The organism is Serratia sp. PAMC26656 (genome assembly GCF_016469055.2).
GTDB lineage: Bacteria > Pseudomonadota > Gammaproteobacteria > Enterobacterales > Enterobacteriaceae > Serratia > Serratia plymuthica.
In genome coordinates, this window is the sequence record NZ_CP150486.1 from 1,603,316 (window position 1) to 1,660,609 (window position 57,294).

At 55.7% G+C, this 57,294-nt stretch carries 52 protein-coding genes and 2 pseudogenes (2 of these 54 only partly in view); 31 read left to right on the top strand and 23 right to left on the bottom strand.

What is annotated here, in order from left to right; genetic code table 11:
• The 3 genes from JEM67_RS08265 to JEM67_RS08275 all read right to left on the bottom strand — a co-directional run.
• Window positions 1–421, bottom strand: partial view of a hypothetical protein gene (locus JEM67_RS08265; protein WP_199635274.1) — the 5' portion only. Its footprint begins 206 nt before the window's first position; only the first 421 of its 627 coding nucleotides appear in the window; its start codon is at window positions 419–421; its stop codon lies off the left edge, out of view.
• Between the two features lie 134 nt (window positions 422–555).
• Window positions 556–2,022 (bottom strand): HAMP domain-containing sensor histidine kinase, encoded by a 1,467-nt coding sequence (locus JEM67_RS08270; protein WP_199635272.1) that lies wholly within the window; start codon window positions 2,020–2,022, stop codon window positions 556–558.
• Window positions 2,023–2,025: 3 nt separating this feature from the next.
• On the bottom strand, window positions 2,026–2,739 hold the full coding sequence (locus JEM67_RS08275) for a response regulator transcription factor (RefSeq protein ID WP_199635270.1): 714 nt from the start codon (window positions 2,737–2,739) through the stop codon (window positions 2,026–2,028).
• Between the two features lie 152 nt (window positions 2,740–2,891).
• Here JEM67_RS08275 and JEM67_RS08280 point away from each other — a divergent pair, with 152 nt between their 5' ends.
• From JEM67_RS08280 to JEM67_RS08290, 3 genes are read left to right on the top strand one after another with little or no spacing between them, the layout of a single operon-like run.
• Complete coding sequence (locus JEM67_RS08280) at window positions 2,892–3,503, top strand: cytochrome b/b6 domain-containing protein (RefSeq protein ID WP_199635268.1); 612 nt, start codon at window positions 2,892–2,894, stop codon at window positions 3,501–3,503.
• Between the two features lie 10 nt (window positions 3,504–3,513).
• Window positions 3,514–4,290, top strand: a complete 777-nt coding sequence (locus tag JEM67_RS08285; protein ID WP_199635266.1) for a molybdopterin-dependent oxidoreductase — start codon at window positions 3,514–3,516, stop codon at window positions 4,288–4,290.
• 60 nt (window positions 4,291–4,350) lie between these two features.
• A complete protein-coding gene (locus JEM67_RS08290) occupies window positions 4,351–4,626 on the top strand; it encodes a pentapeptide MXKDX repeat protein (RefSeq protein WP_004942270.1) in 276 nt (91 codons plus the stop codon).
• Window positions 4,627–4,678: 52 nt separating this feature from the next.
• On the opposite strand, the gene JEM67_RS08295 is transcribed toward JEM67_RS08290, so the two are convergent.
• A complete protein-coding gene (locus JEM67_RS08295) occupies window positions 4,679–6,718 on the bottom strand; it encodes a choline transporter (RefSeq protein WP_199635264.1) in 2,040 nt (679 codons plus the stop codon).
• A gap of 388 nt (window positions 6,719–7,106) precedes the next feature.
• On the opposite strand from JEM67_RS08295, the gene betI reads away from it, so the two are divergent.
• The 3 genes from betI (at window position 7,107) to betA (ending at window position 11,081) form a co-directional block, all read left to right on the top strand.
• Entirely contained in the window at window positions 7,107–7,703 is a 597-nt protein-coding gene (gene betI, locus JEM67_RS08300; RefSeq protein ID WP_199635263.1) for a transcriptional regulator BetI, read from the top strand.
• 20 nt (window positions 7,704–7,723) lie between these two features.
• Window positions 7,724–9,196: a betaine-aldehyde dehydrogenase gene (betB, locus tag JEM67_RS08305; protein ID WP_199635262.1), complete on the top strand. Its 1,473-nt coding sequence runs from the start codon at window positions 7,724–7,726 to the stop codon at window positions 9,194–9,196.
• A gap of 217 nt (window positions 9,197–9,413) precedes the next feature.
• Window positions 9,414–11,081 (top strand): choline dehydrogenase, encoded by a 1,668-nt coding sequence (gene betA, locus JEM67_RS08310; RefSeq protein ID WP_199635261.1) that lies wholly within the window; start codon window positions 9,414–9,416, stop codon window positions 11,079–11,081.
• Between the two features lie 101 nt (window positions 11,082–11,182).
• Here betA and JEM67_RS08315 read toward each other — a convergent pair whose 3' ends face one another.
• From JEM67_RS08315 to JEM67_RS08325, 3 genes are all read right to left on the bottom strand, one after another.
• Complete coding sequence (locus tag JEM67_RS08315) at window positions 11,183–12,805, bottom strand: FMN-binding glutamate synthase family protein (protein WP_199635260.1); 1,623 nt, start codon at window positions 12,803–12,805, stop codon at window positions 11,183–11,185.
• A gap of 175 nt (window positions 12,806–12,980) precedes the next feature.
• Window positions 12,981–13,571: a hypothetical protein gene (locus JEM67_RS08320; protein WP_004942281.1), complete on the bottom strand. Its 591-nt coding sequence runs from the start codon at window positions 13,569–13,571 to the stop codon at window positions 12,981–12,983.
• Between the two features lie 22 nt (window positions 13,572–13,593).
• Window positions 13,594–14,310 (bottom strand): EAL domain-containing protein, encoded by a 717-nt coding sequence (locus JEM67_RS08325; protein ID WP_013812140.1) that lies wholly within the window; start codon window positions 14,308–14,310, stop codon window positions 13,594–13,596.
• A gap of 473 nt (window positions 14,311–14,783) precedes the next feature.
• Between JEM67_RS08325 and JEM67_RS08330 the strand changes: the two genes are divergently transcribed.
• From JEM67_RS08330 to JEM67_RS08345, 4 genes are all read left to right on the top strand, one after another.
• On the top strand, window positions 14,784–15,341 hold the full coding sequence (locus JEM67_RS08330; RefSeq protein ID WP_004942285.1) for a fimbrial protein: 558 nt from the start codon (window positions 14,784–14,786) through the stop codon (window positions 15,339–15,341).
• Window positions 15,342–15,405: 64 nt separating this feature from the next.
• Complete coding sequence (locus tag JEM67_RS08335) at window positions 15,406–16,134, top strand: fimbrial biogenesis chaperone (RefSeq protein WP_199635259.1); 729 nt, start codon at window positions 15,406–15,408, stop codon at window positions 16,132–16,134.
• 78 nt (window positions 16,135–16,212) lie between these two features.
• A complete protein-coding gene (locus JEM67_RS08340; protein WP_199635258.1) occupies window positions 16,213–18,777 on the top strand; it encodes a fimbria/pilus outer membrane usher protein in 2,565 nt (854 codons plus the stop codon).
• Window positions 18,778–18,827: 50 nt separating this feature from the next.
• Window positions 18,828–19,811 (top strand): fimbrial protein, encoded by a 984-nt coding sequence (locus tag JEM67_RS08345; protein ID WP_426406349.1) that lies wholly within the window; start codon window positions 18,828–18,830, stop codon window positions 19,809–19,811.
• A 61-nt stretch (window positions 19,812–19,872) separates the two neighbouring features.
• On the opposite strand, the gene JEM67_RS08350 is transcribed toward JEM67_RS08345, so the two are convergent.
• The 3 genes from JEM67_RS08350 to JEM67_RS08360 all read right to left on the bottom strand — a co-directional run bounded on the left by JEM67_RS08350 (window position 19,873) and on the right by JEM67_RS08360 (window position 23,387).
• On the bottom strand, window positions 19,873–20,331 hold the full coding sequence (locus JEM67_RS08350) for a helix-turn-helix domain-containing protein (protein ID WP_013812144.1): 459 nt from the start codon (window positions 20,329–20,331) through the stop codon (window positions 19,873–19,875).
• Between the two features lie 205 nt (window positions 20,332–20,536).
• Window positions 20,537–22,114 (bottom strand): malate:quinone oxidoreductase, encoded by a 1,578-nt coding sequence (locus JEM67_RS08355; protein WP_199635256.1) that lies wholly within the window; start codon window positions 22,112–22,114, stop codon window positions 20,537–20,539.
• Between the two features lie 433 nt (window positions 22,115–22,547).
• Window positions 22,548–23,387 carry an NAD(P)H-binding protein gene (locus JEM67_RS08360; protein WP_199635255.1) on the bottom strand — a complete coding sequence of 280 codons (840 nt, stop codon included), beginning with the start codon at window positions 23,385–23,387 and terminating at the stop codon, window positions 22,548–22,550.
• Window positions 23,388–23,484: 97 nt separating this feature from the next.
• Between JEM67_RS08360 and JEM67_RS08365 the strand changes: the two genes are divergently transcribed.
• A complete protein-coding gene (locus JEM67_RS08365; protein ID WP_199635254.1) occupies window positions 23,485–24,108 on the top strand; it encodes a TetR/AcrR family transcriptional regulator in 624 nt (207 codons plus the stop codon).
• Window positions 24,109–24,114: 6 nt separating this feature from the next.
• On the opposite strand, the gene JEM67_RS08370 is transcribed toward JEM67_RS08365, so the two are convergent.
• From JEM67_RS08370 to JEM67_RS08385, 4 genes and pseudogenes are all read right to left on the bottom strand, one after another.
• Complete coding sequence (locus tag JEM67_RS08370) at window positions 24,115–24,675, bottom strand: GNAT family N-acetyltransferase (RefSeq protein WP_199635253.1); 561 nt, start codon at window positions 24,673–24,675, stop codon at window positions 24,115–24,117.
• A 151-nt stretch (window positions 24,676–24,826) separates the two neighbouring features.
• Window positions 24,827–26,254, bottom strand: a complete 1,428-nt coding sequence (gene phoA, locus JEM67_RS08375) for an alkaline phosphatase (protein ID WP_199635252.1) — start codon at window positions 26,252–26,254, stop codon at window positions 24,827–24,829.
• A gap of 138 nt (window positions 26,255–26,392) precedes the next feature.
• Window positions 26,393–27,100, bottom strand: coding sequence for a glutathione S-transferase N-terminal domain-containing protein (locus tag JEM67_RS08380; protein WP_199635251.1), 708 nt, complete (start codon window positions 27,098–27,100; stop codon window positions 26,393–26,395).
• 63 nt (window positions 27,101–27,163) lie between these two features.
• Window positions 27,164–27,370: pseudogene (locus JEM67_RS08385) on the bottom strand (transcriptional regulator); the annotation flags it as partial.
• Between JEM67_RS08385 and JEM67_RS08390 the strand changes: the two are divergent.
• Window positions 27,361–27,489: pseudogene (locus JEM67_RS08390) on the top strand (antibiotic biosynthesis monooxygenase); the annotation flags it as partial. The pseudogenes JEM67_RS08385 and JEM67_RS08390 overlap by 10 nt on opposite strands.
• A 39-nt stretch (window positions 27,490–27,528) precedes the next feature.
• Here JEM67_RS08390 and JEM67_RS08395 read toward each other — a convergent pair.
• Window positions 27,529–28,260, bottom strand: a complete 732-nt coding sequence (locus tag JEM67_RS08395; RefSeq protein WP_126481369.1) for an isochorismatase family protein — start codon at window positions 28,258–28,260, stop codon at window positions 27,529–27,531.
• 126 nt (window positions 28,261–28,386) lie between these two features.
• On the opposite strand from JEM67_RS08395, the gene JEM67_RS08400 reads away from it, so the two are divergent.
• Entirely contained in the window at window positions 28,387–29,274 is an 888-nt protein-coding gene (locus JEM67_RS08400) for a LysR family transcriptional regulator (RefSeq protein WP_199635250.1), read from the top strand.
• 195 nt (window positions 29,275–29,469) lie between these two features.
• A complete protein-coding gene (locus JEM67_RS08405; protein ID WP_199635249.1) occupies window positions 29,470–29,970 on the top strand; it encodes an AAA family ATPase in 501 nt (166 codons plus the stop codon).
• A 96-nt stretch (window positions 29,971–30,066) separates the two neighbouring features.
• Here JEM67_RS08405 and JEM67_RS08410 read toward each other — a convergent pair whose 3' ends face one another.
• Window positions 30,067–30,498: a hypothetical protein gene (locus JEM67_RS08410; protein WP_199635248.1), complete on the bottom strand. Its 432-nt coding sequence runs from the start codon at window positions 30,496–30,498 to the stop codon at window positions 30,067–30,069.
• Window positions 30,499–30,528: 30 nt separating this feature from the next.
• On the bottom strand, window positions 30,529–31,836 hold the full coding sequence (locus JEM67_RS08415; protein ID WP_199635247.1) for an MFS transporter: 1,308 nt from the start codon (window positions 31,834–31,836) through the stop codon (window positions 30,529–30,531).
• Window positions 31,837–32,771: 935 nt separating this feature from the next.
• Between JEM67_RS08415 and JEM67_RS08420 the strand changes: the two genes are divergently transcribed.
• Window positions 32,772–33,104, top strand: coding sequence for a hypothetical protein (locus tag JEM67_RS08420; RefSeq protein WP_233527593.1), 333 nt, complete (start codon window positions 32,772–32,774; stop codon window positions 33,102–33,104).
• A 353-nt stretch (window positions 33,105–33,457) separates the two neighbouring features.
• Entirely contained in the window at window positions 33,458–35,050 is a 1,593-nt protein-coding gene (locus JEM67_RS08425) for an ABC-F family ATPase (RefSeq protein ID WP_013812161.1), read from the top strand.
• A gap of 47 nt (window positions 35,051–35,097) precedes the next feature.
• Here the strand turns inward: JEM67_RS08425 and JEM67_RS08430 are convergent, their stop codons facing one another.
• Genes JEM67_RS08430 through moeA form a run of 3 tightly spaced genes read right to left on the bottom strand, consistent with a single transcriptional unit; the run spans window position 35,098 to window position 37,725 of the window.
• Window positions 35,098–35,694, bottom strand: a complete 597-nt coding sequence (locus tag JEM67_RS08430; RefSeq protein ID WP_199635246.1) for a phage holin family protein — start codon at window positions 35,692–35,694, stop codon at window positions 35,098–35,100.
• Window positions 35,695–35,725: 31 nt separating this feature from the next.
• Complete coding sequence (gene moeB / locus JEM67_RS08435) at window positions 35,726–36,484, bottom strand: molybdopterin-synthase adenylyltransferase MoeB (protein ID WP_199635245.1); 759 nt, start codon at window positions 36,482–36,484, stop codon at window positions 35,726–35,728.
• A 2-nt stretch (window positions 36,485–36,486) separates the two neighbouring features.
• Window positions 36,487–37,725: a molybdopterin molybdotransferase MoeA gene (gene moeA, locus JEM67_RS08440; RefSeq protein ID WP_199635244.1), complete on the bottom strand. Its 1,239-nt coding sequence runs from the start codon at window positions 37,723–37,725 to the stop codon at window positions 36,487–36,489.
• 114 nt (window positions 37,726–37,839) lie between these two features.
• Here moeA and JEM67_RS08445 point away from each other — a divergent pair, with 114 nt between their 5' ends.
• From JEM67_RS08445 to JEM67_RS08480, 8 genes are all read left to right on the top strand, one after another.
• The gene (locus JEM67_RS08445; RefSeq protein ID WP_013812166.1) at window positions 37,840–38,376 is read left to right on the top strand and encodes a DUF924 family protein; all 537 of its coding nucleotides are present in this window, start codon (window positions 37,840–37,842) and stop codon (window positions 38,374–38,376) included.
• A 421-nt stretch (window positions 38,377–38,797) separates the two neighbouring features.
• Entirely contained in the window at window positions 38,798–39,754 is a 957-nt protein-coding gene (locus JEM67_RS08450; RefSeq protein WP_199635243.1) for an isoaspartyl peptidase/L-asparaginase family protein, read from the top strand.
• A 19-nt stretch (window positions 39,755–39,773) separates the two neighbouring features.
• On the top strand, window positions 39,774–41,651 hold the full coding sequence (locus JEM67_RS08455) for a dipeptide ABC transporter ATP-binding protein (protein WP_199635242.1): 1,878 nt from the start codon (window positions 39,774–39,776) through the stop codon (window positions 41,649–41,651).
• Between the two features lie 23 nt (window positions 41,652–41,674).
• Window positions 41,675–43,213, top strand: a complete 1,539-nt coding sequence (gene gsiB, locus JEM67_RS08460) for a glutathione ABC transporter substrate-binding protein GsiB (protein WP_199635241.1) — start codon at window positions 41,675–41,677, stop codon at window positions 43,211–43,213.
• 52 nt (window positions 43,214–43,265) lie between these two features.
• Window positions 43,266–44,186, top strand: a complete 921-nt coding sequence (gene gsiC / locus JEM67_RS08465) for a glutathione ABC transporter permease GsiC (protein WP_199635240.1) — start codon at window positions 43,266–43,268, stop codon at window positions 44,184–44,186.
• Window positions 44,187–44,195: 9 nt separating this feature from the next.
• Entirely contained in the window at window positions 44,196–45,104 is a 909-nt protein-coding gene (gene gsiD / locus JEM67_RS08470) for a glutathione ABC transporter permease GsiD (protein WP_199635239.1), read from the top strand.
• 144 nt (window positions 45,105–45,248) lie between these two features.
• Window positions 45,249–45,485 carry a type II toxin-antitoxin system CcdA family antitoxin gene (locus JEM67_RS08475; protein ID WP_020438746.1) on the top strand — a complete coding sequence of 79 codons (237 nt, stop codon included), beginning with the start codon at window positions 45,249–45,251 and terminating at the stop codon, window positions 45,483–45,485.
• 2 nt (window positions 45,486–45,487) lie between these two features.
• Window positions 45,488–45,802 carry a CcdB family protein gene (locus tag JEM67_RS08480; RefSeq protein WP_199635238.1) on the top strand — a complete coding sequence of 105 codons (315 nt, stop codon included), beginning with the start codon at window positions 45,488–45,490 and terminating at the stop codon, window positions 45,800–45,802.
• A 33-nt stretch (window positions 45,803–45,835) separates the two neighbouring features.
• Here the strand turns inward: JEM67_RS08480 and fghA are convergent, their stop codons facing one another.
• From fghA to ptrR, 3 genes are read right to left on the bottom strand one after another with little or no spacing between them, the layout of a single operon-like run.
• Complete coding sequence (fghA, locus tag JEM67_RS08485; RefSeq protein ID WP_199635237.1) at window positions 45,836–46,681, bottom strand: S-formylglutathione hydrolase; 846 nt, start codon at window positions 46,679–46,681, stop codon at window positions 45,836–45,838.
• A 14-nt stretch (window positions 46,682–46,695) separates the two neighbouring features.
• The gene (locus tag JEM67_RS08490; protein WP_199635561.1) at window positions 46,696–47,823 is read right to left on the bottom strand and encodes an S-(hydroxymethyl)glutathione dehydrogenase/class III alcohol dehydrogenase; all 1,128 of its coding nucleotides are present in this window, start codon (window positions 47,821–47,823) and stop codon (window positions 46,696–46,698) included.
• A gap of 28 nt (window positions 47,824–47,851) precedes the next feature.
• Window positions 47,852–48,769, bottom strand: a complete 918-nt coding sequence (ptrR, locus tag JEM67_RS08495; RefSeq protein ID WP_013812174.1) for a putrescine utilization regulator PtrR — start codon at window positions 48,767–48,769, stop codon at window positions 47,852–47,854.
• Window positions 48,770–48,876: 107 nt separating this feature from the next.
• Between ptrR and JEM67_RS08500 the strand changes: the two genes are divergently transcribed.
• The 7 genes from JEM67_RS08500 to mglC form a co-directional block, all read left to right on the top strand.
• Window positions 48,877–50,034 (top strand): YbfB/YjiJ family MFS transporter, encoded by a 1,158-nt coding sequence (locus tag JEM67_RS08500; protein ID WP_013812175.1) that lies wholly within the window; start codon window positions 48,877–48,879, stop codon window positions 50,032–50,034.
• A gap of 247 nt (window positions 50,035–50,281) precedes the next feature.
• On the top strand, window positions 50,282–50,947 hold the full coding sequence (gene folE / locus JEM67_RS08505; RefSeq protein WP_004942347.1) for a GTP cyclohydrolase I FolE: 666 nt from the start codon (window positions 50,282–50,284) through the stop codon (window positions 50,945–50,947).
• Window positions 50,948–51,016: 69 nt separating this feature from the next.
• On the top strand, window positions 51,017–52,198 hold the full coding sequence (gene yeiB, locus JEM67_RS08510) for a DUF418 domain-containing protein YeiB (protein ID WP_304621738.1): 1,182 nt from the start codon (window positions 51,017–51,019) through the stop codon (window positions 52,196–52,198).
• 129 nt (window positions 52,199–52,327) lie between these two features.
• A complete protein-coding gene (galS, locus tag JEM67_RS08515) occupies window positions 52,328–53,365 on the top strand; it encodes an HTH-type transcriptional regulator GalS (RefSeq protein WP_199635236.1) in 1,038 nt (345 codons plus the stop codon).
• A 254-nt stretch (window positions 53,366–53,619) separates the two neighbouring features.
• On the top strand, window positions 53,620–54,612 hold the full coding sequence (gene mglB, locus JEM67_RS08520; protein WP_013812178.1) for a galactose/glucose ABC transporter substrate-binding protein MglB: 993 nt from the start codon (window positions 53,620–53,622) through the stop codon (window positions 54,610–54,612).
• A gap of 175 nt (window positions 54,613–54,787) precedes the next feature.
• Window positions 54,788–56,296 (top strand): galactose/methyl galactoside ABC transporter ATP-binding protein MglA, encoded by a 1,509-nt coding sequence (mglA, locus tag JEM67_RS08525; protein WP_013812179.1) that lies wholly within the window; start codon window positions 54,788–54,790, stop codon window positions 56,294–56,296.
• An 11-nt stretch (window positions 56,297–56,307) separates the two neighbouring features.
• A protein-coding gene (mglC, locus tag JEM67_RS08530; RefSeq protein WP_006322189.1) for a galactose/methyl galactoside ABC transporter permease MglC crosses the window boundary here: on the top strand, window positions 56,308–57,294 show its 5' portion. 24 nt of this gene lie beyond the right edge of the window; 987 of the gene's 1,011 nt are visible here — the first part of the coding sequence; it begins with the start codon at window positions 56,308–56,310; its stop codon lies off the right edge, out of view.

Here is a 57,294-nt window from a genome sequence, read left to right on the forward strand (position 1 = left end):
CGTTGGATTTCACCAGCTTGCCGACGGTGCCGTTGGTCATGGTATCCACCTTGCCGTCGGCGGACTCCCAGGCCGAGTGGCCCTCGCCGGTGCCGCGCAGGCTGGCGGCGAACACGTGCACTTCCAGCGCTTTCAGGGTGCCATCCGCTTGCGGTACGGCGGCGGTGCCGATAAAGCTGTCGGGCTTGATATCGTCCAGCGTGCCCTTGGATACGCTCAGCACCTTGGTTTGATCGTTAAGCTTGACGCTGACCTTTTCCCCTTTACGGTCGGTGAGCTGCAGGCTGCTGTCGGTGACTTGATCGATAGTGCCACGCAGTGGGGCAATGACTTTCCCCGGAGCCGGGGCGGCGGCGGCAATTCCGCTGCACAGCAGCAGGGTGGACAGCAGTAAACCGGCAAAACGATGATGGGTAATCATAATCTTCTCCTTTGTATGGGGTGCCGGTTAAGCATGGTTTAACAAACGGGATAGCACCATGTTGATTTGGCGGATTAATGTCATCAAATTTGTCAGCCGGAGCTGAGGGTATTTTTCGGTAGCAGCGGCATCGACTAGCGCGGTGGTATGGCAAAGCGGAAGCAGGCACCGCTTTGCGCTTGATCCACCAACTGAATATCGCTGCCGTGCAACTGCAGAATACGCCTGACGATCATCAACCCCAGCCCGCCGGTGTGGCGCCGTGTCCCGCTCAGGATAGACGGCCGCACGAACAGATCGGCGCGCAGCTCCTGCGGAATTCCGGGGCCGTTGTCGTTGACCTGTACCAGCACTTTGTCTTCCTGTTGCCACAGCCGCACGTTGATCTCACCGCCCTGCGGCGTATGACGAATGGCGTTGTCCAACAGGTTGGTCAGTACCCGTTCGATCATGCTCAGATCGGCGAACACCAGCGGAATGCCGGGGGCGATGTCAGCGTGCAAACGCTGGTGGCGCGCTTCGGTCGCCAGCTCGAATTTCTGGAATACGTCCTGCACCAGTTCACTGAGAGAGAACGGCTCTTTTTGCGGTTTCACCACGCCGTACTCCAGCCGCGCCAGCTCGAACAGCTCTTGCGCCAGCTTGCCCACCTTGCGGCTCTGCGCCAGCGCGATCTCCAGATAGCGCCGGCGATCGTTTTCGCTCAGCGTGGCGGATTTTACCGACAGCGTTTCCAGATAGCCGTGCAGCGAGGTGAGCGGGGTGCGCAGGTCGTGAGAGATGTTGGCGATAAATTCGCGCCGCTGCTGATCCTGCTGAGAGAGCGACTGCCACTGTTCGGCAAGACGCTGTGCCATGCCGCGAAACGCCTGGTGCAACTGGCTGACTTCATCTCGCCCGGCGTTGGGAAGCGGTTGCGTCGCATAGGCTTGCACCGCGGCGATGCCGCCGTTGTCCAGCGCACTGACCTGGCGAGTGAGTTGGCGAATTGGCCGCGTGACCCAGCGGAAGGCGAAGCCGCCGGCCAGCAGGCCGAACAGCACCACCAGCCCCATCGACCACAGCGCCAGCCTGATCGCCGAGCTGAGCTGGGCGTTGCTGGCCAGTGCGCTGTAGTTCTCGCCCAACAGCACTACATACAGGTAACCTTCGACCCGGCCGTCAACCTTCAGCGGGGCGACACTGAACACTTTTTCTCCGTCGGCGCTGCGCGGATCGTCGCCGTACACCGGCATTTGTGCGCCGTCGAGCAGCGCCTGCAACGGCAACAAGTCGACCTTTTGCCGTTTCAGGTGGCCGGCCGGCGCGGCGTTGCCGATGATATTGCCCCCTTTGTCGAGCAGATAGACCTCTACGCTGGGATTCACCGCCATCAGCTGATCGAACAGAGTATGCACCGACTGCGGGTTCAAACCGTCCTGGCCCAGCAGCGGGTTGCTGGCGGCGATATGCTGCGCCAGGTTGCCGGACAGCCGTTGAATGGTCGCCTGGCTGAACTGGGTGTTGCTGCGCACCTGCAGCCAGCCGGAGAAGGCGCAGCAGAGCAGCAGCAGCAGGGCGAAGATCAGCGTCAGGCGCTGTGTCAGCGTGAGATTTTTCATGTTTTACTCTTGCGGCGACGCCGCGAATTTATAGCCCATGCCCCACACGGTGAGGATGCGCTGGGGTTCCGCCGGGTTGCTTTCTATCTTGATGCGCAGCCGGTTGATATGGGTATTCACCGTGTGTTCATACCCTTCATGCTGATAGCCCCACACCTGATTGAGCAGGCTTAAGCGGGAGAATACCTTGCCCGGATGGCGGGCGAAAAAATACAGCAGGTCGAACTCGCGCGGCGTCAGATCGATCGGCTGCTGATTCAGTTGCACCTCGCGGGCGATGGGATCGATGGTCAGGCCGTCAAAGCTCAGCGTGCCGGCGTCCAGGCGCAGGTTACGGCTCATCGCCTCCTGGCGGCGGAACAGCGCCTTGACTCGCGCCACCAGCTCCAGCATCGAGAAGGGCTTGGCCAGGTAATCGTCAGCACCAAGCTCCAGCCCCAGCACGCGGTGCACCTCGCTGGAACGCGCGCTGGTGATGATGATCGGCGTGTAGCGTGTCATATTGCGTGCCCGGCGACAGATCTCCAGCCCATCGACGCCCGGCAGCATCAGATCGAGGATCAGGGCGTCCCAGCCGCCCTGTTCCAGCATCGCCATGCCCAGATTGCCGTCGGCGGCGTGGCTGATGCTGTAGCCCTCATCGCGCAGGTGCAACTGCAGCAGTTCGGCGATATCGCCGTCATCCTCAACGATTAAAATTCTCTTTGGTTTTTCCATCTTTTTCCGCCACCGATGACCCGCTTCTCTCTGAAGTCTACACAAGCGCCGTGCATGGAGTTATCACATTTTATTTAACTTTGCGTGAGGTCTTGGGGAACAAATTCGCGAAATACTTGGCTCATCGCCACCTTGGCCGCCAGGAGAAAATCATGAGCATGACTCGCACGCCGGAAAAGCCACCGCTTGTGCATCCGCTGTGGTTGCGGTTGACGCATTGGCTGAATGCGCTGGCGATGCTGATCATGGTGACCAGCGGCTGGCGCATCTATAACGCTTCGCCGCTGTTCAACTTCAGCTTTATCAACGAGCTGACGCTCGGTGGTTGGTTAGGCGGCGCACTGCAGTGGCACTTTGCCGGCATGTGGCTGTTTGGGCTTAACGGGCTGTGTTACCTGCTGATCAACCTGGTCAGCGGCCGTTTCAAACGCAAATTTTGGCCGCTCAGCCCCAGACAGTTTTTCACCGATCTGAGCGCCGCGTTGCGTGGCCGGCTGCAGCATGCCGATTTGCGCCACTACAACATGGTGCAGCGCGCGGCTTATCTGTTCGTGATGGCCGACAGCATCCTGATGGCGCTCTCCGGGCTGGTGCTGTGGAAATCGGTGCAGTTTCCGCTGTTGCGCGAGCTGCTTGGTGGTTATGACGCGGCGCGTTACATCCACTTTTTCGCCATGTCGGCGCTGGTGGGGTTTGTCGTGATTCATCTGGTGATGGTGGCGCTGGTGCCCCGCACTTTGTTGGCCATGTTGCGCGGACGTTAAGGGGATCGCAATGAAAACGGATAAGCCCTCTATTACGGTGAGTGAAGGGCAGGAGATTGTCAAAGAGGCGCAGCGGTTGCTGGCGTCTTCGTCACGCCGCCGTTTTTTGCGCAACGGTCTGACGCTGGGCGGCATAGCGATGCTCACCGGTTGCGATCTCAGCAGCAACGCCAACGTCGAGCAGGCACTGAGTCGCATTTCGCGTTTTAACGATCGGGTGCAGGGCTGGTTGTTCAGCGCTGACCATCTGGCACCGGTCTATCCCGAATCCATGATGACCCGGCCGTTTCCGTTCAACGCCTTTTACGGCGAAGAGGACGCGCCGGACATCAACGGCGACGACTATCGGTTGGACGTCACCGGACTGGTGCTGGACAAAAGCGCCTGGACATTGCCGCAGTTGCACCGAATGGCGCAAATCAGCCAGGTGACGCGTCACATCTGCGTCGAAGGCTGGAGCGCCATCGGAAAATGGGGAGGCGTGCCCTTTGCGACCTTTCTCAAGGCGATTGGCGCGGATTTGAACGCGCGCTATGTCAGCTTTAAATGCGCCGACGATTACTACACCAGCATCGATATGGCCACCGCGCTGCATCCGCAGACCATTATGGCGCTGACCTATGACGGCCAGATTCTGCCGCGCAAATACGGTTATCCGATGAAGCTGCGCATGCCGACCAAACTCGGCTACAAGAATCCAAAACACATTCAGGTGATTGAAATCACCAATCGCTTCCCGGGCGGTTACTGGGAAGACCAAGGTTATAACTGGTTTGGCGGCAGCTGACGGCGGCCGCAAATATCCCCTGACACCTCAGGTGTCTTTGACATGAAAGAAGGAAATACCATGAAAAAGTTATTCGCAATGATGATGTGCAGCGCGTTGATGTTGGGTGTGGCTGGTGCCAATGCCGCAGACAGTATGAGTAAGGATGCGATGAAGAAGGACGCCATGAGCCAGATGTCGCATGACGGCATGGCTAAAGACGGCATGAAGAAAGATTGCATGGGCAAGGATTGCATGAAGAAAGACGCCATGAAGCATGACGCGATGAAAAAGGACCACATGGCGAAAGACGGTATGAAGAAAGACGCCATGAAAAAGGATGCGATGGGGCAGTAATAAAAAAGGCGCAGTGACACCCGCTGCGCCTTTTTGCCGTGCTTGAGCCGGGTTACATATCCGGGAAGGTCAGGGTATTGCCCGGCGCTTCGCGGTGAATATGCAGGAAGTTCAGGTGCTTCTCGTACTGATCGAGGATATCGCCGATCACCTGTTCCTTGCTGTAATCCATCAGATCATTGCCCTGGGTGCCTTCCATCAGGAAGGTTTCCAGCCGGTAATAGTGCGATTTGCCAGAACGGGCGCGGTAGGTGAAGCCCGGCACCGAATAACGCTGTGGCCAAATCTGATAGATAAAGTTCTGCTCTTCCCCCAAATGCACCAGCAGTTCCAGGTGGTTCAAACGCTCATCTTCTGCCGGCGGCACTTCGGTAAATTCCACTTTGGCGCCGCGCAGTTCCAGCTCGCGCGCCACTTCCTGCATTGCCGGTCTGCAACGGGTATCCAGCATTTTTTGAGTGTACTGGGTGCCAGGGTAGTTCATCACCCGTGACAGGCGCTGCTTCCAGTTCAGTACGTCATTACTGGATATAGGCATGGGGGCGTTGGTGTTCAGCGCGCTGGCCTTGCGATAGTCCTCCACCCGCAGCGATTTATACAACCCGGCCATCACGAAGAAGATCACGAAGCTGAACGGCAGGCCCATGATCACCGTCGTTTTCTGCAACGCAGGCACGCCGTCGGTCATCAGCATGCCGATGGTCAGCAGGCCGATGGCCACCGACCAGAAAATCCGCAGCCAGTTGGGCGCATCGTTATTGATGTCGGCCAGGCGCGAGGTAAAGTTGCCCAGCACCAGTGAACCTGAATCCGCCGAGGTCACGTAGAACAGCAGGCCGGTGATGGTGGCTACCGAGGCGCTGAAGGTGAAGCCCGGGTATTGCGCCAGCAGGCTGTAGAAGCCGCGCTCCGGGTATTGCATCACTTCCTGCGCAAAGGCGGCATTGCCATGGATAATCTGGTACAGCGCGCTATTACCGAAGATCGACAGCCACAGCAGAGTGAACACGAAAGGAATGATCAGCGTGCCGACCACAAACTGACGGATGGTACGCCCGCGCGAAATACGCGCCAGGAACAGGCCGACAAACGGCGACCATGCCACCCACCAGGCCCAGAAGAACAGGGTCCAGTTGTTCATCCATTCCACAGGACGATCGAAGGCGAAGCTGTTGAGCGTCATGCCCATAAAGCGATTGATGTAATCGCCGACGTTGAGCACCAGCGCATTGAGCAGGAACTCGGTATCGCCGCAGAACAGCACGAACAGGATCAGCCCCAGCGCCAGCAACACGTTGAGCTCCGACAAAATACGAATGCCCTTGTTGACGCCGGAGGTCACCGAAATGGTGGCCATAATCACCGAAAGCAGGATCAGTGCACTTTGAACCGTCAGGTTTTCCGGTACCTGGAACAGCACCTTCAATCCGTAGTTGAGCTGCACCACGCCAATGCCGAGCGTGGTGGCGATGCCGAAAATGGTGCCCAGCACCGCCGCGATATCCACGCTGTGACCGATCGGGCCGTTGATGCGTTTACCGAAGATCGGGTACAGCGCCGAGCGGATGGTCAGTGGCAGGTTATAGCGGTAGCTGAAATAACCGAGGGCAATGCCCATCAGCGCATACATCGACCAGCCGGTCAGCCCGTAGTGGAACAGCGTCCACACCATGGCCTGACGCGCCGCTTCCAGCGTTTGGGCATCGCCTTCCGGCGGCATCATATATTGCGTCACGGGTTCGGCGACCGAGAAGAACATCAGATCGATGCCAATGCCGGCGGCGAACAGCATAGCTGCCCAACTCATCAGGCTGAACTCGGGTTTCGACTGTTCCGGCCCGAGCTTGATCGAACCGAAGCGCGAGGCGGCGATAAACACCACGAATACGATGTACAGGGTGGCCGCCAGCAGGTAGTACCAGCCGAAGGTGGTTGAAACCCAATTCAGGGTGCGGGTGATCCATCGCCCGGAGAAATCGGTAAAAAAGATGGTCATCAGCGAGAAGGCCAGAATCAGCCCCGCCGAGGTAAAGAAAACCACAGGATTAAGGCGATCCTTTTGCGGTTTTGAGGAGGTTTCGCTGGTTGTCATCGTCGTCCTCTGTTTTTAACAACTGAGTAAAATCGTGCCCACATTTCTGCTCTGAACGACGCGCAGGCGTCGTCCGGAAAGTGCGGATAAAAAGCGGCACTGCTTGCCGTTTAGCCTGTTAACGAAACGGGAAATCGTTTCGTGGTGGGAACCGCTTACAGACACTGATTTTGGTCAGATTCGTTAAATACCTCACAAAAATCAGCCAGTTCCACAACCGAAAAGTACATTTTTGTAACCAGGCAGCAATAAAATATATGCAATTTTTATTGAACGTTCAATCAAAAAAAAGTTTAATAGTCCGCATGAAGACCAAGTTCAGCAGGCGGAAAGTCGATGAAATTCGCCGCTGAGATGAGGCCGAAGTCGGTTTTGCGAGAGTCGAATTATGCCAAAGGTAGGAATGCAGCCAATTAGAAGGCAGCAGTTGATTGATGCCACGCTGGCCGCGGTAAACGAAGTCGGAATGCATGACGCCACCATTGCGCAGATAGCGCGCAGGGCGGGTGTTTCCAACGGCATCATCAGCCACTATTTCAAGGATAAGAACGGGTTGCTGGAAGCCACGATGCGCTATTTGATCAGCCATTTGGGGGAAGCGGTGAAGCTGCGGCTACGGGCGCTGGACGACCAGAGCCCGGCCGCAAGGCTGCAGGCGATCGTTGCCGGCAACTTCGACGACAGCCAGATCAACAGCGCAGCGATGAAAACCTGGTTGGCCTTTTGGGCCAGCAGCCTGCATCAGCCGCAGCTTAACCGGTTGCAACAGGTGAACGGCCGTCGTCTGTATTCCAACCTGTGCGCCGAGTTCAGCCGCGCATTGCCGCAGGCGCAGGCACGTTTGGCGGCCAAAGGGCTGGCGGCGTTGATCGACGGTTTGTGGTTGCGCAGCGCACTGCGCGGCGCGGCGTTTAATCAGGCGCAGGCGATCGCGCTCACTACCGATTACATTACGTTTCAACTCCGGGGGCAAACGCCACCCTGAGGACAATCCAAGGAGAACCTATGTCCCGTTTTGGCTTACAGAAGCTCTATATTCATGGTGCCTATGTAGACAGTACCGAGGGGAAAACCTTCAACGCAGTGAACCCGGCGAATGGCGAAGTGCTTGCCGAGATCCAGTCCGCCAGCGCTGAAGACGTCAACCGTGCGGTTGCCAGCGCAGCCAGCGGGCAGAAGGTGTGGGCGACGATGACGGCGATGGCGCGTTCGCGCATTCTGCGCCGTGCGGTGGATATTCTGCGCGAGCGCAATGACGAACTGGCTGCGCTGGAAACGCTGGATACCGGCAAGGCGATGTCGGAAACCACCGCTGTCGATATCGTCACCGGTGCCGACGTACTGGAATACTACGCGGGCCTGATCCCGGCTATCGAAGGCCAGCAGATCCCGCTGCGCGACACCTCTTTCGTTTATACCCGCCGTGAACCGCTGGGTGTGGTGGCAGGCATCGGCGCCTGGAACTACCCGATTCAGATTGCCTTGTGGAAGTCCGCGCCGGCTCTGGCTGCGGGCAACGCGATGATCTTCAAACCGAGCGAAGTGACCTCTCTGACGGCGTTGAAACTGGCCGAGATCTACACCGAAGCCGGCGTGCCGGACGGTGTGTTCAACGTGGTCACCGGCAGCGGCGCAGAGGTCGGCCAATATCTGACCGATCACCCAGGCATCGCCAAGGTATCCTTCACCGGCGGGGTAAAAACCGGCAAGAAAGTGATGGCCAACGCCTCAGGTTCAACGCTGAAAGAAGTCACCATGGAACTGGGCGGCAAGTCGCCGCTGATTATCTTTGACGACGCCGATCTGGATCGCGCTGCCGACATCGCGATGATGGCCAATTTCTACAGCTCCGGCCAGGTGTGTACCAACGGTACGCGCGTGTTTGTCCCGGCGGCGTTGCAGGCGCAGTTTGAAGCGAAAATTCTCGAACGCGTGAAGCGCATTCGTCTGGGTGATCCTGCAGATCCGCAAACCAACTTTGGGCCGCTGGTCAGCTTTGCGCATATGGAGTCCGTGCTGCGCTTTATCGAGAGCGGCAAGAACAGCGGCGCACGTTTGCTGTGCGGCGGTGAGCGCGTGACCGAAGGCGAATACGCCAAAGGGGCTTATGTGGCACCGACGGTGTTTACCGATTGCCGTGACGACATGGAAATTGTGCGTGAAGAAATCTTCGGGCCGGTAATGAGCATCCTCACTTATCACAGCGAAGAAGAAGTGGTGCGCCGTGCCAACGACACCACTTTCGGCCTGGCCGCCGGACTGGTGACCAATGATTTAACCCGCGCTCACCGTGTGATTCACCAGCTTGAAGCCGGCATTTGCTGGATCAACACCTGGGGCGAGTCGGCGGCGGAAATGCCGGTTGGCGGCTATAAGCAATCCGGCGTCGGCCGCGAGAATGGCCTGAGCACGCTGGAGCACTACACCCAGATCAAATCGGTGCAGGTAGAGCTGGGCGAATACGCCTCGGTGTTCTGATATTCCCGTCGCCTTTCGCGTCTGCGCTTGTCGGGGCTTCCGCATGCTGGGGCCCCCAAGTTCTTGACCCTACATATTTATACCCAATGGATTTCAAGTTGCAGCTAGGCGGCAAGTGCGGGCATCCCCAGGAGCTTACTTGAGTAAGTGACTGGGGGGGACGTACGCAGCCAACAACGCTGCGGCTTGAAAGACGAAGGGGATGAGGAGATCATTAATGGAATTTGATTATATTATTATCGGTGCCGGCTCTGCCGGTAACGTATTAGCCACCCGTTTAACCGAAGACGCCGATATCAGCGTGTTGCTGCTGGAAGCCGGCGGCCCGGATTACCGGATGGATTTCCGTACGCAGATGCCGGCCGCGCTGGCTTTCCCGCTGCAGGGCCGTCGCTACAATTGGGCCTACGAAACCGATCCTGAGCCGCACATGAACAACCGCCGTATGGAATGCGGCCGCGGCAAAGGCCTGGGCGGTTCTTCGCTGATCAACGGCATGTGCTACATCCGCGGCAACGCGATGGATTTCGACAACTGGGCAAAAGCGCCGGGTCTGGAACACTGGAGCTATCTGGACTGCCTGCCGTATTTCCGCAAGGCGGAAACCCGCGACATCGGACCGAACGATTATCACGGCGGCGACGGCCCGGTCAGCGTCACTACCCCGAAAGCCGGCAACAACGAACTGTTCCACGCGATGGTGGAAGCCGGCGTGCAGGCGGGCTATCCGCGTACCGAAGATCTGAACGGCTATCAGCAGGAAGGGTTCGGCCCGATGGATCGTACCGTGACGCCGAAAGGCCGCCGTGCCAGCACCGCTCGCGGTTATCTGGATCAGGCGCGTTCGCGCCCTAATCTGAAGATTGTCACCCATGCACTCACAGATCGTATTCGTTTCGATGGCAAACGTGCGGTGGGCGTTGATTACTTGCAGGGCGACGGCAATCAGATCATCAGCGCAAGCGCGCGGCGCGAAGTGCTGCTGTGTGCTGGGGCGATTGCCTCGCCACAGATCCTGCAACGTAGCGGCGTCGGCCCTGCGTCGTTGCTGAAAAGCCTGGATATCAAGGTGGTGCACGATCTGCCGGGCGTCGGTGAGAACCTGCAGGATCACCTGGAAATGTATCTGCAGTACGCCTGTAAAAAACCGGTGTCGCTGTATCCGGCGCTGCAATGGTTCAACCAGCCGAAGATTGGTGCAGAGTGGCTGTTCAACGGCACCGGCATTGGCGCCAGTAACCAGTTTGAAGCCGGCGGTTTTATCCGGAGCCGCGAGGAGTTCGCCTGGCCGAATATCCAATATCACTTCCTGCCGGTGGCGATTAATTACAACGGCAGCAACGCGGTCAAAGAACACGGGTTCCAGGCTCATGTCGGGTCGATGCGTTCCCCGAGCCGTGGCCGGGTGCAGGTGAAATCGAAAGATCCGCGTCAGCATCCGAGCATCCTGTTCAACTATATGGCGACAGAGCAAGACTGGCAGGAGTTCCGCGACGCGATCCGCATTACGCGTGAAATCATGGCGCAGCCGGCGCTGGACGAATACCGCGGTCGCGAAATCAGCCCGGGGCCGGAGGTGCAGACCGACGAGCAGCTGGACGCCTTTGTGCGTGAGCATGCTGAAACCGCCTTTCACCCTTCCTGCTCATGCAAAATGGGCGAAGACGAGATGGCCGTGGTCGACGGCCAGGGCCGGGTTCACGGCATGGAAGGGCTGCGGGTGGTGGATGCCTCCATCATGCCGCTGATCATTACCGGTAACCTGAATGCCACCACGATCATGATTGCCGAGAAGATTGCCGACAACATTCGCCAGCGTGCGCCGTTGCCACGCAGTACCGCAGAGTATTACGTGGCCGGCGACGCCCCGGCGCGCAAGCCGTAACCTACATGCCCTCTCGCCGCTGAGGGGGAGGGCTGCTGTAGCAAGCACCCCCTCTCCAATGCTCTTCCCCGAGGCGAGGGGGCAATACTTTCCCTCTTCTGTTAAACCGGCAGCGAGATCGCCTGATCGAAACTGTTGGGCGTCGCCATGCGCCACATACGCGCATAAAAATCACTTTGGATCTCTTTTTCCAGCAATGCGCCCGGCTCCAGGTAGTAATAGATATCCGCATAGACCTTGATTTCGGTTGAGGTGATGCGGCGTAGCATATGGTGAGACGTCAGTTGCTCCGGGCGGCTGATGCCGGCTGCTGCCAGCATTTCCGCCAGCGCTTTGACCGTATTTTGGTGGAAGTGGTAAACGCGTTCGGCTTTGTTCGGTACCACTAGCGCCTTCTGGCGCAGTGGGTCCTGCGTGGCGACGCCGGTCGGGCAGTGGTTGGTGTGGCAGCTTTGCGACTGGATGCAGCCGACGGCGAACATAAAGCCGCGCGCCGAGTTCACCCAGTCGGCGCCCAGCACCAGCACGCTGGCGATGTCGAAGGCACTGATGATTTTGCCGCTGGCACCGACTTTGATCTTGTCGCGCAGCCCGCAGCCCACCAGAGTGTTGTGGACGAACAAAAGCCCTTCGCGCAACGGCATACCCATATAGTTGGATAACTCAAGCGGTGCGGCGCCGGTGCCGCCTTCCTTACCGTCTACTACGATAAAGTCCGGCAAAATATGGGTATGCAGCATCGCCTTGGCGATAGCGACAAATTCCCACGGGTGGCCGATGCACAGCTTAAAACCCACAGGTTTACCGCCGGACAGTTCGCGCAGTTGCTGGATAAAATGCATCATTTCCACCGGGGTGGTGAAGGCGCTGTGCGAGGCCGGAGAAATGCAGTCTTCCCCCTCGGGCACGCCGCGCGTGGCGGCAATTTCCGCATCCACTTTTTTTGCCGGCAGAATGCCGCCATGGCCCGGTTTGGCGCCCTGGCTGAGTTTGATTTCAATCATTTTTACCTGCGGGTTTTTTGCCTGCTCGGCAAAGCGCTGCGGATCGAAATGGCCGTCGGCGGTGCGGCAGCCGAAATAGCCGCTGCCCAGTTCCCACACCAGATCGCCGCCGTGCTCACGGTGATAGCGGCTGATGCTACCTTCGCCGGTGTCATGATAGAAATTACCTTTCGCTGCGCCAAGATTGAGGGCGCGAATGGCGTTGGCCGACAACGCGCCGAAGCTCATGGCGGAGATATTAAAGATTGAGGCGGAATAGGGTTGGCTACAGTCCGGGCCGCCGATCGCCACGCGAAAACTGGTGGGATCGGATGCCGCTACCGGGCGCATGGAATGGCCGATGCATTCATAACCCGTTTGATAAACGTCCAGTTGGGTACCGAATGGCTTGTCGCCCATCTCATTTTTGGCGCGGCGGTAGACCAGCGTGCGCTGAGTACGTGAGAACGGGATCTGGGCGTTATCTTCTTCCAGTAAATATTGGCGTATTTCCGGGCGGATAAATTCGAAGAAAAAGCGCAGGCGGCCGATGATCGGATAGTTGCGGCAGATGGCGTGGCGTTGCTGAGTCAGATCGTAAATGCCCAGTGCGCTCAGACACCCGAAAAGGATTGTCGGCAACCAAAACCAGGGCCGTTGCGGCAACAGCGCCAATGACGCCAGCGCAAGCAAGATGCTCAAAACAAAGCAGGTATAACGGCTGAACAAGGATGATTTCATAACATCTCCTGATGTTTTTATTTAATCCATACGACACGACTTGTGGGAAAGCCCCACGGCCAAATCGTAACCAATAGACAGGAGTGTTATGTGACTGTTGCTGCTTTGTCGCTCATTGTTACATTAATTTAACCTGGCACGACGAAAGCAGGCCGCCGGGTAGCAGCCTGAAGGGTTATTTACTGGCGACGAAGATGGTGCTCATGCTGCGCAAACGCAGCTTTTTCATCGCGCTGTATTTTTGCGAGAAAATGGTTTTGGGATGCGTGCCGCGCTTCTGGGCAATATGCAGCAGGCTATCGCCACGCAGCAGGTTGAAGATGACATCACTTTCCGCCGGGCTGAGTTCGCGGGTTTTCTGCATTTTTATCCCGCCTGACTCTTTGCTTTCCAATAGATTTTGTATTTTTTCCTGCAGCGAATAAAGTGGGATACGGGTAGAGACCAATTCAACGGAAATACCCAGTATCGACAGCAGTTTCACTACGCGTTCGTCATCATAAAATACCAGGATCCGCGTTTTGGTGTTGTATTGCTGATGCATTGACACCAGGCTTTCAATGACGTTGACACTTTGCTCCAGATTTTGCGAGGTAAAGATCAGCGCGATATCGTGCTTAATTATCTTTTCCGCCTTGGAACCACCCTGCATAAAATCCGAAAACAGTCTGATATCGTACTTGCCGTAATGTTTTTTCACTAATACCGAAAGGCCGACATAGCTGTACTTACACTCACTAATAACAAGGACATTGTTTTTAGACATAATGGCAGACACCAATAATGAGTTAAAAGTATTCAGCTGTAAGAAGCGAGTTCAAATCCTTGATGTCGGATTCCTTCCACAGCTTTCCCTGCAGTGCGTAATATGGCATTTCGTCCAGCCATTTTTTATGGTCGGGAGTTTCAACCCCTTCGATAATTACCTTGTAATGGTTAAGGTAAAAAAATCGCAATAAAGCGCGCATTAAGCCGTCACCGCCAGATTTTTCCATAAAATTCCATAACAAAAATCGGTCGAGCTTAACGAAGCGGAACTGGCTGTTATACAACGCGGAAAAACCGGCGTAGCCAGAACCAAAATCATCGAGCCAAAATGAATAACTTTTCAGCGAGGGATCGCCATGAACGCGATCTTTTACCAGTCGGGTTGAGTTTTCGCTGATTTCAAAATGAATACACCGAGTGGCGCGAATTCTTTCTGCAAAATGGTCACTGGCCAGCCATCGCAACGAATGGTCGTCCACATTCAATGTGGCTATAACCTGATTATCACGAAACCAGTGATTATATTTTTCTATCAGGCTGACCTGTTCTAACAGAATCTCAATCCGGGTTGCACTATCGGCAGATCGAAAAAACTGTTCAGGGGAAAAATGGGCATATTCGCTATTGAAAGGGAATCGGGACAAGCATTCAACGGCCAGCAATTGTCCGGATTTTCCGAACATTGGCTGGAAAACATAATTAATTCCGTTATTTTTCGCTCTAAAAGAACCGCTCATTCCTCAATCCTTTGACTGATATGTAAATGCTTGTTTTTTAACGGTAATAAAAGTTAATGAGTGTTTTTTATTGGTAATTATCTTATTTAATTCAACCAGGACGTGTCATGTCGCCCCCAGACCATTAAACGCGCAATTTGTCGCGAAGTCCAAATGATTTCAAGGGTAACAAAATGTAAATTTACAGGATAATATCCTGATAATTATGACTTAAAGCAATATGTTGAACTACCTGGCTTTTCAAAACACAGATTATTCCTATTCAGTTGAATCGTCAACATCGATCGATAGGTATTTGTTGATAGTTTTTTCCTATCAAGAGGGGTGATATGAATGTTATAAACGATTTAACAATAAGAATAAGCCTGGTCTATATTTCGCCGGGCAATGGATTCATCGGGGCTTCATTCCTGACAAGGAGTAGCATCGCTGAATGTACTTAATAGTTGTATTAATTCATCGAGAGTCTAAATATGAAAATTTCTAAACTGTCTGCCGTATTGGCATTGGCTGTAAGCGCCGCTACTATTTCTTCTTTTTCTGCACAAGCGACTGACGGTACTATTACTTTCAACGGTAAAGTGACTGACCAGACTTGTACTATCAGCACCCCAGGCGGTAAAGACTTCACCGTTACTCTGCCAACTGTTTCTGCTTCAACTTTGGCAACTCAGAGCGCAACTGCCGGCCGTACTCCATTCGCAATCAACCTGACCAAATGTTCTAAAGGCCAGGTAGCCACTTATTTCGAACCAGGCGCAACTGTTGATTTCAATACTGGCCGTCTGAACAACCAGGCACAGACTGATGCAGCGACCAACGTGCAAATTCAGCTGCTGGGCAGCAACAACCAGTTCCTGCCAATTCTGGCCGCCGGCACCAACGGCGCACAGAACAACTCTCAGTGGGTTACCGTTGCTAACGAAGGCGATTCTGCTGACCTGAACTACTACGCTGAATATTACGCGACCAACGCTGCCGGCGCTGGTGATGTGACTTCAAGCGTTCAGTACACCATCATTTATCAATAAGTAATATTTTTATTCTGGCGGGGGGAATACCTCCGCCGTTTTTCCCTACCGTAGTGATAAAATAATGAAAAATTCATTTAAAAAATACAGTGTATTGCTGATTGCCACGCTATTCAGCAGCAGCGTTTTTTCCAGTGTCATCATTAACGGTACTCGTATTATTTATCCGGGAAAACAACGGGAAGTTACCGTCCAATTATCAAATAATGGAACTTCACCGGCATTGATCCAATCCTGGATTGACGAAGGCGATGCGAAAACCACGCCTGAAAACAGCAAGGCACCGTTTATCGTTTCCCCGCCAATCAGCCGCGTTGAACCGGCTACCGGCCAGGCGCTGCGTGTTTCACTGACCACGTCAGCATTGGCACAAGACAAAGAATCCCTGTTCTGGTTGAACGTACTGGAGATCCCTCCTGCGCCGACCGGGGCAAGCAGCAGTACGCCTGAGAACTTTTTACAGGTGGCTTTCCGCACCCGCGTCAAACTGCTGTATCGTCCGGCCGGCCTGACTGGCGAAGCGAACGATGCACCTGAAAAACTGCAGTGGCGCTTTAGCGGCGCCGGCGTCAGCGTGAAAAACCCAACGCCGTATTACGTGTCGTTTACCGAAATCAATGCCGTCATCAACCAGAAGAACGTGCCGTTGGCACCACACGGCGACATGCTGGCCCCAGGCCAGGAAAAAACGCTGTCGTTTTCCGGTGACAGCTCGCGCATCGCCGACGTTGCATTTACCACCATTAACGATTTTGGCGGACGCGTGTCCCGCACTAAGAATAAGCAAAAGTAACTCTTGGAAGAGAGACTCATATCCCAGAGCGCAAGCTGTCGGTGGGGTGAGCTTAATTTGGTAAAGGAATGCTTTTATATGAAAGAGTTGCCTATCTCTGCGGCCATTAAACGGGCGCTATTTAACTATAAGTCGATTCTGTTGTTGACCGGTGGCGCACTTTGCCTGGCGGCGCCTGGATTTGCCCTGGCGGAAATCGTTACCGACAACAAAAAGCCCACCGCACCGGTTGAAGCTTCCTTCAACAGCAGCTTCCTGATTGGGGAGGCGCAAGGCGTCGATCTTTCGCGTTTCCGCGACGGCAACCCTATTCTTGCCGGCAAATACTCACTCGACGTCTATGTTAACGGCGAGTGGAAAGGCAAGAAGAGTATCGATTTCAAAAACGTGCCGGGTAAGAACAGCGCCGACACCTGTTTCTCTCTGCTGTCGCTGGATGAATTCGGTGTGGATACTGCGGCATTGAGCAGCGATCCTTCGGTCACTACCGATACCTGTAAAAGCCTGCCGCAGTGGGTGCCGGAAGCCTATTATCGCCTTGATACCAGTTCGCTGCGAATGGATATCAGTATCCCGCAGTCGTCGCTGCGCCGGAGTGCGCGTGGTTATGTCGATCCGAAATTCTGGGATCGTGGCATTACCGCCGGCAGCCTTTCGTATAATTTTAATGCCTTTAATACCCACAGTTCCGCCAACGGCAGCAACGCGGATTCAACCAACGCGTATTTGACCCTGAACGCCGGGTTAAACGTGGCCGGTTGGCAGTTGCGCCATGACTCTAATGTCAACTGGCGCTCCAACGAAAGCACCCATTGGCAAAATACCGCCACTTACGCGCAGCGTGCCATCCCGGCCGTACGCGGCATGCTGACGTTGGGTGATACCTATACCAGCGGCGACTTCTTTGATTCTATCGGTTTTCGCGGCGTACAGGTCGCGACGGATGACCGTATGTTGCCTGACTCTCTGAACGGCTATGCGCCTGTGGTGCGTGGCGTGGCGCAAAGTAACGCGCTGGTGGAGATTCGTCAGAATAACCAGTTGATCTACCAGACCACCGTTGCTCCCGGCGAATTCGTGATTAACGATCTTTACCCAACCGGTTACGGCGGCGACTTGAACGTCACCATCAACGAGGCCGACGGCAGCAAGCGCCAGTTCAGCGTGCCTTACGCTTCGGTAGCGCAGATGTTGCGTCCGGGGATCCAGCGTTATGCCCTGACCGCAGGCCGAGTGCGCGATGATAATTTGAGCAAGGAACCCGATATGTTCCAGGCGACTTATCAGCGCGGGTTTACCAATATCATCACCGGCTACACCGGCGCTATCGCCAGTGACGGCTATGGTGCCGTGTTGTTGGGCAGTGCGGTAGCGACGCCAATCGGTGCCTTTGCTCTGGACGTGACTCAGGCCAATACCCGCCTGAAGCAGGGCGACCAATCCGGTCAGAGCTATAAGCTCAGCTACAGCAAGTTGATGACTGAAACCAACACCAACTTCACCATCGCCGCTTATCGCTACTCCACCTCCGGTTACCTTTCGTTGCGTGACGCCGTTTACTCGCGAGACAACGAGCGCAAGAACCTGAGTGCCGACGCCGTTAACCGCCAGCGCAGCGAATACCAACTGACCCTCAACCAGGGGCTGGGCGATGACTTTGGCGCGTTGTATATCACCGGTTCGGTTCGCGATTACTGGAACCGGGGCGGCAGCACCAAGCAGTATCAGGTGGGTTATAACAACTATTATGGTCGCGTCACCTATGGCCTGTCCGCCATGCGCACCTCGGACATGTATAACCGTGATGAAACCCGTTATTACCTGACGCTGTCGATTCCGTTCAGCGTCGGTTCGCAGACGCTGAGCCTGAACAGTTCATTGGGCTATACCGATAACGGCTACGACAGCAGCCGCGTGGGCATTAACGGTTCTACCGGTGAAGACAACAACCTCAGCTACAGCGCGGCGCTGGCTAACGATCAATCCGGCGGCACCAACAGCAGCGTAAGCGGCGAATACCGTAGCCGGTTCTCGACGCTGAACGGTTCTTACAGCTACGGCAAGGATTATCGTCAGTCGTCGATCGGGGCGTCGGGTAGCGTAGTGGCTCACAGCGGTGGGGTGACCATGACGCCGCAGCGCGGTCAGACCATGGTGCTGGTAGAGGCGCCGGACGCTGCCGGGGCTATCGTGACCAACTCGCCGGGCGTGCGTATCGATGATAACGGCTATGCGGTCGTGCCTTATGTGGCGCCATACAGCATGACCAGCGTCACGCTCGATCCGAGCGGCATGTCGCGCGATGTGGAGCTGGAAAGCAGCAGTCAGCAGATTGCGCCTTACGCCGGTGCCATCGCACGGCTGGAGTTCAAAACCACCAAAGGCCAGGCGTTGATCATTCATGCTCTCGGCCCGGACGGCAACGCGTTGCCATTTGGTTCTGAAGTGCTGGATACCCGCAATCAGGTGGTGGGCATCGTCGGCCAGGGCAGCCGCATCTACTTGCGTACGGAAGCGCAAAAAGGGCTGTTACAGGTGAAATGGGGCACGCAGCCTACGCAGCAGTGTTCTGTCAGCTATAGCTACAAGGCGAAAGCGCAGGGCAATACTGACTACGAAATTATTGAAGCGAGTTGCAAATGATAAAATTAACGCGTGTTCTGTCACTGAATAAAACGTCAGCGAAATGCTTGATGCTGCTCGGCTTGATGATGGTGGGCGGTCAAAGTGCTTATGCCGCCTGTTCTGTCAGAAGTGGTTACAAGGCGCAGGTGATCAATATGAAGCTTGGGCGTGTGCTGGTGACCCCAGGCAGCCAGGTGGGCGACACTTTGGTTACCGGCCAGTTTCCAATCAATGAAGTCAGTAATATCGCCAGTTGCTCAAGAGGCGGCAGCGCGATTGGTTCGATCATGCAGGGCCGCGCCACCAGCTTCACCAATGTGTGGAGTACCAATATTCCGGGTATCGGTATTCGTTTATACCGTGAGGCCGGCTCGGTGAGTAACTTCTACCCTCATACCTTGAACTTTTCTGGTAATTCCAACGTTACCCTTAACGGCGGTTACTTCAAGATTGACGTCGTTAAAACCGCGGCCCAAACAGGCACCGGCCAGTTGACTACCGGGCTATATACCAACTATTACATGGACGGTACCGGTCCTGGGTTGCCACTGCTGCAATCGATTGTCGATGCCAACAGCCTGACGATTGTCACTTCAACCTGCAATGTGGACAGCGGTTCCAAAAACAAGGTGGTTAATCTGGATACCGTCACGGCAGCCTCTTTTGGCGGTGTCGGCTCAACCCAGGGTGAGAAGGCGTTTGATATCAACATTAACTGCGTTGGCGGCGTCGGTGAAAATCTGCTGCCAGGCAATGCCGGGCAGGGGATTGTGAATGTGCGTTTTGACTACACTCCGGATAGTTCTAATGCGCCTGGCGTGATCAAATCGCAATCTGGCGCCAATACGGCTTCCGGCGTTGCCGTGCAGTTGTTGACGGGCAGCACCACGCTGCCTATCAAGAACGGTGACGCGGTCAACGCAGGTCGCACCGTGCCGAACCAGGCCAACACCCTGACCCTGCCGCTGAAAGCCCGTTACTACCGTACCGGCACTACGATAAAAGGCGGCAATATCCAGTCGACCGCAACCTTTACCATCGAATACAACTGAGTATTGCGGGCATTAAAAAAGCCAATGGGATTGCCCATTGGCTTTTTGCTTTTTATCCGCCTCAGCGCTGGCCCATCCAATGAGTGCAGGCGCCATCCACGCATTTCCCCGCATACCACAAGTGCGCGCCTGGAGACTCGTGCCGATGCCCGTTCTGCGGCGCGATCGGTTGCGGACGCATCTCTACCACGTCCCAGCGCGTGGTGCGGCGATACACCGCCGGCGTTTTGCCGAACTGTTTTTTAAACGCCCGTGAAAATGACGGCTGGGAATCAAAATGGAACTGCAGGGCGATGTCGAGAATAGGGCGTGGGGTCGAGCGCAGCGCCTGCGCGGCCTGTGACAGGCGGCGCTCGCGGATATAGCTGCCCAGCGCATGGCCGGTGGTGCTGCGGAACATCCTTTGCAGGTGCCACTTGGAGTAGCCCGATTTTGCCGCCACGTTATCTAACAGCAGCGGTTGATCCAGATGAGTTTCAATCCAGTTCAGCAAATCGTGAATGATATTGACGCGATCCATTGTTTAAGTTCTCCCGCGGTACGGCATTCAGGTCATAGTGGGTAAGAGTAATTATCCAAGCTAGTTCTTTGATAATAGGCCGCTGAACCGGGTTACGCAAGTGTTAACTGGAGGACTAAAGGTGGCTAAACGTGCTCTTCCAGCCGCGGAGAAACAGAAAAGGCCGCGCGGGGCGGCCTTGAGGGAAGGGGGAATAAACGTCGGATCAGTGAGTTTCCGGCTTCACTTCGATATAGTCCAACTGCAAGACGCTGCTGGTGTAGCCACGGATCTTGTTGGTCATTTCAATGTCGCCGTTCAGCTTGTGACCATAGGATGGAATGATCTCTTTCAGCTTGCTCTGCCATTCCGGCGTCGCCACTTTATCTTTGAACACTTTTTCCATCAGGTGCAGCATGATTGGCGCAGCGGTTGAGGCGCCCGGTGATGCGCCGAGCAGGGCGGCGATGCTGCCGTCCTCGGAGCTGACCACTTCGGTGCCGAACTGCAACACACCGCCTTTCTCATCATCTTTCTTGATGATCTGCACGCGTTGGCCGGCGGTCCACAGCTTCCAGTCGGCCTGTTTGGCTTCAGGGAAGTACTCTTTCAGCGCAGCGAAACGGTCATCGTCGTTCATCATCAACTGGCCAACCAGGTATTTCACCAGGTCGAAGTTATCCAGCCCGACATGGGTCATCGGCATCAGGTTAGACGTGCTCAGAGAGTGCAGCAGATCGAACAGCGAACCGTTTTTCAGGAACTTGCTGGAGAAGGTGGCGAATGGCCCGAACAGAACGACGCGCTTGCCATCCAGCATGCGGGTGTCCAGGTGCGGAACCGACATTGGCGGCGAACCTACGCTGGCCAGACCGTAAACCTTGGCCAGATGCTGATTTGCCACTTCCGGATTGGTGGTCACCAGGAACTGGCCGCCGACCGGGAAACCGCCGTAGCCGTCAGCTTCAGGAATGCCGGATTTCTGCAACAGTGTCAGAGAGGCGCCGCCTGCCCCGATAAACACGAATTTGGCGTTAACGGTGGTTTCTTTACCGTCACGGTTCAGATCGGCCACGGTGACGCGCCAGGTGCTGTCGGCGTTGCGTTTGATATCGCGCACTTCATGGCTCAGGTTCAGCTTGAAGTTAGGATTTTTGGTCAGCGTATCCACCAGTTGATGGGTGATCACGCCAAAGTTGACGTCGGTACCCAGCGGCATGCGGGTCGCGGCAATTTTCTGCGCCGGATCGCGGCCGTTCATTACCAGCGGCGCCCACTGTTTAATCTGGTTGGCGTCTTCGGAGTATTCCATCCCACGGAACAGGGTGCTGTGCTGCAGCGCCTCATAGCGTTTGCGCAGGAAGCTGACGTTATCGTCACCCCAGACAAAGCTCATGTGCGGTACGCTGTTAATAAAGGATTTTGGATCTTTCAGGACGTTATTTTTTACCTGATAAGACCAGAACTGACGAGAGATTTCAAAAGACTCGTTAACCACCACGGCTTTGCTGATATCAATGGTGCCGTCTTCTTTCTCTGGCGTGTAGTTCATTTCGGCGAAAGCGGAGTGGCCGGTACCGGCATTATTCCAGCCGTTGGAACTTTCTTCCGCAACGCCGTTCATGCGCTCATACATGTCGATGGACCAATTCGGCTCCAGCTCATGCAGGTAAGTCCCCAGGGTGGCGCTCATGATGCCGCCGCCAATCAGTACCACATCGACGGTCTTGTTCTCTTCTGCTGCAGCCTGTTGCGTGATGCCGAACAGATTCAGACAGAAGATCAGGACGAGTAATTTTCTCATTAAATCAAATCTCTTATGTGTAAATTCTACTCATTGCAGGTGAAAGAATTTATCGGGAGTTACCCTGGAAATAAGCCAAAACAGACCGCCGGCATGAGCCGAATTACAGTGATAATGTCTTTTTGTTAATAGTTTTCTTTAACGAAAAGTGGATTATTACAGGCTGCCTGGAGGCGGATTGTTCAACTCAGGTTACTGAGGGGATATTATTGTTTGCAAGAATGTTAAAAACTACTTTTGTAACTAAAAAAAGAGGAATATAAGCAGGAATAATACATTTATTATTGCGGGCTAAATATAACCGTTAAATTAGCAGGGGTTAATTGCCGCTGATTTAAACGATATTGCCTTATCACACAATATTTAGCGATCGGTTGCAAAAGGTAGCCGGTAACAAAACGAAAATGGCCGCCGTGTGGCGGCCAGCATCCGATTAGCGCGGTTGCCAAATACCGCGGGTTGCGGTGTCGGCGGCATAGGTGCTGAAATCACGCGCCGGGCGCCCAAGGCTGCGTTGAATGTCGTCGGTCAGTGATGCATTGCGCCCATCCAGTACCGTACTGAACAGATACTCCAGCAAGCTGACCATCTCCTCCGGCAACTGCGCTTCGCGCAGATAACCGACATAATCGACTATCGGCACCTGCTGATAGAGAATCTCACGTCCGCTGGCGGCGGCAATCTCGCTAATGGCCTGTTCAAATGTCATCAGTCGCGGGCCGGTTAGTTCATATACCCTATTGCTGTGGCCGGGCTGAGTGAGTGCGGCGACCGCGATGTCGGCGATATCATCGGCATCAATAAAGGGTTCTGGAATTTCGCCCGGCGGCAAATAAACCGTGCCGTTCAGCAACTCTTCGTAAATAAAGCTTTCGCTGAAGTTTTGCATAAACCAGCTGGCGCGCAATATCGTCCAGTCCGCGCCGCTGCGCTCTACCATTTCTTCTGCCTGGCGAGCTTCGTCTTCTCCGCGCCCGCTGAGCAACACGATCTTTTGCACACCCCCCGTTACCGCCTGTCGGCAAAAACGTTCAATGGTGTCGATGGCGCCCGGCACCGCCAGATCGGGCTGGAAGCTGAGATACACCTTTTTCACATCCTGTAAGGCCGGTTGCCAACTGTCGCTGTCCTCCCAGTCAAAAGGAATGGCGGCGCCACGGTGGCCGGGGCGTACGGCCACGCCTTGCTGTTGCAAACGCGCTGCTACACGGCTGCCGGTTTTACCGGTGGCGCCTAAAACCAGTATCGGTGAGGTCATATCGCTGTTATCCATCGTCCATCTCCAAAATGTGAGTGTTACTCATGTTTTGTAAATATGATAAACCCTCGTATTATTGTCAAGGTAGTTTTTGGTTCAAAGGACGATGCTGATGAATGACAAGCAAAAAAATCCACCCGCGTTACGGCGTAAACCCAGCCAGACGCGGAGCCGTGAGAAGGTGGAGCTGATCCTGGATTGCGCCACCGCGCTGATAGCCCAGCAGGGCAGCGATGCGATGCGAATGAGCGAAGTGGCGCTCAATGCCGGTATTTCCATTGGGGCGCTGTACCAGTACTTCCCGGATAAGACCGCTATTGTGCGCGTGTTGGCACAGCGTTATAACCAGGAAGCGCGCGAATGCATTGAGCAGTGTTTAACTGAAGTGCAGAATTTTCCACAACTGATCGAGGCTTTTAGCTGCCTGATTGACGAATATTATGCCTTGTTTATGGCTGAGCCCGTCATGCGGGATATCTGGGCGGCAACGCAGGCCAACAAAACGCTGCGCGAAGAAGAGGTGGCGGAAAGCCGATTGAACGGTGCGTTGCTGGCGGCGGCGATACGGCGTTTGCGGCCACAGGCGGATCCTGTTGCGGTTGAAAATGCCGCTTTTCTGCTGATGCATCTGGGCGAAGCGACGATGCGCCTGGCGGTCAGTACCGGCCCCGATGAGGGCCGCGAACTGGTGGAGAGCTATAAGCAAATGGCGGCGAAGGTGCTGGCAGATGCCTAGAACGCGCTACGGTTGTCTGCGCTGCCATTCTTCGTTCAACAAGGCGTAAATAAACTCGTCGCCCCACTCGCCGTTGAAACGGTCGTTTTGCCGCAGGTGGGCCTCTTTACGCAGGCCCAGCCGCTCGACCACGCCGATCGAGCCCTGATTGGCGGCATCGAGCCGGGCAAAGATGCGGTGGCAGCCCACTTCGCTGAAGCCTCGCTCCAGCACCGCACGCACTGCTTCTGCGGCATAGCCTTTACCGGCGTAGACCGGGTTGAAAATATAGCCGATCTCTCCTTGCAATGCCGCGCGGTTGGCCAGTTTCAGCAGCACTTCACCGATCAATTCCCCGCTGTCTTGCAGAGTGACCGCACAATAAAAGATATCGCCATCCTCACTGAAACGCGAAGCCACAGCCTGGGAAAGCTGTTCTTCCAACTGCGCATCGCTCGGCGTGGGGGCGTACAAATACCGATAAACTTCCGGAAGGCGATGATAAGCCGCGTAGGCGTTGAGATCGGCAGGGGTAAAGCGGCGTAGCCGCAGACGTTCGGTGGTAAATGGCAGGTTAATCAACTGCAAGGGCTCATCCTTTTCATCTGGGCGCTTTGGCGCGAAGTGAAGACGCAAGGGTGAATATAGCCGTTAATCGAGCATTTTTAACCTGTTAAAGCTGCTTCTCCTCCTGATATTCAGGAGGAGAAGGGATAGAGCAAGCTACCGGGCAACCGACTTACTTAATCGCCATGGCGTCACGCATGGTGTAGAACAGGTCGGTCTGATCGGTCAGCCCCACGACGTTAGCGGCACGCGGGCCGTAGGCGGCAACGCGCAACTGGGTGCCGGTGTGTCCCTGAGAGCCTTCCTCCGAGTTACCGTAGCTGATGGTCATTGGCGCACCATCTTTGGTGGTCAGCGTTTGCGTCAGGCCTGGCGCTTTGGCATCGACGGCAATAATCTGGCTGGAATGGGCGTGGTCGGCGGTGACAATCACCAGCGTGTTGCCGTCGGCGCGGGCGAAGGCCAGCGCTTTCTGTACCGCTTCATCCAGATCGACCGTCTCGCCGAACTGGCCGCAAGGGTTGGCTTCATGGTCCTGCTTGTCGATCGATGCACCTTCCACCTGCAGGAAGAAACCGTTTTGCTGATTTTTCAGCAGTTCTATCGCTTTTTCTGTCATTGCCGCCAGCGTTGGGATGTCGGCAGTACGTGCCGGGTTGTTCTCGCAGGTGACCGCCGGTTGGTCGATATTACCGTGATGCGAGGCTTTTGGGCCCTGCCAGCGCACCGGCATATTGCCGGCGGCAAACAACCCCAGCAGCGGTTTTTGCTGATTGGCTACGCTGATGGCATTCAGGCCGTCAAGGTTTTCCACCCACTGATAACCCAGCGCGGTTGCCTGGTCTTTCAATGACTTTCCCTGCCATTCGCCGCTTTTCGCCAGCTGATTAAAGGATTTCGCCCCACCGCCCAGCGAGACGTCGGCGCGGGTTTTGAGCAATTGCTCGGTGATAGAACCACGGCCGCCATTCTCCAGCGCGTTGGTGGCGCATTTTTCGCTGGTTTCTTCCGGGCCGTAACATTTGCGAGAGGTGACATGCGAGACCTGCGCTGCCGGTGTGGCGTCCTGTAGCTCGGCGGTGGAGACGTTGCCGGTGGCTTTACCTGCCGCCTTGGCGATTTCCAGCAGCGTCGGCTGATCCTTGCCGTTGACGTCAACTCCCAGCGCGCCGTTATAGGTTTTTACGCCGGTTGACCATGCGGTCGCCGAGGCGGCGGAATCCGTCACGTAATCTGGCTTGTGGGTTTTCTTATCCAGCGAGTAATGGGTGTATTGACCGGTCAGCGGCAGGGCATCAATGCCTTTAAAATAGCCGCCCGCGCCTTCTGCGTAGTTGCGCGCCGAGGTGATTTCAGAATCGCCCATGCCGTCGCCAATCAGCAAAATCACGTTTTTGACCGTTTTGTCAGACAGCGAGGCTTTCAGTGCGGCGGTTTGATCGCCGCTCAGACGGCGTGCGCCGCCCGGCTCCACGATGTTACCGCGCGCCGCGCGCTCGGAGAGACCCGCGGTATTGGCCGGTGTTTCATCGGCGAAGGCGGTGGAACAAAGCAGGGCGGATAATACGGCGCCAGCGATCAAAGAAACGGGCTGCAGCATGGGAAAACTCCTTGTCGTAATAATAAAACATAAATAGCATCAGTTTGTTACGCAGGGAGAGTAGTGCAGAGGTGTGACACTTTTATGACGATGCGGGGAGCGAAAATGGGATAGCCAGCGGCTATCCCAGGCAATAAATTATTCGTTACGAGCGGGAATATTCAGGCCGCGTTGTACTGCCGGGCGTACCAGCCCGCGCTCCAGCCATTGCCCCACCCGTGGGAAACTGTCGAATTCCACCAGTTCGCGCGCTTCGTAGAAACCGATCAGGTTGCGCACCCAGCCCAGCAGAGAAATGTCGGCGATGGTGTAATCCTGGCCCATGATCCACTCGCGGCCTTCGAGGCGGCTTTCCAGCACGCCGAGCAGGCGTTTGGATTCATTTTTATAACGCTCCAGCGGGCGTTTATCTTCGTATTCACGCCCGGCGAAGCGGTGGAAGAAGCCGAGTTGGCCGAACATCGGGCCGACCGCCGCCATCTGGAAAAATACCCATTGGATGGTTTCATAGCGCTGCGCGGGATCCTGTGGCAGGAATTGACCGCTTTTCTCTGCCAGATACAGCAGGATGGCACCGGATTCAAACAGCGCCAGCGGCTTACCGCCTGGGCCATCGGGATCGATAATCGAAGGGATTTTACCGTTAGGGTTCAGCGACAAAAACTCCGGTGTCCAGGTTTCATTCTTGCCGATATCGATCAGGTGCGCTTCATAAGGCAGGCCGATCTCTTCGAGCATAATGGACACTTTTACGCCGTTTGGCGTCGGCAAGGAATAAAGTTGCAGCCTTTCCGGGTGCTGCGCGGGCCAGCGTTTGATAATCGGGAATTGGGTTTGATCGAGCATGAAGAGTCCTCGGGTTGACGGTTTGCCTATTGAGTATTGCACCAAAGCTAACGCGTTGCGGGGTTAAACCGTGAGGTCAAAATGTGCTTTCAGAGCATTCTTGCCGGTGGCGGTGAGTTGCAACTCGCGGCTATCGAGCCGGCGCCTTATCCAGTCGCGCTCGATAAAGGCGTTAAGTAGCGCTGCGCCAAGTGCGCCGCCAAGGTGAGCCTTGCGTTCGCTCCAGTCCAGGCAGCCGCAGGCGAAGCGCCGCCGTGAGGGCGCAGGCGCGTGGCCGCCATGATGTGCTGGCGCAGTACCGCCTGCGGGTGGCTGAGGTGGTGCGCGACTATGGTTTGGATCAGCGCGATCAAGCGCCGCAGGACAGTTGCGGCTATCACGCAGGTTAGTGCAAAGCCCGCAGGGTGCGGGCTAAGACGACGAGAGAATTATTTGGCTTCGCTGCCGACTTTCATGGCGCCGGCGTAGTTGGCGCCCATGCCCCAGCTTGCGCCATGTTCGCCGGCAATCTTCAATACCCCGCCGGCGGTGGTCTTATGGCTCCAGTCCTGTTGCCATTCCAGCATCAAGGCTACCCAGTTGACCGGTGTGGCGCCGGCCTGAATCAGGCGCTGCATGGCGTTATGTTGGGTATCTGCGGTGATATCACCGGTAACGTCAGACAAAATGTACACTTCGTACCCCTCCCCCAAGGCGGAAAGGGCCGGCAGCATCACGCAACTGGCGGTCCACAGGCCACCGATGATAATTTTTTTGCGGCCGGACTTTTTGATCTGTTCAACCACGCGCGGATCCTGCCAGACGTTGATGGCGGTGCGGTCATAAACTTTCAGATCCGGCCGAGCCAGGGTCACCTGCTGGAAAAAGGGGCCGGCAAAGCTTTTGGCGTTGGCCGAAGCCAAAATCGTCGGCACGTTGAAGACCTTGGCCGCTTTGGCAATGCCGGTGGCGTTGTTCACCAGGTTGGTTTGATCGATAGAGGAGATGGTCATGCCGAACATGTCCTGCAGATCGACCAGCAGCAGCAGGCTATTGTCCGCCGTCAGCGGTTGAACGTAACCGGCCTGGCGTGCATCGGCGGTTACCGGTTGCGCCAGGGCGGCGAAGGGGGTTGCTGCGCTGCTGAGGCTGAGCAGTAGGGCGATGAGGGTCTTTTTCATTGTTAACTCCATGAGTGCCGGTTTTTTACTTCATACAGATGAAGCGAGCGATCGGGAGTTTACTGATATTGATGAAGTTAATAATCTATGGTTTATTTAATTGATAATTAACTTATAGGAAATTATATGGACGTTTTACTGGCGATGCGGGCATTCCGCCGCGTGGTTGAACGCAACAGTTTTTACAAGGCCGCTGAGGATCTGGCGGTGACGCCCGCCGCCCTGAGCAAGCAGATCAAGCAATTGGAAGCCCGGTTGGCCACGGTATTGATCGCACGGACGACGCGAACCATGAGCCTGACCGAGGCGGGGCAACTGTACTATCAGGAAGCTTGCCGGCTGCTGGGCGAATTTGATGCGCTGGAGCAGACGGTCGCCGCCAGCGTGCAGCAGGTGTCCGGCACGCTGCGGATCAATGCGCCGCTCTCTTTTGGTCTGATGGTGTTGTCGCCGCTGCTGCCGCAGTTTATGCAACGTTACCCAGAGTTGCAGGTGGAACTGACGCTGGACGATCGGGTACTGGACGTAGTGGCCGCCGGTTTTGATATTTCGCTGCGTATTCGCCGTCATTTGCCGGATTCGTCGCTGAGCGCCCGTTCTCTGGGGGAGGTGCAGCAGCGGCTCTGCGCCGCACCGGCTTATTTGGCGCAATATGGCACGCCGAAAACGGTGGCGCAGCTACAGCATCATCAGTGCCTGGCCTATTCGCTGGCGGAAAAGCCCGGCCATTGGCACTTTACGTTGGGGGAAGAGAATCTGAGCGTGGCGGTCAATCCCAGGTTGACGGCGAACAACAGCCTGATGCTGCGCGACATGATTGGCGCCGGGTTAGGCATTGGTTCGTTGCCGTCGTTTGTCGCCGATCCGGAGATTGCCGCCGGCCGACTGGTGCGGTTGTTCCCGGATTTCTCCAGTGAGGCGCATCAGGTATTTGCGGTGTATCCAACGCGCCGTCATGTTCAGCATAAGGTGCGGCTGTTTACCGATTTTATCCGTGAAGCCTGGTTTTGTTAGGCCGCCTTAGTTTCGCTGTTGACAGCACTCCCGGCTTTATTCTATTGATAGTGGATGAACAAAAACCGACTTGTATTCGCGCAGATTATTATCACCATTCTCAGAGTGGTGGGATAGCGCGTCTCTTTCAAGCCAAAACCCGCCAGTAAGGCGGGGCAATCTCTCCTCCTGCTGGCTATCACCCAGGAGGACGTCATGGAAAATCACCCCCACGCTGTTTTACATCTGATGTGCGGCAAAGCCGGCTCAGGCAAGTCAACGTTGGCAAACCTTTTGTCGCAGCAGCCACAAACGCTGCTGATTGTTGAGGACAGCTGGCTGGCGACGCTGTATGAACAACAGATGGCCGGATTGCAGGATTACGCCCGTTATTCGGCCCGGCTGCGGCAGGCATTGAGTGAACATATTGTACAACTGCTGCGTAATGGGCTGTCGGTAGTGCTCGATTTTCCGATGAACACGCCGGATCGTCGTCTTTGGGCCAGACAATTGGCGGATGCCGCCGGTGTTGGTCATTGTCTGCATTTTCTGGACGTCAGCGATGTGCAATGCAAGAGCCGGATAAAACTGAGAAATGAGCAGGGCGAGCATCCTTTCGTGCTAAGCGAAGAAACCTTCGATCTGCTTACCCACTACTTTGTTTCCCCTTCAGAGGAAGAGCGGCTGACTGTGGTCAGATACGGTGATCATGCCTGAGTCAGCCCGTTTGAGGGACGTGGTTTCAAACGCGGTATCGACAGCGACCTCGCTCTGCGGTGCAGAGCGGGTGTTATCTCTTGCGTTAACGGAAAGCTATGCCAGCGCGTTCCAGCGCTGTGCAAGCCCCAGCAGATGAACCAGACCCAGACAGAGACAAATCAACGAACTTATGACGATGAATTTGTCACTGCGACCGGTATTACGCAGCGCCAGGGGGCCGGCAATGCCGCGCAACAGATAGATGAACGTGATGAGGCACAGCACGGGGCGTAGCAATGGCAGCGGTGCAATAATGCCAGCACCGGCCAAAGCGTACAGCGCCCAGATAAACAACACCAGGGCGATACCTGCGGTCGCGATGTCCGGAAATTTCTTGCCGGCTTCGGCTGCGCGGATAAAGCGTTCGCCGGCGCCACACAGACGATATCCGCGCGGCCCCGCCTTGATCACCCAAACATGCACCAGGGCCGCAATGGCGCTCAGTCCTGCACCCGTCAGTAATGCCAAATTATAAGGGGTATCCATACTTCTTTTCGCTCCTGGGATAGAACTGCGTCAGTTTTTGTGCCGCTCCTTGAACACCGTAGCGGCAATCAGGCTGAGAGTCAGCATGCCGGTGACATACCAGGCCGGCGCCATAGGATTGCCGCTGACATCCAGCAGCCAGGTGACGACGAGCTGCGCCGACCCGCCAAACAGCGTAACGCCGAAGGCGTAAATCATTGAGGTGCCGGTTGCGCGTACATGGCGCGGTAACGCAGAGACGATCAGCATGGTGCTCGACAACATATTGACCCCTAAAGCACCGATCAGCAAGATGCGAAAGAGGATTGCCAGCCACAGATAGTGTGTGGAGCCTAGGAACCAGAATGTGGGATAAATCAGTATCAGGGCGGCAAAGATAGAGAAAAGCAGCGGCTTTTTGTAGTTTTGTACCCGATCGACATAACGGCCGGCGAAATAAACGGCGACGATTTGCACCACGGAAGCAATGCAACTGAAGAGATAGGCGGTGGGGGCGGCAATATGATAGGTCTGCATCATATAAGTCGGCATATACAGCAGCACAATATAAACCATCACGGTGCCGGACATAATGATCAGCATCCCCAGCAGCAGGTCTTTAAAGTGATTGCGCAGCACATCCCAGACCGGGTTAACCTGTGGGCGTTCGTGATCCACCACCTCGCCGCTATAGGTTTCCTCCAGGTGTTTACGGATATACACGCCGACGGGAATAATCAGCAGGCCGATGATGAAAGGCACGCGCCAGCCCCAGGAATAGAGGGCTTCTTCCGGTAGAAAATAGGTCAACAGCAGCCCGAAAGAGGCGCCGAGCAAGGCGCTGATGCCTTGGCTGATCGCCTGCCAGCTGACAAAGAATCCCCGCTGGTTGGCCCCGGCTGACTCCAGAAGCAGGGTGGTCGCAGACCCCACTTCACCGCCGGCGGCAAAACCCTGAATCAATCGCCCGACCACGATCAGCATTGGCGCGAAGAGGCCTATTTGCGCATGGGTGGGGGCAAAAGCAATCAGCGCCGTGCCGACGCCCATCAGGACAATGGTCATTAACATCGCAGCCTTACGACCGACCCGATCGGCGTAGGCGCCCAGCACCATGCTGCCTAGCGGACGCATAATAAAACCGACGCCAAAAACGGCCACCGACATTAATAAAGATCCGTAGGCCGTGTCGCTGGGGAAATACAGTTTACCGATAATGGCTGCAAAGAAGCTGTAAACGGTGAAATCGAAGATCTCCAGTCCGTTACCGAGGCTGGCGCCAAAAATGACCTTATAATTTATCGTTTTCTTGTCGATCGTCCGATTCTCGGATAACTCGTTTTCAACAGTGTTTGTCATTATTTCTATCTCTCGCGATGGGCGGCATGTTTTTATTGTTAATGTTTCACCAGTGATACCTGAGGGATGCGGTTTGTTGCGATCACACCATTGCAACCTCTTGTTTACATATACTTGTATGTACAACTATATGCAATACAGGTTGTTTGTGGTGTGAAAATGGAAGTTAATTAATTTAATTTATTGTTTATTAAGTGGTTTGTATGGATTCTGGTAAGGAGTTAACCCAGCCAGACTGACGATTTAGTGACCTGCCACACACAAAGGATCCGATTCCCTGTGGGTTTTAAGAGGTGAATCACAATTTTAATCGTAGAGAGGAATCTGTGGTGGTGAGGTTCTGTCGTAGCAATAAAAATGGCTACTCGGCCTGAAGGAGAGGGTAAAGGCAAAGCATTTACTTAATCCAAGGGAATAATGGTTTATCACCCGCAGGTTAACGTTATTTTTTGTTGAGATGTTTAACGTAAATATTGGCTACCTCTATCACTCAGATGATAAGCCTGATAGTTTCTTTAGGCCTGCCTGTGAGTAATTAATATTTTGTGTGAATTTAATTTATTTAAATAATCGTTGTGGTGAATACAAATATGTTTTCTCGAACGCAGGCAGAAATACGAGTAATCCAGGATATTGAGACGTCTCGCACAAGGCTCCCTATGCCCTGATGCTGGCGGAGCAACTCGCCACGCTTGGCGTACACCGGATGGGGGATTATCGCATTCGGCATGTTAGGGGAATGGGGAGGTTTCAAAAATGGCCGAAGAAAAGCAAGATCATGGCTAATGATCGCATAAGAGTGCATGAATCAAACTATTTTATAGATTGTAATGAATCATGTTATTAATACGGCTGTAAGTTTTTTATTTGCAATGATTATATTTATGTGATTAGGTTGGTGTAAGGTAAATTATTTGTGAATGCAGGTGGGGTTTATGAAAAGGATTTTTATCGTTGCTACTTTGTTTTTTACTTCGTTATGTTCTCTCTATGGCTACGCAAATGAAAATCATTATGAAACCATAGAAAGTAACTTATCCCAGGTTGGTTATTTTTCCTTAGGAATGAATGGCTTTGCTGGCAAGGTTAGTGAAGGAGAAGTTGCTGTAATAGATATTATTAAAAGCAAAGGAGCAACTGATGTTTTCCTGAGAATAGCCAATAATCCCAAGGCAACGCCAGAAAGTAAACTCTATGCAGCTTGTGGATTGAAGCAACTAGGTAAACTAAATAATAATGACGTAAAATCCATTTTTGAAAAAGAGTGAGATGATAATGTTTCGATATTGAAAGCAGACATTTTAAGAAAAGAAAAATTTAAATATTTATATTTTGGCATTTTAAATCATGGATGCATGTGAGTAAATTTACTGAATTATTCTATTTCTTGGGGAAGTGGCTCATGACAACCTTCAAGCGGTAATAGTTTCACCGAGATCCCTCCGTCAGCGAGCAGCTTGCATTGCGCCGAGCCATGGGGCCGGCATGCCGGGTTAACCTCATGATCCTCTGTCGCCGCACTTTTGCTCAAATTGTCACCGAAACTTCCCGCGATCTCTTATCCTCGTTATGGCATAATGCGCGCCAAATCACATTCCCAATGATATGAAGAGCGAGCGCTGTGTTAAGCACTAACAACATCACTATGCAGTTTGGCAGTAAGCCGTTGTTTGAAAATATCTCCGTCAAGTTTGGCGGCGGTAACCGCTACGGTTTGATCGGGGCCAACGGCTGCGGCAAATCCACCTTTATGAAAATCCTGGGTGGCGATCTGGTGCCGAGCGGCGGCAACGTGTTCCTCGATCCGAACGAACGCCTGGGCAAACTGCGTCAGGATCAGTTCGCTTTCGAACAATACAGCGTGCTGGACACCGTCATCATGGGCCACCACGAGCTGTGGGCGGTGAAGGAAGAGCGTGACCGCATTTACGGTCTGGCCGAAATGAGCGAAGAAGACGGCTATAAAGTGGCCGATCTGGAAGTGGCTTACGGCGAGATGGACGGTTACACCGCAGAAGCGCGCGCCGGCGAACTGCTGCTTGGCGTAGGCATCCCGGTTGAACAGCATTACGGCCCAATGAGCGAGATCGCGCCGGGCTTCAAACTGCGCGTATTGCTGGCGCAGGCGCTGTTCTCCGATCCGGAAATCCTGTTGCTCGACGAACCGACGAACAACCTGGACATCGATACCATTCGCTGGCTGGAGCAGGTGCTGAACGATCGTAACAGCACCATGGTCATCATTTCGCACGACCGTCACTTCCTGAACATGGTCTGTACTCACATGGCGGATTTGGACTACGGCGAGCTGCGCGTTTATCCGGGTAACTACGACGAATACATGACCGCGGCCACTCAGGCGCGTGAGCGTCTGGTTGCGGACAACGCCAAGAAGAAGGCACAGATTAACGAACTGCAATCGTTCGTGAGCCGCTTCAGCGCCAACGCCTCCAAATCCAAGCAGGCGACCTCTCGCGCCCGCCAGATCGACAAGATCCAACTGGAAGAAGTGAAGGCCTCAAGCCGTCAGAACCCGTTCATCCGTTTTGATCAGGACAAGAAACTGTTCCGTAACGCGCTGGAAGTGGAAGCGCTGACCAAAGGCTTCGATAACGGCCCGTTGTTCAGCAAACTCAACCTGATGGTTGAAGTGGGTGAGAAAGTGGCGGTGCTGGGCCCGAACGGTATCGGTAAATCCACCCTGCTGAAAACGCTGGTGGGTGACGCCCTGCCGGACAGCGGCAGCGTGAAGTGGTCCGAAAACGCCAAGATCGGCTACTACGCTCAGGATCACGAATACGAGTTCGATGATACCCTGACGGTATTCGACTGGATGAGCCAGTGGAAGCAGGAAAAAGACGACGAGCAGGCGGTGCGTAGCGTGCTGGGGCGTTTGCTGTTTAGCCAGGACGACATCAAGAAGAAAGTTAAGGTGCTGTCCGGTGGTGAAAAGGGCCGTATGCTGTTCGGCAAGCTGATGATGCAGCGCCCTAATATTCTGGTTATGGATGAACCAACCAACCACCTGGATATGGAATCCATCGAATCACTGAACATGGCGCTGGAAATGTACGAAGGCACGTTGATCTTCGTCTCCCACGACCGTGAGTTCGTCAGCTCGCTGGCGACACGCGTGCTGGAAATGACGCCGACCAAGGTTGTCGACTTTACCGGCAACTACGAAGACTATCTGCGTAGCCAGGGTATCGTTTAACGTCGTAATAGGCGAAAGCTAATGGGCCGTTTTGACGGCCCATTTTTTTAATCCTTCCAGGTAAATGTGGTGCTGATCAGCCGTATGCCATAGTGACCGACTTGCTCAACCACGAATATCCCATCCATTCCTTGTTTACGTTGCTGGTGTAGTGCTTCTTTTGACGAGCAAAGCGTGATCCAGTGCCCCAGTGTTATATCTTTAATTTGTAAACCGGCTTCGCAGTGACCATGTTTACCTCTGGAGGGGCCAGGAAAAGTAACATCATAGTCCGTGACATAACTGACCGTTTTTTCGGGGAAAAACCAAACCACATAGTCATGGTACATTAACCCCGGAATGCCAAAGAAACACAGGCCAGCAAAGAATGGCTGCACAATATCCCAGAACGGCTTATTTTCCATTCTAAGTTGTGGGAGTGCTTTCCAGGCACACCACAAACCCCCAATAGCACCCACGCTTAATGCGGTTGCCCATTGCGGTACCCAGTCATAAAGAAAAATGGCAAAGCGGAAACGGAAGCTAAATAGCATCAATACAAAATAGGCTAATAACAAGGTGATGACGAAAAGTCCCTTGAACCCCAAATGCTTTATTTTGGAGATCATGGAACGCCACACATTTCGTTTACGGTAAATAAACATAATTAGTTGATCTATGCCTCCTTGCAAAAAATCAGATATCCCCGCCGCACACCTCGCACTGCGGGTTTTTCGGCAACTTCATCTCGCGGAACTGCATCGTCATGGCGTCGAACATCAGCAGTTTTCCGGTGAGGGGTTGGCCGTAATGCGTCAACAGCTTAATCGCTTCCAGAGCTTGTAGCGTGCCGATAGTGCCCACCAGCGGTGCCATAACCCCAGCCTCGACGCAGGTCAGGGCATTTTCGCCGAATAACCGGCTCAGGCAGCGGTAGCAGGGCTCGTCCGGCTGGTAGGTGAATACGCTGAGCTGCCCCTCCATGCGGATCGCCGCGCCGGAAACCAGCGGTTTGCGTTGCGCATGGCACTGGCGGTTGAGCAGATCGCGTGTCGCTACGTTGTCGGTGCAGTCCAGCACCAGATCGCAGGCGGCAACGTGCGCCGCCATCTGTTCGTCGTTCAACAGCCCGTCCACGGCATCAATACGGATATGCGGATTGATGGCGCTCAGCTCGAGGCGAGCCGATTCGACCTTCGTCATGCCAAGGCGTGCATCGCGATGCAGGATCTGGCGTTGCAGGTTGGAGAGGGCGACGGTGTCGAAATCAACCAGCGTCAGGTGGCCGACGCCCGCCGCAGCCAGGTATGGCGCAGCAGCGCAACCCAGCCCGCCGAGGCCGACAATCAGCACTCGAGCGGCCTTCAGTTTTTCCTGGCCGTCGAAGTCAAAGCCGCGCAGGATAATCTGGCGGTTATAGCGCAGCGTTTCGGCGTCGGTTAATTCCGGCAGCATGTTCAGCTCCTCAACAAGTTGTTGAATGGCTCGATCTCCACCGTTTCGCCAACCGCCACGGAACCGCGTTCGCGCTCCAGCACGATGAAACAGTTCCCCTGACTGAATGAACTGAATACGTGCGAGCCCTGATGGCCGGTGGTGCTCACTTCCAACTCGCCCTGGGCATTGCTGCCAAACACGCCGCGCTGGAAATCAAGACGACCCGGCGCCTTCTTCAGCGGCGTCAATGCGCGTGCGCGCAGGCGCGGTGGCAGACGCCATTCGCTGTGGCCAGCCAGTTTTGCCAGCAACGGCTGCACCAACTGGTAGAAGGTCAGGGCGGCGGAAACCGGGTTGCCCGGCAGGCCGCAGAACCAGGCGTGCTTCAGCTTGCCAAACGCAAAGGGTTTGCCGGGTTTGATCGCCAGTTTCCAGAAACTGACCTCGCCCAACTCATCGAGCATTTGCTTGGTGTAGTCGGCTTCACCCACCGACACACCGCCGCTGCTGATCACTACGTCAGCCTGGCTGTCCGCCTGCTCAAAAGCGTTACGCAGCGCGTTCTGGTCATCACGGATAATGCCCAGATCGAGAGTCTCGCAGCCCAATTGTTCGAGCATCAGGCGCACCGCAAAGCGGTTGGTGTCATAAATTTGCCCGGCTTCTAGCGGCTGGCCTACCGGCTGCAGCTCGTCGCCGGTGGAGAACACCGCGACCTTCAACTTGCGGATCACCAGCACCTCGGCGACGCCGAGCGAGGCCAGCAACGGCAACTGCGCGGCGCCCAGTTTGACGCCGGCAGGCAGCACGCCGGCGCCCTGTTGGATATCTTCTCCCGCCAAACGGATATTTTGCCCGGCGCGCACTGCGGCATTGAAGCGAACGCCGGCATCGTTCACCTCGGCCTGCTCTTGCATGATCACCGCCTCGGCGCCGGTTGGGATCGGCGCGCCGGTCATGATGCGCACACAGGTGCCGGCCGGCCAGTCACCGTTGAACGGCGCACCGGCAAAGGCTTTGCCTGCGACCGGTAACGGGGCGTTGGCATGCAGGTCTGCGATACGCACCGCATAACCGTCCATGGCCGAATTGGCGAACGGCGGCACGTCGATCGGTGAAATCACCGGCGCGGCGGTAATGCGGCCGGCGGCGGCGTTCAGGGGGATGGATTCGGTCTGCTGCAGGGGAGAGAGTTGGCCGAGCATCTTCTCCAGCGCCTGCTCAAGGGAAATGAGATCGGAAGTATGGCAATGATCCATAAAGGGAACTCCGTAATCAGGGTGCGCGAAAAACAGCGGCAAAGTGGGAGTATTATGGCAGATAACGCCGAAGGGGAGAACGGGTTACACTGAGTAAAACAAGGGAGAAAGGTTATGCATAAACAGGTCATAGATTTCTGGTTCGAGGAGATCGATCCGGTAATGTGGTTCAAGAAAGACGATGATTTCGACAACCGGTTGCAGGTGCGTTTTGGCGAATTGTGGCACGCGGCGGCGGCGGGGGAATTGGCGCACTGGCGCGAAACTATCGAAGGACGGTTGGCGGAGGTGATCGTGCTCGATCAGTTCAGCCGTAATCTGTATCGGGGTACGCCCCGTGCATTTTCCAGCGACTGCATGGCGTTGGTGCTGGCGCAAGAGGCGATCCGCTCCGGGCAATGTGAACAACTCAGCCGCGAACAGCGCGGTTTTCTCTATTTACCCTTTATGCATTCGGAATCGGCGGTGATTCATCAGCAGGCACTGGCGTTGTATACCGAACTGAATAATGGCGATCAGTTGGAATTTGAATTACGGCATAAGGCGATCATTGATCGTTTTGGCCGTTATCCGCACCGTAATGCGATATTAGGCCGGATCAGTACGCCGGAAGAAGAGGCATTTCTGCTGTTGCCAGGGTCGGGTTTCTGAATATTGATTATCTGCTTTCAACCGGCGAAAAAACCGCAGGTTGAACGCTTCACGGCTATTTATCCAGAGCGATCGGTTATTTTTTCGGAAAATTACTGTCCATCAAGTAGGGCGCTTGCCAAAAATATCAGACATGACTTCTTGCGTGAATGCTTTGATCTAACACCCTGTTTTTATTCCACTAAGCTATTTCAAGGTGCAAAATGGTCTAAGAAGGCTACGCTAAATGCTGAACGGCGACTTTATGCTTTACTTCGATTGCCGGGCTAAATATAGTCGAAAAAAGTCTGAATAATAATTACACCCGTCGTATTTCAAGCATACCTGGCGGCTCCCGAGCTGGCCGCCTGGCTGCAACTTGAAATCCATAGGGGATAGGCGTCTTGGAAAAGGGCTGGAATTAACACAGGGTGTCAGGCAAATGAGCAAACCAGTGATTGCCATTCATGGCGGTGCGGGCGCAATTACCCGTGCGGCGTTGAGTGCAGAAAAGGAACAAGAATATATTCAGGTGCTGTCCGGCATTGTCGCCGCAGGCCAGAATATTTTGGCCCAGGGCGGTAGCGCGCTGGATGCGGTCACCGAGGCGGTGAGGTTGCTGGAAGAGTGCCCGCTGTTCAACGCGGGCTTGGGTTCGGTGTTCACCCATCAGGGCACCCACGAACTGGATGCCTGCGTGATGGACGGCCGCACCTGCGATGCCGGCGCCGTGACGGGCGTTAACCGGATCCGCAATCCGGTGCTGGCCGCGCGTGCGGTGCTGGAAAACAGCCAACATGTGCTGTTCGCCGGTGAAGGCGCAGAAAAATTCGCCGCGGCCCACGGCCTGGAAATGGTCACCCCCGATTTCTTCTTTACCCAGGAACGTTTTGATCAACTGCACCGCGCTCAGGCGGAGCAGGGCCGGGTGCTGCTCGATCATGACGGCGCGGCGCAGACCGGCGATCCGATAGACCCCGAGCGCAAATTCGGCACCGTCGGTGCGGTAGCGCTGGACGCATTAGGCAATCTGGCGGCCGCCACCTCAACCGGCGGTATGACCAATAAACAGGCCGGCCGGATAGGTGACACGCCGATCATCGGTGCCGGCTGCTATGCCAACAACGCCACGGTGGCGGTCTCCAGCACCGGCACCGGCGAAATCTTCATGCGCGGCGTCGCGGCTTACGACGTTTCTGCCTTGATCGAGTATGCCGGTCTGAGCCTGCAGCAGGCCAGCGACCGGGTGGTGATGGAAAAACTGCCGGCAATGGGCGGCAGCGGCGGGCTGATCGCCATCGACCGCCACGGCAACGTGGCACTGCCTTTCAACAGCGAAGGAATGTACCGCGGCTTCGGTTATGTCGGCGATGCGCCGTCCATAGGGATTTATCGCTAACCGATCACCAGGAGGGTGCATGACCGATACTTCAATGCCGCCGGCGGCGGACTCCGGGCTATTTCTGCCGCCGCAGCGCGTACTGTCGGTACGCGATCTTGGCATCCGTTTTAACCAGCAAGGCGACACCGTCGAGGCGGTGCGCCACCTGTCATTTGACATCGATCGCGGTGAAACGCTGGCGATCGTCGGCGAGTCCGGCTCGGGCAAATCGGTGACCTCTCTGGCGTTGATGCGGTTGGTTGAGCAGGGCGGCGGCGCTATCGTCAGCGGCATCATGCCGTTTCGCCGGCGCAACGGCGAGGTACTGGATCTGGCGCGAGCGCGTCAGAGCACCTTGCGAACCCTGCGCGGCGCCGATATGGCGATGATTTTTCAGGAGCCGATGACGTCGCTGAATCCGGTGTTTCCGGTAGGTGAGCAGATCGCCGAGTCTCTGCGGCTGCATCAGGCTATGGGCGGCCGCGCCGCGAAACAAGAAGCCTTGCGCATGCTCGATCTGGTGCGCATTCCCGAAGCCAAAGAGGTGCTTAACCGTTATCCGCACCAGCTTTCCGGCGGCATGCGCCAGCGGGTGATGATCGCCATGGCGTTATCTTGCAAACCCGCGCTGCTGATTGCCGACGAACCGACCACCGCGCTGGACGTCACCATTCAGGCGCAGATCTTGCAACTGATTCGCGTATTGCAGCAGGAAATGCAGATGGGGGTGATTTTCATCACTCACGATATGGGCGTCGTGGCGGAAATTGCCGATCGGGTGCTGGTGATGCATCAGGGCGAACAAGTGGAGCAAGGGCCGGTGCGCGAGTTGTTCGCCGCGCCGCAGCAGCCCTACACCCAGGCGTTGCTGGCGGCGGTACCCAGACTGGGCTCGATGGCAGATAAAGACTTCCCGGCCAAATTCCCGCAGCCCAGCGGCGAAGACAATGGATTGCCGCAGGACACCGTGCCCCCTGGCGCAGCACCGATCCTGCGGGTGGAAAACCTGGTCACGCGCTTTGACCTGCGCAGCGGTATTTTCAACCGAGTCACCCGTCGGGTACACGCGGTGGAAAACGTCAGTTTTGATCTCTATCCCGGCGAAACGCTCGGGCTGGTGGGGGAGTCCGGCTGCGGCAAATCCACTACCGGCCGTTCGCTGCTAAAGCTGGTGGACAGCCAACATGGCACCATCACCTTTGACGGCCGCCAGATTAACCAACTGAAAGGCTCGGCGTTGCAGCACCTGCGGCGCGATATCCAGTTTATCTTCCAGGATCCTTACGCTTCGCTGGACCCGCGGCTGACCGTCGGCTTTTCGATTATGGAGCCGCTGTTGGTGCATAACGTGGCGCGTGGCAAGGCGGCGGAGGAGCGTGTGGCCTGGTTGCTGGAGCGCGTAGGGCTGAAACCTGAGCATGCGCGACGTTACCCGCATGAATTTTCCGGTGGTCAGCGGCAGCGTATCTGTATTGCGCGTGCGCTGGCATTGAACCCGAAGGTGGTGATTGCCGACGAGTCGGTGTCGGCGCTTGACGTGTCGATTCAGGCGCAAATCGTCAATTTGCTGCTCGATCTGCAGCGTGAGCTCGGCATCGCATTCTTGTTTATCTCGCACGATATGGCGGTGGTGGAACGCATTAGCCATCGCGTGGCGGTCATGTACCTCGGCCAGATCGTCGAAATTGGCCCGCGTCGGGCGGTGTTCGACAACCCGCAGCACGCTTACACCCGCAAACTGATGGCGGCGGTGCCGGTGGCCGATCCGGCACATGTCCATAAACGCCAACCGTTGTTGGTGGATGAAATTCCCAGCCCGATCCGCGCGTTGGGCGATGAACCCGTTACCGCACCGCTGGTACAGGTTGGGCCGGGGCACTTTGTTGCCCGCCACCCTATCGCCGGTGCTTATTAAAGACCTCAGGAGAGACAAGCGACATGAAGCACACATTCAAACGTAATGCGTTGGTGGCCGCCGTGCTGCTGGCGGTGGTGGGCGCAGGCCCGGCCTGGGCGGCGAAGGATGCGGTGATTGCCGTGGCTTCCAACTTCACCACGTTGGATCCGTACGACGCCAACGACACGCTGTCTCAGGCGGTGGCCAAGTCTTTCTATCAGGGGCTGTTCGGCTTCGATAAGGACATGAAGCTGGTTAACGTGCTGGCGGACGGTTACGAGGTGAGTAAAGACGGCCTGACTTATACCCTCAAACTGCATCCGGGGGTGAAATTCCACGACGGCACCGAGTTCAACGCCGAAGCGGTGAAGGTGAACCTGGATCGCGCCAGCAACCCGGACAGCCATCTCAAACGTTACAACCTGTTCAAGATGATCGACAAAACCGAAGTGGTGGACGCCAATACGGTGAAAATCGTGCTGAAGGCACCGTTCTCGGCCTTTATCAACAATCTGGCGCACCCGGCGGCGGCGATCATTTCCCCGTCGGCGCTGAAGCAGTATGGCAAAGATATTGGCTTCCATCCGGTGGGCACCGGGCCGTATCAGTTCGTGACCTGGAACCAGACCGATTTCGTCAAGGTGAAGAAGTTCGACGGCTATTGGAAGCCAGGGTTGCCGAAGCTCGACAGCATCACCTGGCGCCCGGTGGTGGACAACAACACCCGCGCGGCGATGCTGCAAACCGGCGAAGCCACCTTTGCCTTCCCGATCCCTTACGAGCAGGCCAAGGTGCTGGAAGGCAATACCAAGCTCGACGTAGTGGCTGCACCGTCGATCCTGCAACGTTATATCAGTCTGAACGTCACCCAGAAGCCGTTTGATAATCCGAAAGTGCGCCAGGCGTTGAACTACGCCATCAACAAGGATGCGCTGATCAAAGTGGCGTTCTCCGGCTACGCGGTACCGGCGGAAGGCCCAGTACCGCCGGCGATCGACTTCGCTACCCGCTACAAGCCGTGGCCGTACGATCCGGCCAAGGCGCGCGAACTGCTGAAAGAGGCCGGCTATCCGAACGGTTTCACCACCACGTTGTGGTCTTCGCATAACCACAGCACCGCGCAGAAAGTGCTGCAGTTTGCCCAGCAGCAGCTGGCGCAGGTTGGGGTGAAAGTGACGGTGACCGCGATGGATGCCGGCCAGCGTGCCGCGCAGGTGGAAAGCGTTGGTGTGAAAGACACCGGCGTGCGCATGTTCTATACCGGCTGGTCGGCGTCGACCGGCGAGGCGGATTGGGCGCTGTCGCCGCTGTTCTCCACCCAGGCTGCGCCACCCAAGCAGTTCAACACCGCGTTTTACAGCAATCCGCAGGTGGACAAGGATCTGACCGGTGCGCTGGCGACCACCGATCGTGCCGAGAAGCAAAAACTCTACAAGGATGCGCAGGATCGGATCTGGGCCGACGCGCCGTGGATCTTCCTGGCCACAGAGCGCCTGCTGTCGGCCAACAACAAACAGCTAAGCGGTTTCTATGTGATGCCGGATACCTCGTTCAACTTTGATAATGCCGATCTCAAATAAGGTGCCAATCCCCGCCCTCTATCCGGGGGCGGGGTGAGGGGATTAACCCGACATGCTTAATTATTTTCTGAAACGACTGCTGGGTCTGATCCCGACGCTGCTGATTGTCGCGGTGCTGGTGTTTCTGTTCGTTCATCTGCTGCCCGGCGATCCGGCGCGGTTGGCGGCGGGGCCGGATGCCGACGAAGCGGTGGTGCAACTGGTGCGCAAGGATCTGGGGCTGGATAAGCCGTTGCCTCAGCAGTTCGTCCATTTTTTTGTCAATGCGCTACAAGGCGATTTCGGTACCTCGATGGTATCCAAGCGCCCGGTGAGCGAAGAGATCGGCTCGCGCTTTTTGCCAACGCTGTGGCTGACCCTCACCAGCATGCTGTGGGCGGTGATCTTCGGCATGGCCATTGGCATGGTGTCCGCCGTGTGGCGTAACCGCTGGCCGGATCGCCTGGGCATGACGCTGGCGGTCTCCGGCATTTCATTCCCCGCCTTTGCGCTGGGCATGCTGCTGATGCAGGTATTTTCCGTCAACCTCGGCTGGTTGCCGACGGTGGGCGCCGACAGTTGGCGGCACTATATTTTACCCTCGATTACGTTGGGCGCTGCGGTGGCGGCGGTGATGGCGCGCTTTACCCGCGCTTCATTCGTTGAGGTTATGCAAGAGGACTATATGCGCACCGCGCGTGCCAAGGGCGTGCGAGAAACCATGGTGGTGGTGAAACACGGGCTGCGCAACGCGATGATCCCGGTGGTGACCATGATGGGATTGCAGTTCGGCTTTCTGCTTGGCGGTTCTATCGTGGTGGAGAAAGTCTTTAACTGGCCGGGGCTGGGCAGGCTGCTGGTCGATGCCGTCGAGATGCGCGATTACCCGGTGATCCAGGCCGAGGTGCTGTTGTTTTCTCTGGAGTTCATTCTGATTAACCTGTTGGTGGATATGCTGTATGCGGCAATTAACCCGGCGATACGCTACAAATGAGGGCGCTGCATGATTAAGCATTGGCGACGTAATGCTGCATTGAAGGCGATGCCGACGATCAACCCTAACGCGGTGCGCACGCCGTGGCATGAGTTTTGGCGGCGTTTCCGCCGACAGCATGTGGCGCTGGTCGCGGGGGTGTTTGTCCTGCTGTTGGTGGCTGCAGCGCTGTTGGCGCCGTATCTGGCCCCGTTTGATGCGGAAAACTATTTTGACTATGACCGCCTGAACGAAGGCCCTTCGCTGGTGCATTGGCTGGGCGTGGATTCGCTGGGACGGGATATTTTTAGCCGCATTCTGATGGGCACGCGCATTTCGCTGGCCGCCGGCGTGTTCTCGGTACTAGCCGGTGGGTTGATTGGCACGTTGCTGGGTCTGTTGGCGGGCTATTATGAAGGCTGGTGGGATCGTATCACCATGCGCATTTGCGACGTGCTGTTCGCGTTTCCCGGCATCCTGCTGGCGATTGGCGTGGTGGCGATCATGGGCAGCGGCATGGCCAATGTGATTATCGCGGTGGCCATTTTCAGCATTCCGGCGTTTGCCCGGTTGGTGCGGGGCAATACCCTGGTGCTGAAGCACCTGACCTATATCGAGTCGGCACGCAGCATTGGCGCTTCGGACTGGACCATCATCATGCGGCATATTCTGCCGGGAACCCTTTCGTCGATCGTGGTGTATTTCACCATGCGTATCGGCACCTCGATCATTACCGCCGCCAGTCTGTCGTTCCTCGGCCTGGGCGCGCAACCGCCGACGCCGGAGTGGGGCGCGATGCTCAACGAGGCGCGTGCCGATATGGTGATTGCGCCGCACGTGGCGATTTTCCCCAGTTTGGCGATTTTCCTCACCGTGCTGGCGTTCAACCTGTTGGGCGACGGGCTGCGCGATGCGTTGGATCCGAAACTGAAGGGGTGACTTTGGGTCTGTTGCCTTTGCGCGTCCGGGCCGGTTTCGCCATGATGCGTGGCGCACATTTGAATGGGCTAACACCACTCCTCGGTGTTATTATTCGTTCAATAAGCCGTGTTGCTTGCACGAAGGTTATTGTGGGAGGTGCTAATGCCAGTAAAACAACGAACGACCCAAAGCGTTACCATGGCGGTGGAACGCAGTTTACTGAGCCGTGCACGTGAGGCGGGCATTAACCTCAGTGCTACGCTGAATGCTGCTTTGGATGCCGAATTGCGTCAGCATGAGATGAGAAAATGGAAGGAAGAAAACCGAGAAGCGATCGATGCTTTAAATCGTTTTCATGATGAACATGGCTGTTTCAGTGACGAATACAGGACGTTTTAGCGATGCAATTTACGGTATACGCGAATACAGGGAAAAGCGCAGTCTATCCCCTGCTGCTTGATGTGACGAGCGATATCATCGGGCAATTAAATCGCCGAGTTGTGATCCCGTTATTGCCAATTGAAAAGTATCCGGCCAGTACTCGCCTGGAACGCTTGAACCCTTTGGTCAGGCTGGTGGATGACAACGAGTACGCCGTTATGACTCATGAAATGGCAAGTATTCCCGTTCGCACCCTGGGTGCTGAATTTTGCGATGCTTCCCAATACCGAACCAAGGTTAAAGCCGCAATAGATTTTCTTTTCGACGGTATCTGATGAAATCCGGGCGGCTAAACCGCCCGGATTTTTTTATCCGCGGAACAGGTGTTCGGCGTGGAAGCGCAGGTGGTCTTCGATAAAGGTGGCGATGGTGAAGTAGCTGTGATCGTAGCCTGGCTGAATACGCAACGTCAGTGGCCAGTCGCGCTGGCGTGCCAGCTCGGCCAGTTTCGCCGGTTGCAGTTGATCCGCCAGGAACTGATCGCCGTCGCCCTGATCCACCAGGACCGGCATTTTTTCCGCCCCGTTAGCCAGCAGGTGGCAACTGTCGTATTGCAGCCACTGGCTTTCGTCGTTCCCCAGATAGGCGGCGAAGGCTTTACGCCCCCAGGGCACCTGACAAGGGTTGACGATCGGCGCGAACGCCGACACTGAACGAAAGCGCTGCGGATTACGAAACGCCAGCATCAGCGCGCCATGGCCGCCCATGGAGTGGCCAAAGATCGACTGGCGATCGCTGACGCTGAAATGCTGATTGATCAGCGCCGGTAGCTCATCGCTGAGGTAATCGTACATGCGAAAATGCTTGTCCCACGGCGCCTGCGTGGCGTTCAAATAGAACCCGGCGCCCTGGCCCAGATCGTACCCTTCATCGTTCGGCACATCGTCGCCGCGCGGGCTGGTATCGGCCATCACCAGTACCAGGCCCAGCTCGGCGGCGATGCGTTGCGCACCGGCCTTCAACGTGAAATTTTCATCATTGCAGGTCAGCCCCGACAGCCAGTACAACACCGGCGGCGGGTTATCATCACGCGGCGGCGGCAGATAGATGCTGAAAGTCATGTTGCAATTCAGGCTCTGCGCTGCATGGCGGTAACGCTGTTGCCAGCCACCGAACATGCGGTGCTCTTCGAGAAGTTCTAATGACGAGTTCATCTCTGCCTCCTGGCTTATTTTTTGTCGAAGTGAATAACCGAGCGGATTGATTTGCCTTCGTGCATCAAATCGAACGCTTCATTAATCTGATCGAGCCCCATAGTGTGGGTGATAAAGTCATTCAGCGCGAACTCGCCGTCCAGATAACGCTGGACGATGCCCGGCAGTTGCGAACGGCCCTTGACGCCACCGAAGGCGGAACCGCGCCAGACGCGGCCGGTGACCAACTGGAACGGACGGGTAGAGATCTCTTGGCCGGCACCGGCTACGCCGATAATCACCGATTCGCCCCAGCCTTTATGACAACATTCCAGTGCGGAGCGCATCACGTTGACGTTGCCAATGCACTCGAAGGAGAAATCAACACCGCCGTCGGTCAGCTCAACGATCACGTCCTGAATAGGTTTATCGTAGTCTTTCGGGTTGATCAGATCGGTAGCGCCCAGTTTACGGGCCAGATCGAACTTGCTGGTGTTGATATCGATGCCGATGATGCGGCCTGCACCGGCCATCTGCGCGCCGATAATCGCCGACAGGCCAATGCCGCCGAGACCGAAGATGGCCACGGTGTCGCCTTTTTGCACTTTGGCGGTGTTGATCACCGCGCCCATGCCGGTGGTAACGCCACAACCCAGCAGGCAAACTTCTTCCAACGGCGCTTCTTTGCTGATTTTCGCCAGCGAGATTTCCGGTACCACGGTGTATTCGGAGAAGGTTGAGGTGCCCATGTAGTGGAAGATTGGCTGGCCGTCTTTATAGAAGCGGGTCGTGCCGTCCGGCATCAGGCCTTTACCCTGGGTGGCGCGGATCGCCTGACACAGGTTGGTTTTGCCGGATTTACAGAATTTGCACTCACCGCATTCCGGGGTGTACAGCGGGATCACGTGATCGCCGACCGACACGCTGGTGACGCCTTCGCCTACCGCTTCCACCACGCCGCCGCCTTCATGGCCGAGGATCGCCGGGAACACGCCTTCCGGATCGGCCCCTGACAGGGTGTAAGCGTCGGTGTGGCATACGCCGGTGGCGACGATCCGCACCAGCACTTCGCCTTTTTGCGGTGGCATTAGATCGACTTCTTCGATTTTCAGCGGCTGGTTCGGGCCCCAGGCAACGGCGGCACGGGTTTTGATCATTTCCATCATAGTCTCCAGTGGTCTATTTTTTAAATCAGGCTATGTCGATAGCGTCTGATGAAACGAGGTTTGTGTCGTCAACAGCGGCGGTTTCCGCCTGTTCAATAATCAGTTCTTTCAGCGCGCGCACGTTCGGGCCGAACGCATCGCGGCGCCACAGCAACCAGGTGGCGGTTTGGGCGATATCATCCGGCAGAGCATGCACTTTCACCCGTTCATGGCCCGGCAGCAGGCTTAACACCGAGTGCGGGATCATCGCCAGCCCGGCGCCGCTGGCAACGCAGGCCAACATCGCGTGGTAGGACTGAATTTCCATAATCTGGCCCGGCAAGGCGCCTTCGCGCTTGAACCAGGACTCCAGCCGCAAGCGGTAGGAGCAACTTGCCCGGAAGGCAAACAGCGTTTCGCCTTTGGCGTCTTTAGCGTTATGAATTGGCAGGTGGTCGAGGCAGGAGATCACCACCATGTGTTCGGGGAAGGCGATACAGCCGTTGAGTTCGTCATACTGAACCGGCCCATCGACCAGCGCCGCCGCCAACGTACCGGCGCGCACCCGTTCGGTGATTTCGCCCGAAGTGCCGGTGGTCAACGACAGTGAAACCTGCGAAAAGCGCTGGTGGTAGGCCGCCAGCAGATTGGGCAGGCGGGTGGCCGCCGTGCTTTCCATCGAGCCTATAGCGAAGTTCCCCGCCGGCTCACCGGCATGGGTGATGCTCATGGCCTCTTCGCTGAGCGCCAGAATGCGGTTGGCGTAACAGAGGAAGTTGTGACCCATCGGCGAAAGGCGCAGGCGTTGCTTTTCGCGGATGAAAAGATCGGTGCCCAGTTCCTGCTCAAGCTGACGCAGGCGCGTGGTCAGGTTCGACGGCACGCGGTGCAGTTGCTCGGCGGCACGGGCGACGGAGCCGGTTTCGGCGACGCTGCAGAACATGCGAAGCTGGGTCAGATCCATGGTCTTCTCTTTTCGTGATGAACTTGATGAGTATTATTCAGTTTTTGTGAGTTTAATACTGCGGCATGATGCTGGCAACTTTCTTTTAACAGTCTGGATAACTCTACATGGCCTTAAGAATTGCCCTGAGCGGTTTTATTGCGTTGATCGTCGCCATGGGGATTGGGCGCTTCGCCTTTACCCCGCAGGTGCCGCTGATGATTGCCGAGCACCAGTTTACTCTGACCGGGGCCGGGCTGGTGGCGGCGATCAACTACCTGGGATATCTGTGCGGCGCTTACGACGCCATGCGCGCCAGCCGCCACGTTGAACGCCGGCTGTGGCTGGGCGTGTGGGGCGCGGTGGCCTTGACGCTGCTGTCCGCCGTGGTGCAGGGCGAGTGGTGGCATGGTGCGGTGCGTTTTGTCATCGGCTGGGCCAGCGGCTGGTCGATGGTCTTGGTAGCGGCCTGGACCAACGAACGGTTGGCGCACTATGGCCGGCCGGCGCTGAGCGCTGCGGTGTTCGCCGGCCCAGGTGCCGGGATTTTTATCAGCGGCATGATGGCCGTGGGTATTCACAGCCTGGCGCTGACGGCGTCGCAGGCCTGGATGGTGTATGGCGTATTGGCGCTGGTGCTGATTGGCGCCATCAGCATCAACCTGCCGCGTGCCGGCGAGTTGCATCGCCCCAACGTGGCGGCGGAGCCGCTGCAACTGACCCCGGCGTTGAAACGCCTGGTATGGAGCTACAGCCTGGCGGGTTTTGGCTATATTCTGCCGGCGACCTTTCTGTCGCAGATGGCGGCGGCACGTTTTCCCGGTAGCCTGTTCGCTCAATTCGTTTGGCCGATCTTCGGCGGTGCGGCGGTGCTGGGGATCGTCCTCGGCATTCTGACCCGCCACCGGCTGACCACTCAGTCACGTCTGGCTATTACTCTGTGGGTGCAGGCGCTGGGGGTATTGTGCGCGGAAGTGGTGCCGGGTGTGGCCGGGTTGGCGCTGGGAGCGCTACTTACCGGCGGCGGTTTCCTCAGCGTGGTGCAGCTTTCCATCCAGCATGGCCGGGAGTTGGCGCCCAACCATGCACGTTATATGGCGGGATTGTTGACCACCGGTTATGCGCTGGGGCAACTGGTTGGCCCTACGTTGTCGGCGCTGTCGACGGCATTGACCCACAGGCTGGAACCGGCGCTGTATGTGGCGGTCGTGGGGCTTATCGTGGCCGGTCTGCTGGTGGTGAATACGCCGGCGCGCGAATTGGCGCGAAAACCGACGCTGCCGTGATTAAATTCCGTACAAAAAACGCGGGATACCCGCAGCAGGCCTGATTGTGCTAAATGCGAATATTTCACCTGCGGTTGAAACACAATCACTGGATAATCCCTTCACTCTCCTCTAGAGTGGGGGCAAAATCTTGACCGAGTTCACGTTATCAACTACGGAAACTTCTGCCGTCAGGAGAGTATGCAATTCACCTATCTGCCCGGTAAAGCTGTCGGATGGGTGAGTTCAAGTCCGTTGGAGAGAATAAATGACATCATTAAGTAAAGAAGCTGCCCTGGTTCACGCAGCGCTCGAAGAGCGTGGTCTGGAAACCCCGTTGCGCGGTGAAGTGCTGGATCGCGAAACGCGCAAACGTCGTATTAAAGAGCACATGACGGAAATCATGCAGCTGCTTAATCTCGACCTGTCCGACGACAGCCTGGCAGAAACCCCGCACCGCATTGCCAAAATGTATGTCGATGAGATTTTCTCCGGCCTGGACTACGCCAACTTCCCAAAAATCACCGTTATCGAAAACAAGATGAAGGTAGATGAAATGGTGACGGTACGCGATATCACACTGACCAGCACCTGCGAGCATCACTTCGTGACCATCGACGGTAAAGCGACCGTGGCCTATATTCCGAAAGATGCGGTCATTGGTCTGTCGAAAATCAACCGTATCGTGCAGTTCTTCTCCCAGCGCCCCCAGGTGCAGGAGCGTTTGACTCAGCAGATCCTGGTGGCATTGCAAACCTTGCTCGGCACCAATAACGTGGCGGTATCGATTGATGCGGTCCATTATTGTGTTAAGGCACGTGGCATCCGTGACGCGACCAGCGCCACCACCACCACCTCTCTGGGCGGGCTGTTCAAGTCCAGCCAGAACACGCGCCAGGAGTTTTTGCGCGCGGTACGTCATCACCAGGGGTGATGGTGGGCCATAAAAAAGAACAGGCGCCTGCGGGCGCCTTTTTAATGACCGGCATACAGCGGTAAAATAATGAACACTAGCTCCACGGCCCCCTTGCCACGCATCGCCACGCTGGACTGCGTGCGAGGTATCGCCATTCTCGGCATTCTTCTGCTGAATATCAGCGCCTTTGGCCTGCCAAAGGCGGCCTACCTTAACCCGGCCTATTTGGGGCTGCCGACGTCTCGTGATGCCTGGACTTGGGCGCTGCTGGATATTTTCGCGCAGGCCAAGTTTCTGGCGATGTTCGCCCTGTTATTCGGCGCAGGCCTGCAGATGCTGCTGCGCCGCGGCAAAGGCTGGATACGTGCCCGATTGTCATGGTTGGTGCTGTTTGGCCTGGGTCATGCCATTTTCCTGTGGGACGGTGATATTTTGCTGGCTTACGGCTTAATCGGCCTGGTGTGCTGGCGGATGATCCGCGACGCGAAGGACACTTACCAACTGCTGAAAACCGGCGTGGTGCTGTACCTGATTGGCGTTGGGGTGTTGCTGCTGCTGGGGTTCGTTTCGCACGGTGAGCCGGGCGGTTTCTGGCAACCAGGCGTAGCTGAGCTGCAGTATGAGAAGTTCTGGAAATTGCAGGGGGGCATGGAGGCATGGCGCAGCCGTGTTGACCTGCTGTCTTCCAGCCTGCTGGCGATTGGCGCTCAATACGGCTGGGAACTGGCGGGTCTGATGCTGTTCGGTGCGGGGCTGATGCGCAGCGGTTGGCTACGCGGTACTTATTCGCCGGGCTACTATCGCCGACAGGCGGCTTGCTTGATACCGCTTTCATTGCTGATCCAATTGCCGGCGGTGGCCTTGCAGTGGCTTCTGCACTGGGACTACCGCTGGAGCGGGTTTTTATTGCAGGTGCCGCGTGAACTGGGCTCGCCGCTGCAGGCGATGGGCTATCTGGCGCTGTGTTACGGTTTCTGGCCGACGCTGTCGCGCCTGCGCATCGGCCATTGGTTGACGCAGGTCGGACGTATGGCGCTGAGCAACTACTTGCTGCAAACGCTGATCTGCACCACGCTGTTCTATCGGTTTGGCCTGTATCAGCAGTTTGACCGCCTGCAACTGTTGGCGTTTGTGCCGCTGGTCTGGCTGGCTAACCTGTTGTTTTCCAACCTGTGGCTGAGGTATTTCCCGCAGGGGCCGGTAGAGTGGCTGTGGCGTAAATTGACTCATCTGGCCGCCGGTCAGGCGGAACCCAAGGCGCTGAACTGAGATCTGGCGCAGACAGGTTAAAAAAATGTATGTAAACGTTTTCTTTCCTGTGACGTAATTCACGCAGAGGAGGATGACAAACGGGGTAGGATAACGCCACTGTCAACTACCCCGACCTCAGGATCTTTCATGGCCTCTGTTCACCCAATCACTATTCGCGACGTGGCGAAACGCGCGGGCGTGTCCGTGGCGACCGTCTCCCGCGTGCTGAACAACAGCGCCCTGACCAGCAAACAGACGCGTGAAAGGGTGCTGCAGGCGGTAGCGGAACTGGGCTACCGGCCCAATGCCAATGCGCAGGCGTTGGCCACCCAGAGCAGCGATACCCTCGGCGTGGTGGTGATGGACGTTTCCGATCCCTTCTTTGGCGCGTTGGTGAAAGCGGTAGACACTGTGGCGCAGAAAAACCACAAATACCTGCTGATAGGCAACAGTTACCATCAGGCGGAAAAAGAGCGTCATGCCATCGAAGTATTGATTCGACAGCGATGCAATGCCTTGATTGTTCATGCAAAGGCCTTGTGTGACGCCGAGTTGATCGCCTTTCTCGAACAGGTGCCTGGCATGGTGCTGATTAACCGAATCATCACCGGCTACGAACACCGCTGCGTTGGCCTGGATAACGTCAGCGGTGCGGAGATGGCGATGCGCCTGCTGCTGTCGCAGGGCCATCAGCGTATTGGCTACCTGGGCTCCAATCACCCGATCGAAGACGGGCCGCTGCGTCAGCAGGGCTATGAACAGGCGATGAGCGTGGCGGGGCTGGCGACGCCGGACACCTGGCGCGCTTACGGTTCGCCGGATCTGCAGGGCGGGGAGGCCGCTATGGTCGAGCTGCTTGGCCGTAATCTGCATCTGAGCGCGGTGTTTGCTTACAACGACGCGATGGCCGCCGGTGCCATGGCGGTGCTGAAAGAAAACGGTATCATTGTGCCGCAAAATTTCTCGATAGTGGGGTTCGATGATATCCCCATTGCTCGCTATACCAGCCCTAAACTGACCACGGTACGCTATCCTATTGTTACCATGGCGACTCTTGCCACCGAATTGGCCCTGCGGGGCGCGGCTGGCGGGTTGGAGCCACAGGCCCGTCACCTGTTTATGCCCACTCTGGTACGTCGCCATTCTGATGCGCCCTGGCAAAGTGAGGCGGCGGTCACTCTCTGAAGATTTAATCTTGTGTAACCGTTTTCAATCTGTGAGAAAATTCACAGATTATTAACATCACCCCGTCTATGCTCTAGGCGTTTTCCGGCGCAAAGGCACTTGCCGCTGCCGTTTTTATCTCGCGCTGACACAGCACTTTTCAGGAATAACATGATTCACGGATGACAGGGAACCTGCCAGACCCGGTCGTGCACCCACCGCCGGTTACCTTTGGCTCAATACCGAGTACGACCTACATAAACCGGAGACAGACAATGAATAAGAAGGTTTTCACCCTGGCCGCGACGGCCGCAGCCATGATGTTTGGTGCTGCAGCTCATGCAGATACCCGTATTGGCGTCACCATTTATAAATACGACGACAACTTTATGTCGGTAGTGCGCAAGGCGATCGAGAAAGACGCCAAGGCCTCTCCGGATATCACTCTGCTGATGAATGACTCGCAGAACGATCAGTCCAAGCAAAACGACCAGATCGACGTGCTGATCGCCAAGGGCGTGAAAGCGCTGGCGATTAACCTGGTTGACCCTGCCGCCGCTCCGGTGGTTATTGATAAGGCACGCGCAAACGATATCCCTATCGTGTTCTACAACAAAGAACCTTCCCGCAAAGCGCTGGACAGCTACGACAAAGCGTTTTATGTCGGGACCGACTCCAAGGAGTCCGGCGTGATCCAGGGCCAGCTGATCGCCAAGCACTGGAAAGCCAACCCGAACTGGGATCTGAACAAAGACGGTCAGATTCAGTATGTGTTGCTGAAAGGCGAACCGGGCCATCCGGATGCCGAAGCGCGCACCACCTATGTGGTGAAAACGCTGAACGAAGGCGGTCTTAAAACTCAGCAACTGCAGATGGACACCGCAATGTGGGATACCGCTCAGGCGAAAGACAAAATGGACGCCTGGTTGTCCGGCCCGAACGCCAACAAAATTGAAGTGGTTATCGCCAACAACGATGCCATGGCAATGGGCGCGGTAGAAGCGCTCAAGGCGCACAACAAATCCAGCATTCCGGTATTCGGCGTGGATGCGTTGCCGGAAGCTCTGGCGATGGTCAAATCCGGCGCGATGGCGGGGACGGTGCTGAACGATGCCGACAACCAGGCTAAAGCCACCTTCGAATTGGCGAAAAACCTGGCTGCGGGTAAACCGGCCGCCGACGGCACCCAATATAAAATCGAAAATAAAGTGGTGCGCATTCCTTACGTTGGCGTAGATAAAGACAATTTGTCTCAGTTTGTTAAGTAAGTTCTGAGCTAACCCGTAATGACCCCGCCTGGGGTGCGCTCAGCGTCAACACCAGGAAAGCCGCAGGCGGGGGAATTTTTTATTAAAATGACAGCCTATACCCACGAATTTCACTTTGCGGCTAACCACGCTGCGGTTTGAAAGACGATGGGTACAATAATAGCCAGGTGTATTTATGGCCGACAGCCCACGCGAATTCCTCCTGGAAATGACCGATATCAGTAAGTCATTCCCCGGCGTCAAGGCATTGGATAATGTTAACCTGCGCGTTCGTCCGCACTCCATTCATGCGTTAATGGGAGAGAACGGCGCCGGGAAATCGACATTATTAAAATGCCTGTTTGGCATTTATAAAAAAGATGCCGGCAGTATTGTTTTTCAGGGCCGGGAAATTGATTTCAAAAGCTCAAAAGAGGCGTTGGAACATGGCGTTTCAATGGTGCATCAGGAGTTAAACCTGGTCCTGCAGCGTACCGTGATGGACAACATGTGGTTGGGGCGTTACCCGACCAAAGGCATGTTTGTCGATCAGGAAAAGATGTTGAAGGACACCCAGGCGATATTCGACGAGCTGGATATTGATATCAACCCACGCGATAAAGTGGGCACGCTGTCGGTATCGCAAATGCAGATGATCGAAATTGCCAAGGCGTTTTCCTATGACGCCAAGATTGTCATTATGGATGAGCCGACCTCGTCACTGACGGAAAAAGAGGTGAACCATTTGTTCACCATTATTCGTAAGCTGAAAGAGCGCGGCTGCGGCATTGTTTATATCTCGCACAAAATGGAAGAGATCTTCCAGCTGTGCGATGAAATCACCATCCTGCGCGATGGCCAGTGGATTGCCACTCAGCCGCTGGAAGGGCTGGATATGGACAAGATCATCTCGATGATGGTGGGCCGTTCGCTCAGTCAGCGTTTCCCCGACAGGCAGAATACACCGGGAGAGGTGATTCTGGAGGTGAAGAACCTGACGTCATTGCGCCAGCCTTCGATTCGCGATGTCTCTTTCGATCTTCACAAAGGTGAAATTCTTGGCATTGCCGGGTTGGTGGGCGCCAAGCGCACGGACATTGTGGAAACCCTGTTCGGTATCCGTGAAAAAGTGGCAGGCACCATCAAGCTGCACGGCAAGGCCATCAACAATCACAGCGCCAATGAAGCGATTAACCACGGTTTTGCACTGGTAACGGAAGAGCGACGCTCTACCGGGATTTACGCCTATCTGGACGTGGGCTTCAACTCGCTGATATCCAATATCCGCAACTATAAAAATAAAATCGGTCTGCTGGACAACGCCCGGATGAAAAGCGACACCCAATGGGTAATCGACGCCATGCGGGTCAAAACGCCGGGCCATCATACCCATATCGGTTCGCTGTCCGGCGGTAACCAGCAGAAGGTGATTATCGGCCGCTGGCTGTTAACCCAACCGGAAATATTAATGCTGGATGAACCGACGCGCGGCATTGACGTCGGCGCCAAATTCGAAATTTATCAGCTGATGACCGAATTGGCGAAGAAGGGCAAGGGGATCATTATTGTCTCGTCCGAAATGCCGGAGCTTTTGGGAATTACCGACAGAATACTGGTGATGAGTAATGGTCAGGTTGCGGGCATCGTTAACACCAAACAGACCTCGCAAAATGAAATTTTACGTCTCGCATCCCTGCACCTTTAAGGATCAGAATTATGAACGCGCTGAATAAAAAAACTTTGTTCACCTATTTTAAAGAAGGTGGCATTTACGTGGTATTGCTGGTGCTGCTGGCAATTATTATTATCCAGGACCCGACTTTCCTCAGTTTAATGAACCTGAGCAACATCCTGACCCAGTCATCGGTGCGTATTATTATTGCGCTGGGTGTGGCCGGGCTGATCGTGACTCAGGGCACAGACCTGTCCGCCGGGCGACAGGTTGGGTTGGCGGCGGTGGTAGCGGCAACGCTGCTGCAGTCGATGGACAACGTCAATAAAGTGTTTCCGCATATGGAAACCTGGTCGATTCCGCTGGTGATCCTGCTGGTGTGTGCCGTTGGTGCGGTGATCGGCCTGGTGAACGGTCTGATCATCGCCTACCTGAATGTGACGCCGTTTATTACCACCCTGGGTACCATGATCATCGTCTACGGCATCAACTCGCTGTATTACGATTCTGTCGGCGCTTCGCCGGTAGCGGGGTTCGATCCTAAGTTCTCTACCTTTGCCCAGGGATTCCTGCGCTTTGGCGACTTTAAGCTGTCGTACATTACCTTCTACGCCATAATCGCGATTATTTTTGTCTGGATCCTGTGGAATAAAACCCGCTTCGGCAAAAATATCTTCGCCATCGGCGGTAACCCGGAAGCGGCAAAGGTTTCCGGCGTGAACGTGCCGTTGAACCTGATCATGATCTATGCGCTGTCCGGCGTGTTCTATGCGTTTGGTGGCTTGTTGGAAGCCGGTCGTATCGGCAGCGCCACCAACAACCTCGGCTTTATGTATGAGCTGGATGCCATCGCCGCCTGCGTGGTGGGCGGCGTGTCCTTTGCCGGTGGGGTGGGGACGGTGTTGGGCGTAGTGACCGGGGTGATCATCTTTACCGTCATCAACTACGGGCTGACCTACATTGGCGTTAACCCTTACTGGCAGTACATCATCAAGGGCGGCATCATTATCTTCGCCGTGGCGCTGGACTCA

Coding starts and splice junctions, on each gene's coding strand:
- JEM67_RS08270 (WP_199635272.1), bottom strand. CDS start 2,022: ATGAAAAATCTCACGCTGACACAGCGCCTGACGCTGATCTTCGCCCTG.
- JEM67_RS08275 (WP_199635270.1), bottom strand. CDS start 2,739: ATGGAAAAACCAAAGAGAATTTTAATCGTTGAGGATGACGGCGATATC.
- JEM67_RS08280 (WP_199635268.1), top strand. CDS start 2,892: ATGAGCATGACTCGCACGCCGGAAAAGCCACCGCTTGTGCATCCGCTG.
- JEM67_RS08285 (WP_199635266.1), top strand. CDS start 3,514: ATGAAAACGGATAAGCCCTCTATTACGGTGAGTGAAGGGCAGGAGATT.
- JEM67_RS08290 (WP_004942270.1), top strand. CDS start 4,351: ATGAAAAAGTTATTCGCAATGATGATGTGCAGCGCGTTGATGTTGGGT.
- JEM67_RS08295 (WP_199635264.1), bottom strand. CDS start 6,718: ATGACAACCAGCGAAACCTCCTCAAAACCGCAAAAGGATCGCCTTAAT.
- betI (WP_199635263.1), top strand. CDS start 7,107: ATGCCAAAGGTAGGAATGCAGCCAATTAGAAGGCAGCAGTTGATTGAT.
- betB (WP_199635262.1), top strand. CDS start 7,724: ATGTCCCGTTTTGGCTTACAGAAGCTCTATATTCATGGTGCCTATGTA.
- betA (WP_199635261.1), top strand. CDS start 9,414: ATGGAATTTGATTATATTATTATCGGTGCCGGCTCTGCCGGTAACGTA.
- JEM67_RS08315 (WP_199635260.1), bottom strand. CDS start 12,805: ATGAAATCATCCTTGTTCAGCCGTTATACCTGCTTTGTTTTGAGCATC.
- JEM67_RS08320 (WP_004942281.1), bottom strand. CDS start 13,571: ATGTCTAAAAACAATGTCCTTGTTATTAGTGAGTGTAAGTACAGCTAT.
- JEM67_RS08325 (WP_013812140.1), bottom strand. CDS start 14,310: ATGAGCGGTTCTTTTAGAGCGAAAAATAACGGAATTAATTATGTTTTC.
- JEM67_RS08330 (WP_004942285.1), top strand. CDS start 14,784: ATGAAAATTTCTAAACTGTCTGCCGTATTGGCATTGGCTGTAAGCGCC.
- JEM67_RS08335 (WP_199635259.1), top strand. CDS start 15,406: ATGAAAAATTCATTTAAAAAATACAGTGTATTGCTGATTGCCACGCTA.
- JEM67_RS08340 (WP_199635258.1), top strand. CDS start 16,213: ATGAAAGAGTTGCCTATCTCTGCGGCCATTAAACGGGCGCTATTTAAC.
- JEM67_RS08345 (WP_426406349.1), top strand. CDS start 18,828: ATGCTGCTCGGCTTGATGATGGTGGGCGGTCAAAGTGCTTATGCCGCC.
- JEM67_RS08350 (WP_013812144.1), bottom strand. CDS start 20,331: ATGGATCGCGTCAATATCATTCACGATTTGCTGAACTGGATTGAAACT.
- JEM67_RS08355 (WP_199635256.1), bottom strand. CDS start 22,114: ATGAGAAAATTACTCGTCCTGATCTTCTGTCTGAATCTGTTCGGCATC.
- JEM67_RS08360 (WP_199635255.1), bottom strand. CDS start 23,387: ATGGATAACAGCGATATGACCTCACCGATACTGGTTTTAGGCGCCACC.
- JEM67_RS08365 (WP_199635254.1), top strand. CDS start 23,485: ATGAATGACAAGCAAAAAAATCCACCCGCGTTACGGCGTAAACCCAGC.
- phoA (WP_199635252.1), bottom strand. CDS start 26,254: ATGCTGCAGCCCGTTTCTTTGATCGCTGGCGCCGTATTATCCGCCCTG.
- JEM67_RS08380 (WP_199635251.1), bottom strand. CDS start 27,100: ATGCTCGATCAAACCCAATTCCCGATTATCAAACGCTGGCCCGCGCAG.
- JEM67_RS08395 (WP_126481369.1), bottom strand. CDS start 28,260: ATGAAAAAGACCCTCATCGCCCTACTGCTCAGCCTCAGCAGCGCAGCA.
- JEM67_RS08400 (WP_199635250.1), top strand. CDS start 28,387: ATGGACGTTTTACTGGCGATGCGGGCATTCCGCCGCGTGGTTGAACGC.
- JEM67_RS08405 (WP_199635249.1), top strand. CDS start 29,470: ATGGAAAATCACCCCCACGCTGTTTTACATCTGATGTGCGGCAAAGCC.
- JEM67_RS08410 (WP_199635248.1), bottom strand. CDS start 30,498: ATGGATACCCCTTATAATTTGGCATTACTGACGGGTGCAGGACTGAGC.
- JEM67_RS08415 (WP_199635247.1), bottom strand. CDS start 31,836: ATGACAAACACTGTTGAAAACGAGTTATCCGAGAATCGGACGATCGAC.
- JEM67_RS08420 (WP_233527593.1), top strand. CDS start 32,772: ATGAAAAGGATTTTTATCGTTGCTACTTTGTTTTTTACTTCGTTATGT.
- JEM67_RS08430 (WP_199635246.1), bottom strand. CDS start 35,694: ATGTTTATTTACCGTAAACGAAATGTGTGGCGTTCCATGATCTCCAAA.
- moeB (WP_199635245.1), bottom strand. CDS start 36,484: ATGCTGCCGGAATTAACCGACGCCGAAACGCTGCGCTATAACCGCCAG.
- moeA (WP_199635244.1), bottom strand. CDS start 37,725: ATGGATCATTGCCATACTTCCGATCTCATTTCCCTTGAGCAGGCGCTG.
- JEM67_RS08445 (WP_013812166.1), top strand. CDS start 37,840: ATGCATAAACAGGTCATAGATTTCTGGTTCGAGGAGATCGATCCGGTA.
- JEM67_RS08450 (WP_199635243.1), top strand. CDS start 38,798: ATGAGCAAACCAGTGATTGCCATTCATGGCGGTGCGGGCGCAATTACC.
- JEM67_RS08455 (WP_199635242.1), top strand. CDS start 39,774: ATGACCGATACTTCAATGCCGCCGGCGGCGGACTCCGGGCTATTTCTG.
- gsiB (WP_199635241.1), top strand. CDS start 41,675: ATGAAGCACACATTCAAACGTAATGCGTTGGTGGCCGCCGTGCTGCTG.
- gsiC (WP_199635240.1), top strand. CDS start 43,266: ATGCTTAATTATTTTCTGAAACGACTGCTGGGTCTGATCCCGACGCTG.
- gsiD (WP_199635239.1), top strand. CDS start 44,196: ATGATTAAGCATTGGCGACGTAATGCTGCATTGAAGGCGATGCCGACG.
- JEM67_RS08475 (WP_020438746.1), top strand. CDS start 45,249: ATGCCAGTAAAACAACGAACGACCCAAAGCGTTACCATGGCGGTGGAA.
- JEM67_RS08480 (WP_199635238.1), top strand. CDS start 45,488: ATGCAATTTACGGTATACGCGAATACAGGGAAAAGCGCAGTCTATCCC.
- fghA (WP_199635237.1), bottom strand. CDS start 46,681: ATGAACTCGTCATTAGAACTTCTCGAAGAGCACCGCATGTTCGGTGGC.
- JEM67_RS08490 (WP_199635561.1), bottom strand. CDS start 47,823: ATGGAAATGATCAAAACCCGTGCCGCCGTTGCCTGGGGCCCGAACCAG.
- ptrR (WP_013812174.1), bottom strand. CDS start 48,769: ATGGATCTGACCCAGCTTCGCATGTTCTGCAGCGTCGCCGAAACCGGC.
- JEM67_RS08500 (WP_013812175.1), top strand. CDS start 48,877: ATGGCCTTAAGAATTGCCCTGAGCGGTTTTATTGCGTTGATCGTCGCC.
- folE (WP_004942347.1), top strand. CDS start 50,282: ATGACATCATTAAGTAAAGAAGCTGCCCTGGTTCACGCAGCGCTCGAA.
- yeiB (WP_304621738.1), top strand. CDS start 51,017: ATGAACACTAGCTCCACGGCCCCCTTGCCACGCATCGCCACGCTGGAC.
- galS (WP_199635236.1), top strand. CDS start 52,328: ATGGCCTCTGTTCACCCAATCACTATTCGCGACGTGGCGAAACGCGCG.
- mglB (WP_013812178.1), top strand. CDS start 53,620: ATGAATAAGAAGGTTTTCACCCTGGCCGCGACGGCCGCAGCCATGATG.
- mglA (WP_013812179.1), top strand. CDS start 54,788: ATGGCCGACAGCCCACGCGAATTCCTCCTGGAAATGACCGATATCAGT.